The organism is Aestuariimicrobium sp. G57, assembly GCF_050110855.1.
In the GTDB taxonomy this organism is placed as follows: Bacteria; Actinomycetota; Actinomycetes; order Propionibacteriales; family Propionibacteriaceae; genus Aestuariimicrobium.
In genome coordinates, this window is the sequence record NZ_JBNINW010000001.1 from 570,972 (window position 1) to 627,689 (window position 56,718).

General features: G+C 68.6%; 50 protein-coding genes, 1 tRNA gene, 1 other RNA gene and 1 pseudogene (2 of these 53 running past the window's edge). 17 read left to right on the forward strand and 36 right to left on the reverse strand.

Going from position 1 to position 56,718, the window contains the following annotated elements; translation table 11 throughout:
* The 4 genes in view from ACQCX5_RS02640 to ACQCX5_RS02655 are tightly spaced (at most 1 nt apart) and all read left to right on the forward strand, a layout consistent with a single transcriptional unit that may run on beyond the window.
* Positions 1 to 497 carry the end of an exodeoxyribonuclease V subunit gamma gene (locus tag ACQCX5_RS02640; RefSeq protein ID WP_434540431.1) on the forward strand. The gene continues 2,719 nt to the left of window position 1, outside the view, so the window shows 497 of its 3,216 coding nt (coding positions 2,720-3,216); its start codon lies beyond the left edge, outside the window; the stop codon is at positions 495 to 497.
* Between the two features lies 1 nt (position 498).
* Entirely contained in the window at positions 499 to 3,771 is a 3,273-nt protein-coding gene (locus ACQCX5_RS02645; RefSeq protein WP_434540432.1) for a UvrD-helicase domain-containing protein, read from the forward strand.
* Positions 3,768 to 5,630, forward strand: coding sequence for an exodeoxyribonuclease V subunit alpha (gene recD / locus ACQCX5_RS02650; RefSeq protein WP_434540433.1), 1,863 nt, complete (start codon positions 3,768 to 3,770; stop codon positions 5,628 to 5,630). Before ACQCX5_RS02645 ends, recD begins: the two co-directional genes overlap by 4 nt.
* Positions 5,623 to 6,060, forward strand: a complete 438-nt coding sequence (locus ACQCX5_RS02655; protein WP_434540434.1) for an HIT family protein — start codon at positions 5,623 to 5,625, stop codon at positions 6,058 to 6,060. Before recD ends, ACQCX5_RS02655 begins: the two co-directional genes overlap by 8 nt.
* Positions 6,061 to 6,069: 9 nt before the next feature.
* Here ACQCX5_RS02655 and nudC read toward each other — a convergent pair whose 3' ends face one another.
* A complete protein-coding gene (gene nudC, locus ACQCX5_RS02660) occupies positions 6,070 to 6,936 on the reverse strand; it encodes an NAD(+) diphosphatase (RefSeq protein WP_434540435.1) in 867 nt (288 codons plus the stop codon).
* 62 nt (positions 6,937 to 6,998) lie between these two features.
* On the opposite strand from nudC, the gene ACQCX5_RS02665 reads away from it, so the two are divergent.
* The gene (locus tag ACQCX5_RS02665; protein WP_434540436.1) at positions 6,999 to 7,619 is read left to right on the forward strand and encodes a DinB family protein; all 621 of its coding nucleotides are present in this window, start codon (positions 6,999 to 7,001) and stop codon (positions 7,617 to 7,619) included.
* Here the strand turns inward: ACQCX5_RS02665 and ACQCX5_RS02670 are convergent.
* Together ACQCX5_RS02670 and ACQCX5_RS02675 are read right to left on the reverse strand one after the other, a co-directional pair.
* Positions 7,616 to 10,879 (reverse strand): UvrD-helicase domain-containing protein, encoded by a 3,264-nt coding sequence (locus tag ACQCX5_RS02670; protein WP_434540437.1) that lies wholly within the window; start codon positions 10,877 to 10,879, stop codon positions 7,616 to 7,618. The two genes, ACQCX5_RS02665 and ACQCX5_RS02670, sit on opposite strands and share 4 nt — an antisense overlap.
* On the reverse strand, positions 10,876 to 14,052 hold the full coding sequence (locus tag ACQCX5_RS02675; protein WP_434540438.1) for an ATP-dependent helicase: 3,177 nt from the start codon (positions 14,050 to 14,052) through the stop codon (positions 10,876 to 10,878). Before ACQCX5_RS02675 ends, ACQCX5_RS02670 begins: the two co-directional genes overlap by 4 nt.
* A gap of 181 nt (positions 14,053 to 14,233) precedes the next feature.
* Between ACQCX5_RS02675 and ACQCX5_RS02680 the strand changes: the two genes are divergently transcribed.
* From ACQCX5_RS02680 to ACQCX5_RS02695, 4 genes are all read left to right on the forward strand, one after another.
* Positions 14,234 to 14,440: a cold-shock protein gene (locus ACQCX5_RS02680; protein WP_434540439.1), complete on the forward strand. Its 207-nt coding sequence runs from the start codon at positions 14,234 to 14,236 to the stop codon at positions 14,438 to 14,440.
* A 111-nt stretch (positions 14,441 to 14,551) separates the two neighbouring features.
* On the forward strand, positions 14,552 to 15,532 hold the full coding sequence (ligD, locus tag ACQCX5_RS02685) for a non-homologous end-joining DNA ligase (RefSeq protein WP_434540440.1): 981 nt from the start codon (positions 14,552 to 14,554) through the stop codon (positions 15,530 to 15,532).
* A gap of 55 nt (positions 15,533 to 15,587) precedes the next feature.
* Positions 15,588 to 16,463, forward strand: coding sequence for a PP2C family protein-serine/threonine phosphatase (locus ACQCX5_RS02690; protein ID WP_434540441.1), 876 nt, complete (start codon positions 15,588 to 15,590; stop codon positions 16,461 to 16,463).
* A gap of 41 nt (positions 16,464 to 16,504) precedes the next feature.
* The gene (locus ACQCX5_RS02695) at positions 16,505 to 16,729 is read left to right on the forward strand and encodes a DUF3107 domain-containing protein (RefSeq protein WP_434540442.1); all 225 of its coding nucleotides are present in this window, start codon (positions 16,505 to 16,507) and stop codon (positions 16,727 to 16,729) included.
* A gap of 9 nt (positions 16,730 to 16,738) precedes the next feature.
* Here the strand turns inward: ACQCX5_RS02695 and ACQCX5_RS02700 are convergent, their stop codons facing one another.
* Positions 16,739 to 17,380, reverse strand: a complete 642-nt coding sequence (locus ACQCX5_RS02700; RefSeq protein WP_434540443.1) for a ferritin-like fold-containing protein — start codon at positions 17,378 to 17,380, stop codon at positions 16,739 to 16,741.
* 113 nt (positions 17,381 to 17,493) lie between these two features.
* Between ACQCX5_RS02700 and ACQCX5_RS02705 the strand changes: the two genes are divergently transcribed.
* Complete coding sequence (locus ACQCX5_RS02705) at positions 17,494 to 19,116, forward strand: DEAD/DEAH box helicase (protein ID WP_434540444.1); 1,623 nt, start codon at positions 17,494 to 17,496, stop codon at positions 19,114 to 19,116.
* 7 nt (positions 19,117 to 19,123) lie between these two features.
* On the opposite strand, the gene trpS is transcribed toward ACQCX5_RS02705, so the two are convergent.
* Both trpS and ACQCX5_RS02715 read right to left on the reverse strand, forming a co-directional pair.
* Positions 19,124 to 20,272: a tryptophan--tRNA ligase gene (trpS, locus tag ACQCX5_RS02710; RefSeq protein WP_434540445.1), complete on the reverse strand. Its 1,149-nt coding sequence runs from the start codon at positions 20,270 to 20,272 to the stop codon at positions 19,124 to 19,126.
* A gap of 93 nt (positions 20,273 to 20,365) precedes the next feature.
* On the reverse strand, positions 20,366 to 21,217 hold the full coding sequence (locus tag ACQCX5_RS02715; RefSeq protein ID WP_434540446.1) for a PHP domain-containing protein: 852 nt from the start codon (positions 21,215 to 21,217) through the stop codon (positions 20,366 to 20,368).
* Positions 21,218 to 21,347: 130 nt separating this feature from the next.
* Between ACQCX5_RS02715 and ACQCX5_RS02720 the strand changes: the two genes are divergently transcribed.
* Positions 21,348 to 21,824, forward strand: coding sequence for a DUF2505 domain-containing protein (locus tag ACQCX5_RS02720; RefSeq protein WP_434540447.1), 477 nt, complete (start codon positions 21,348 to 21,350; stop codon positions 21,822 to 21,824).
* A 24-nt stretch (positions 21,825 to 21,848) separates the two neighbouring features.
* Here ACQCX5_RS02720 and ACQCX5_RS02725 read toward each other — a convergent pair whose 3' ends face one another.
* The 3 genes from ACQCX5_RS02725 to ACQCX5_RS02735 are packed head-to-tail and all read right to left on the reverse strand — an operon-like array spanning position 21,849 to position 23,372.
* A complete protein-coding gene (locus ACQCX5_RS02725) occupies positions 21,849 to 22,085 on the reverse strand; it encodes a hypothetical protein (RefSeq protein ID WP_434540448.1) in 237 nt (78 codons plus the stop codon).
* A 1-nt stretch (position 22,086) separates the two neighbouring features.
* On the reverse strand, positions 22,087 to 22,917 hold the full coding sequence (locus ACQCX5_RS02730; RefSeq protein ID WP_434540449.1) for a Ku protein: 831 nt from the start codon (positions 22,915 to 22,917) through the stop codon (positions 22,087 to 22,089).
* Positions 22,917 to 23,372, reverse strand: coding sequence for a DUF6912 family protein (locus ACQCX5_RS02735; protein ID WP_434540450.1), 456 nt, complete (start codon positions 23,370 to 23,372; stop codon positions 22,917 to 22,919). The genes ACQCX5_RS02730 and ACQCX5_RS02735 overlap by 1 nt, the downstream gene beginning before the upstream one ends.
* Before the next feature lie 128 nt (positions 23,373 to 23,500).
* Here ACQCX5_RS02735 and ACQCX5_RS02740 point away from each other — a divergent pair, with 128 nt between their 5' ends.
* The 3 genes from ACQCX5_RS02740 to ACQCX5_RS02750 all read left to right on the forward strand — a co-directional run bounded on the left by ACQCX5_RS02740 (position 23,501) and on the right by ACQCX5_RS02750 (position 25,674).
* Positions 23,501 to 23,857: a hypothetical protein gene (locus tag ACQCX5_RS02740; RefSeq protein WP_434540451.1), complete on the forward strand. Its 357-nt coding sequence runs from the start codon at positions 23,501 to 23,503 to the stop codon at positions 23,855 to 23,857.
* Positions 23,854 to 25,125: a hypothetical protein gene (locus ACQCX5_RS02745; protein WP_434540452.1), complete on the forward strand. Its 1,272-nt coding sequence runs from the start codon at positions 23,854 to 23,856 to the stop codon at positions 25,123 to 25,125. The genes ACQCX5_RS02740 and ACQCX5_RS02745 overlap by 4 nt, the downstream gene beginning before the upstream one ends.
* Before the next feature lie 66 nt (positions 25,126 to 25,191).
* Positions 25,192 to 25,674, forward strand: coding sequence for an Rv3235 family protein (locus ACQCX5_RS02750; RefSeq protein WP_434540453.1), 483 nt, complete (start codon positions 25,192 to 25,194; stop codon positions 25,672 to 25,674).
* A 34-nt stretch (positions 25,675 to 25,708) separates the two neighbouring features.
* Here the strand turns inward: ACQCX5_RS02750 and ACQCX5_RS02755 are convergent, their stop codons facing one another.
* From ACQCX5_RS02755 to ACQCX5_RS02840, 18 genes and pseudogenes are all read right to left on the reverse strand, one after another.
* On the reverse strand, positions 25,709 to 25,843 hold the full coding sequence (locus tag ACQCX5_RS02755) for an SEC-C metal-binding domain-containing protein (protein WP_434540454.1): 135 nt from the start codon (positions 25,841 to 25,843) through the stop codon (positions 25,709 to 25,711).
* A pseudogene (secA, locus tag ACQCX5_RS02760) lies at positions 25,834 to 28,600 on the reverse strand (preprotein translocase subunit SecA). The gene ACQCX5_RS02755 and the pseudogene secA overlap by 10 nt, the downstream one beginning before the upstream one ends.
* A gap of 75 nt (positions 28,601 to 28,675) precedes the next feature.
* Positions 28,676 to 29,965, reverse strand: a complete 1,290-nt coding sequence (locus ACQCX5_RS02765) for a winged helix-turn-helix domain-containing protein (protein WP_434540455.1) — start codon at positions 29,963 to 29,965, stop codon at positions 28,676 to 28,678.
* Positions 29,966 to 30,050: 85 nt separating this feature from the next.
* Positions 30,051 to 30,674: a ribosome hibernation-promoting factor, HPF/YfiA family gene (gene hpf, locus ACQCX5_RS02770; protein WP_434540456.1), complete on the reverse strand. Its 624-nt coding sequence runs from the start codon at positions 30,672 to 30,674 to the stop codon at positions 30,051 to 30,053.
* 186 nt (positions 30,675 to 30,860) lie between these two features.
* On the reverse strand, positions 30,861 to 31,547 hold the full coding sequence (locus tag ACQCX5_RS02775) for a ComF family protein (protein WP_434540457.1): 687 nt from the start codon (positions 31,545 to 31,547) through the stop codon (positions 30,861 to 30,863).
* Positions 31,548 to 31,604: 57 nt separating this feature from the next.
* Positions 31,605 to 33,356 carry an LpqB family beta-propeller domain-containing protein gene (locus ACQCX5_RS02780; RefSeq protein WP_434540458.1) on the reverse strand — a complete coding sequence of 584 codons (1,752 nt, stop codon included), beginning with the start codon at positions 33,354 to 33,356 and terminating at the stop codon, positions 31,605 to 31,607.
* Positions 33,353 to 34,861 (reverse strand): MtrAB system histidine kinase MtrB, encoded by a 1,509-nt coding sequence (mtrB, locus tag ACQCX5_RS02785; RefSeq protein WP_434540712.1) that lies wholly within the window; start codon positions 34,859 to 34,861, stop codon positions 33,353 to 33,355. Before mtrB ends, ACQCX5_RS02780 begins: the two co-directional genes overlap by 4 nt.
* A 76-nt stretch (positions 34,862 to 34,937) precedes the next feature.
* On the reverse strand, positions 34,938 to 35,654 hold the full coding sequence (gene mtrA, locus ACQCX5_RS02790) for an MtrAB system response regulator MtrA (protein WP_434540459.1): 717 nt from the start codon (positions 35,652 to 35,654) through the stop codon (positions 34,938 to 34,940).
* 126 nt (positions 35,655 to 35,780) lie between these two features.
* Positions 35,781 to 36,689 (reverse strand): hypothetical protein, encoded by a 909-nt coding sequence (locus ACQCX5_RS02795; RefSeq protein ID WP_434540460.1) that lies wholly within the window; start codon positions 36,687 to 36,689, stop codon positions 35,781 to 35,783.
* A gap of 2 nt (positions 36,690 to 36,691) precedes the next feature.
* The gene (locus tag ACQCX5_RS02800) at positions 36,692 to 37,630 is read right to left on the reverse strand and encodes a hypothetical protein (protein ID WP_434540461.1); all 939 of its coding nucleotides are present in this window, start codon (positions 37,628 to 37,630) and stop codon (positions 36,692 to 36,694) included.
* Between the two features lie 104 nt (positions 37,631 to 37,734).
* Positions 37,735 to 38,550: a hypothetical protein gene (locus ACQCX5_RS02805; protein ID WP_434540462.1), complete on the reverse strand. Its 816-nt coding sequence runs from the start codon at positions 38,548 to 38,550 to the stop codon at positions 37,735 to 37,737.
* 63 nt (positions 38,551 to 38,613) lie between these two features.
* Complete coding sequence (locus ACQCX5_RS02810; protein WP_434540463.1) at positions 38,614 to 38,814, reverse strand: DUF6767 domain-containing protein; 201 nt, start codon at positions 38,812 to 38,814, stop codon at positions 38,614 to 38,616.
* A gap of 90 nt (positions 38,815 to 38,904) precedes the next feature.
* Positions 38,905 to 39,807: a hypothetical protein gene (locus tag ACQCX5_RS02815; RefSeq protein WP_434540464.1), complete on the reverse strand. Its 903-nt coding sequence runs from the start codon at positions 39,805 to 39,807 to the stop codon at positions 38,905 to 38,907.
* A 20-nt stretch (positions 39,808 to 39,827) separates the two neighbouring features.
* A complete protein-coding gene (locus ACQCX5_RS02820) occupies positions 39,828 to 41,162 on the reverse strand; it encodes a hypothetical protein (RefSeq protein WP_434540465.1) in 1,335 nt (444 codons plus the stop codon).
* A complete protein-coding gene (locus ACQCX5_RS02825; RefSeq protein ID WP_434540466.1) occupies positions 41,159 to 41,881 on the reverse strand; it encodes a hypothetical protein in 723 nt (240 codons plus the stop codon). Before ACQCX5_RS02825 ends, ACQCX5_RS02820 begins: the two co-directional genes overlap by 4 nt.
* Before the next feature lie 151 nt (positions 41,882 to 42,032).
* Positions 42,033 to 42,593 (reverse strand): YqgE/AlgH family protein, encoded by a 561-nt coding sequence (locus ACQCX5_RS02830; protein ID WP_434540713.1) that lies wholly within the window; start codon positions 42,591 to 42,593, stop codon positions 42,033 to 42,035.
* 131 nt (positions 42,594 to 42,724) lie between these two features.
* Positions 42,725 to 43,092: a transfer-messenger RNA gene (gene ssrA, locus ACQCX5_RS02835) on the reverse strand.
* 111 nt (positions 43,093 to 43,203) lie between these two features.
* A complete protein-coding gene (locus ACQCX5_RS02840) occupies positions 43,204 to 43,842 on the reverse strand; it encodes a DUF1707 and DUF4870 domain-containing protein (protein ID WP_434540467.1) in 639 nt (212 codons plus the stop codon).
* A gap of 120 nt (positions 43,843 to 43,962) precedes the next feature.
* On the opposite strand from ACQCX5_RS02840, the gene ACQCX5_RS02845 reads away from it, so the two are divergent.
* Positions 43,963 to 44,334, forward strand: coding sequence for an FKBP-type peptidyl-prolyl cis-trans isomerase (locus ACQCX5_RS02845; protein ID WP_434540468.1), 372 nt, complete (start codon positions 43,963 to 43,965; stop codon positions 44,332 to 44,334).
* Positions 44,335 to 44,385: 51 nt separating this feature from the next.
* Here ACQCX5_RS02845 and ACQCX5_RS02850 read toward each other — a convergent pair whose 3' ends face one another.
* From ACQCX5_RS02850 to prfB, 6 genes are all read right to left on the reverse strand, one after another.
* The gene (locus ACQCX5_RS02850; protein ID WP_434540469.1) at positions 44,386 to 46,215 is read right to left on the reverse strand and encodes a DUF2207 domain-containing protein; all 1,830 of its coding nucleotides are present in this window, start codon (positions 46,213 to 46,215) and stop codon (positions 44,386 to 44,388) included.
* 7 nt (positions 46,216 to 46,222) lie between these two features.
* Entirely contained in the window at positions 46,223 to 46,702 is a 480-nt protein-coding gene (gene smpB, locus ACQCX5_RS02855) for an SsrA-binding protein SmpB (protein WP_434540470.1), read from the reverse strand.
* Between the two features lie 104 nt (positions 46,703 to 46,806).
* A complete protein-coding gene (locus ACQCX5_RS02860) occupies positions 46,807 to 48,330 on the reverse strand; it encodes a M23 family metallopeptidase (protein ID WP_434540471.1) in 1,524 nt (507 codons plus the stop codon).
* A gap of 29 nt (positions 48,331 to 48,359) precedes the next feature.
* Positions 48,360 to 49,262: a permease-like cell division protein FtsX gene (gene ftsX / locus ACQCX5_RS02865; protein ID WP_434540472.1), complete on the reverse strand. Its 903-nt coding sequence runs from the start codon at positions 49,260 to 49,262 to the stop codon at positions 48,360 to 48,362.
* Between the two features lie 25 nt (positions 49,263 to 49,287).
* A complete protein-coding gene (gene ftsE, locus ACQCX5_RS02870) occupies positions 49,288 to 49,974 on the reverse strand; it encodes a cell division ATP-binding protein FtsE (protein WP_434540473.1) in 687 nt (228 codons plus the stop codon).
* A 135-nt stretch (positions 49,975 to 50,109) separates the two neighbouring features.
* Complete coding sequence (gene prfB, locus ACQCX5_RS02875; RefSeq protein WP_434540474.1) at positions 50,110 to 51,219, reverse strand: peptide chain release factor 2; 1,110 nt, start codon at positions 51,217 to 51,219, stop codon at positions 50,110 to 50,112.
* Between the two features lie 129 nt (positions 51,220 to 51,348).
* Between prfB and ACQCX5_RS02880 the strand changes: the two genes are divergently transcribed.
* Positions 51,349 to 51,933 carry a CueP family metal-binding protein gene (locus ACQCX5_RS02880; protein WP_434540475.1) on the forward strand — a complete coding sequence of 195 codons (585 nt, stop codon included), beginning with the start codon at positions 51,349 to 51,351 and terminating at the stop codon, positions 51,931 to 51,933.
* A 39-nt stretch (positions 51,934 to 51,972) separates the two neighbouring features.
* Positions 51,973 to 52,046 (forward strand) — tRNA-Val (locus ACQCX5_RS02885).
* 18 nt (positions 52,047 to 52,064) lie between these two features.
* Here the strand turns inward: ACQCX5_RS02885 and ACQCX5_RS02890 are convergent.
* From ACQCX5_RS02890 to ACQCX5_RS02900, 3 genes are all read right to left on the reverse strand, one after another.
* On the reverse strand, positions 52,065 to 53,435 hold the full coding sequence (locus ACQCX5_RS02890) for a tRNA-dihydrouridine synthase (RefSeq protein ID WP_434540476.1): 1,371 nt from the start codon (positions 53,433 to 53,435) through the stop codon (positions 52,065 to 52,067).
* Between the two features lie 119 nt (positions 53,436 to 53,554).
* Complete coding sequence (locus ACQCX5_RS02895; protein ID WP_434540477.1) at positions 53,555 to 55,477, reverse strand: alpha-amylase family glycosyl hydrolase; 1,923 nt, start codon at positions 55,475 to 55,477, stop codon at positions 53,555 to 53,557.
* A protein-coding gene (locus tag ACQCX5_RS02900; protein WP_434540478.1) for a glycoside-pentoside-hexuronide (GPH):cation symporter crosses the window boundary here: on the reverse strand, positions 55,474 to 56,718 show its 3' portion. Its footprint extends 129 nt past the window's final position; only the last 1,245 of its 1,374 coding nucleotides appear in the window; its start codon lies beyond the right edge, outside the window; the stop codon is at positions 55,474 to 55,476. The genes ACQCX5_RS02895 and ACQCX5_RS02900 overlap by 4 nt, the downstream gene beginning before the upstream one ends.

The following is a 56,718-nucleotide window of genomic DNA, read 5'->3' on the forward strand; positions in this document are numbered from 1 at the left end:
TCCGGCTTGTGGGGGCCGTGCGGGCCCGCGGTGAGGCGCACCTGAGTGTGACCACCAGCAAGCTGGGTGGCCACCTGCTGCTCGAGGCCTGGATCAATGCCCTCGCCCTGTCCGTGGCCACCGGGCGCCCGCCGGTCGCAGGGATCGAGGATGACAAGGGCCTCAATGAATTGACCTCGGCGCCGGGACATCGCACGCCCGCCGAGCTGCTCGCCGACCTGGTGCTGCTGTACGTCCACGGGCAGACCCATCCGCTGGCCGCACCACCCAGGACACTGTGGACCCACAAGACGTATGGCGATGACAACGCCACGAAGGACGCGTGGATGCGGGAACGCGACGTCAACTGGGAACCCTTCACCCCATGGGACCACAGGACTCTGCTGGAACAGACCCTGACCTGCTCGGCCGCGGACGGCGGGGGCTGCTACCGCGTGCCGGTCCGCGACCTTGTCCCACGCTTGTTCGGCGGCTTCGTGATCGACAGGAGGCAATGAGATGGCGCTGCACCTGGTGCCCCGGCTGATCGACTACCCCGAGTTCACCATCGACGGTGTGCGGCTCGGGGTGGGCACGCTGGTGGTCGAGGCCAGCGCCGGCACAGGCAAGACGACAAACATCGCCAAGCTCACGGTGCGGGCGCTCGCCGAGGGCTTCTGCACCGTTGACCAGGTCGCCCTGGTCACCTTCACCAACAAGGCGGCCACCGAACTGCGCACCCGCGTGCATGACCACCTGGCCCAGGCCGTCGCCGAACTGGCTGCCAGCAGCACGCCCGAGGCCATCAACCTGCGGGCGGCGGCAGTCGACTTCGACAGCGCCACCATCACGACCACCCACAGCTTCTGCCAGTTGATGATGACCCGGATCGGGGTGCACGTCGACCACGACGCGACCGACTCGATGCTGGGTGACGGTGCGCAGATGCACGCCGAGATCGCCGACGACCTGTTCCTGCAGCAGCAATTGGCTGAAGACGGCTACCGGGCCGACCTGGCCGTCGTGGGGCGCCTGGTCGAGAAGGTCCTTGAGATGCCGCACGTACCGATCCGGGCAGACCAGCAGCAGGGCGTGCGCGGGCAGCTGGCCGCCCGTGCCCGCACAGAATACGAGCGCCGCAAGCGCACCACCCAGGTGTTCACCTATGAAGACCTCACCGGACGCCTGCAGCAGGCACTCGCCCCCGCCCCGGACGGCACCCGTTCCCCGGCCGCCGACGTGCTGGGCGCCATGTTCCGGCTCGTCATGATTGATGAGTTCCAGGACACCGACCAGCAGCAGTGGAACCTGCTGCGCGACGCGTTCGACGGGCAGGCGATGCTGGTGCTGATCGGCGACCCGAAGCAGTCGATCTACCGGTTCCGCAATGCCGACGTCGAGGCCTATCTGGCCGCCGCGCAGCAGCACGAGCGGTTCAGCCTGCGCAAGAACTGGCGCAGCAGCGCCGCGGTGACGTCCGGGATCGACGCGATCCTGCACCAGGCCCAGCTTGGCCGGGGCATCCAGACGCCTCCCGCCACGGCCGATGCGGCGGCGGGCATCGACACGGCCACGGGGGAATGGCAGGCCCCGGTGCAGCTGCGGCTGCTCGGCGAGGATGCCGACCTGAAACGGAACCTGTGGCACCGGGCCGTCGACGACCTCGCCCAGCAGGTGGCGCTGCTGTTCAGCGGCAGCCCGCCCAGGGTGACGCTGCCCCGCCAGCAGCAGGCACAACGGTTGAAGCGCAGCGACGTCGCGGTGCTGGTGCGGTCGCGCTGGCATGTCACCGACGTCGTCAACAAGCTCAACGAGGCCGGGGTGCGGGCCAACCGCAGCGCCGGAAACCTCATGAAGGGCACCGCCGCACCGGCCTGGCTGACGGTGCTCGACATGCTGCTGCAGGTCGATGCCGCCAGCCTGCGCCGGGCCGCACTCACCCCGCTGATCGGCTGGGACATCCCGAAACTGGTCGAGGCCGACGAGGCCGAGTTCGATGAGCTGGCCCGCACCGTGCGGCAGCTGTCGCAGTTGTGGACGAGCGACGGGTTCGCTGCAATGACCGACACACTGGTCTCGGCATTCTCGCTGCATGAGCGCATGCTGCAGCAGCCACAGGGCGCGCAGTTGCTCTCAGACCTGCTGCAGGTCGCAGAACTGGCCCACGACCATGCCCTGCGGCACCGCGCCAGCCCCGAGGGCGTGCGGCGCTGGCTGCAGCAGGCGATCGACGGCGAGGACGAGACCAGCACACGCATCGGCGACGACGACGAGGCGATCCAGGTGATGACCATCCACGCGGCCAAGGGCCTCGGCTTCCCCGTGGTGCTGCTGCCCGACCTCGCGTTCCCCAACGGCCGCAAGGACGATCCGGACACGCCGCGGGTGCACCACACCGACGACGACACCCGGGCGCCCCTGCTCGACGTGTCGGACCGCGCCAGCAGGAACGATGACGACGAAGAACTGCTCGAGCAGCTGCGGCTGGCCTATGTCGCGCTGACCCGCGCCCAGGTGGGCCTTCGGGTGTGGTGGGGTGCGACCACCGACGTGCACCGTTCGGCCCTGCACCGGTTGCTGATGAGCGACAAACCAGGGCAGGTGCCGCCCCCGCCGGGACAGCTGCAGCGCAAGGGGGCCATCTCGACGATGCAGCAGCGGCTCACGCTGGGCCGATTCGACCCCCTCGAAGTGGTCGTCGCCCCCCAGACCCCCCAGACGGCACCCCAGGACACCGCCGGCGAGCCCGAGCAGCCACTCGGCAGCCCCCGCGCGTGGACGCGCTGCATCGACCACACGTGGCGGCGCACGAGCTACACCGGCCTGACCGCGGCCCTGCACGACGCCGCGCCCCACCATGGCGCCACCGCAGGCTTCGTGGAACAGGAAGGTGCCGCGGTCGCCGATGGCAGCGGGCTCGACGAGCCCGACCTGCGTACAGACTCCGAGGTCGTGGCCACCAGTGGGTCCGGCGTCGACCGGATGCCGTCGCCGCTGGCTGACGTGCCCGGCGGGGCCGACTTCGGCACATTCGTCCACGCCATCCTCGAACACATCGACCCGCAGGCCCCAGACCTGCGCGCCGCGATCCGCACCGCGGCCGCACCCCACTTCGCAGCCTTCGGCGATGAAATCGACCCCGAGGTGCTGGTCGAGGCCCTCGTCAAGGTGCTGCACACCCCGCTCGGTACCCTCACCGGCGGCACCCTCGCTGACATCCCGGTGTCCGACCGCCTGCCAGAGCTCGACTTCGAACTCACCATGGGTGGCAGGGGCACCGTCGGCACTGTGGGCGACCTCGCCCAACTGTTCACCGACAGGGCGCTGCTGCCCGCCGACGACCCGCTCGCCCACTACGGCGACGTGCTGCTCGGCACGCCGGCGGCCGAGCAGACACTGAACGGGTTCCTGAACGGGTCGATCGACGCCGTGCTGCGGGTCGGCAGCAAGTTCGTGGTCGTCGACTACAAGACCAACACCATGCCACTGGCCCCCGGCGAGACCCTGGGGGTGCACCACTACCACGCAGCGGCGATGACCCAGGCCATGGTCGCGGCGCACTACCCCCTGCAGGCCCTGCTCTATTCCGTGGCGCTGCACCGGGTGCTGGGCTGGCGCCTGGCCGGCTATGACCCCGAACACCACCTGGGCGGGGTCGGTTACCTGTTCGTGCGTGGAATGGCCGGCGCCGACACCCCGGTGCTGGGGGGCATGCCCGCGGGCGTCTTCACCTGGCGGCCCCCCGCCCGCTTCATCATCGCCGCTGACACGATCCTGGGAGGGCGACGATGAACGCCGCCACACAGCATGAGCTGTCGGTGCTGACCCGGGGCAAGGAGTCCCCGCTGGCGCGTGCCCACGCCGTGGGCATGGTCACGTCCGCCGAGGTGCAGTTGGCGACGATCCTGACGCGCCTGCACGGTTGCGCGGACGAACTCGTGCAGCTGACTGCGGCGCTGTGCTTCGCCATCGGACGGGCGGGGTCGACATGCCTCGACCTGACGACCGCCGCCGAACAATTCATCGACCAGGTGCTGGAATCACAGGACCTGACCGCCGACGAGCTGGCCGCCGAGCGGCAGGCGCTGCAGTCGGCCATCGACTGGCCCGACCCTGTGGCGTGGCGCGAGCACCTGGTGCAGCAGCGCATGCTGGGCGACGAGGGTGCCGAGCCGAACAGCGTGCCGATGCGCCTGGTCGACTCGCTGGTCTACCTGGAGCGCTACTGGTCGGCCGAGGAGCAGGTCGCGGGCCTGTTGCACGAGCGTGAACTGCTCAGCCCGCCTGCCGTCAACGAACACCTGCTCGACGCCAGCCTGGCCAGGTTGCCCGAGGGCACCATCGACGACTCCCGGCAGCGGAATGGCGTCGAGACCGCCGTACGGTCATGGACTTCGGTGCTCGCAGGCGGCCCCGGCACGGGCAAGACATCGACCGTGGTGCGGGTGCTGGCCGCGGTGCAGGAACAGGCTGGTGCCACCGTGCGGGTGGCGCTGGCCGCCCCCAGCGGCAAGGCGGCGAGCCGCCTGTACCAGTCCGTGGCCGGCCAGGCCCCACAACTCGAGGCCGCAGGTGCCCTGATGCCGGCCTTCGGTGCCGGCATGACGCTGCACCGGCTGCTGGGCGCACGCGGGCGCACCGGGGAGTTCCGCCACGGCCCGACCGACCAGCTTCCCTATGACCTGGTGGTGGTCGACGAGGTGTCAATGGTCGACCTGCAGTTGTTCGCAACCCTGCTCTCGGCGGTCGGGCCATCAACCAGGCTGCTGCTGGTGGGCGACCCGCAACAGCTCAAGTCGATCAGCGCCGGGTCGGTGCTGGCAGACATCACCAGCTCCGGGCTGACCGTGGGCGGTGGGGACCCCGCGTCCGCAGTCACCGAACTCGTCGGCAGCTACCGCAGCGAGGGCGCCATCCAGCACCTCGCCGCGGCGATCCGGGCGAAGGACGCCGACGCCGCGCTCGATGTGCTGGCCGGCGACTCGGGCGAAGTGGAACTCATCGACCTCGAGATCACCCGCGCCACCACCTGGCAGGACCTGCCACAGCTCTCGTCGGTCGTCGCCCAGCAGTGGACGTCCCTGGTCAGGGCTGCCGAAGCAGGCGATGCCACCGGGGCCCTGCGCCTGCTCGACGAGCACCGGGTGCTGTGCGCCCATCGTGACGGCCTGTTCGGGGTGTCGAGCTGGACCCACCACACGCTCGACCTGGTGCGCCGGCTGCGGCCGGGTTTCGGCCTGGGCGCCGAGTTCTGGGTGGGCCGCCCACTGCTGCTCACCGAGAACGACGCGACACTTGGCCTGTCGAACGGGGACACGGGCGTGGTGGTGTGGCACGACGACCGGCTGCAGGTCGCACTGGGTGACGAGGCCACGCTGCGACTGCTCAGCCCCAACCTGCTGCGCGGCGTCGAGAACCTGTTCGCGATGACCGTGCACAAGGCGCAGGGCAGCCAGTTCGGGCACACCACCGTCGTACTGCCCCCGCTGGGGTCGCCCCTGCTGACCCACGAGCTGATCTACACGGCCGTCACGCGCGCGAAGCGGCGGGTCTCGATCATCGGCTCGGCCGACCAACTGCGCACGGCCATCGCCACCGAATCGCGCCGGGCCTCCGGCCTCGCCTCGAGGTGGCGCCGCCAGAATGGCTGATTCCCCCACCCCCGACATCTTCTGCCAGATCGCTGCCGGCACACTGCCCGCACACGTCGTCTGGCAGTCCGAGCGACTGCTGGCCTTCCTCGACCAGCGCCCGGTCTTCAAGGGCCACACGCTGCTCGTCCCGCGGGCGCATGTCGAGAACCTGCTCGACCTTCCTGCCGACCTGCACGCCGAGGTCCTCGGAGCCGCACAGCTCATCGCCGCCGCCCTGCAGGCCGGCCTCGGCGCCCAAGGCAGTTTCGTGGCCGTCAACAACACCATCAGCCAGTCGGTGCCGCACCTGCACGTGCACCTGGTGCCGCGCCGCAAGGGCGACGGGCTCAGGGGATTCTTCTGGCCGCGCACGAAGTACTCCAGTGATGACGAGGCCGCCAACTACGCCGCACGGCTCCGGGCGGCTCTGGCCGCGAGTGATTCCTGAATCCCCGGCTCAGACGCTCGGCAACTCCCCCGCCACCCAGGCATGGATGAGTCGTCCACCGACCGAGCCCCTGCCCGGCAGCGACAGCTCACCCGACTCGACCGCCGCGGTGAACTCATCGCGGCTGAACCAGCGCGCCCAGGCGATCTCGGTGCCATCCGGCACCGGCTCGCCCGCGGCCGTGGCCACGAATGCCAGCATCAGCGAGCGCGGGAAGGGCCACGGCTGGCTCGCCACGTAGCGCACCCGGTCGACCCACAACCCGACCTCTTCGCCGACTTCACGGCCCACCGCCTGTTCCAGCGACTCCCCCGCCTCGACGAAGCCGGCGATCACCGACACCCGCCCCTCGGGCCAGTTCGCCTGGTGCGCCAGCAGCAGCCGGTCGTCCGGGTCGGTGATCGCCACGATGATGGCCGGGTCATGACGCGGGAATGCCAGGTGGCCGCACTCGACGCACTGCCTCATGAACCCGCCCCGCACCGGCGCCGTGACCGCGCCGCACCGTTCGCACTGCGGGGTGCCGTCGTGCCAGGCCAGGATCGCTGCGGCGGCTGCCACCAGGTCGTGCATGGCTTGGTCGGCGAAGCCGTCACGCAGCGTCTGCCCCTCCGATTCACCGCGTCTGGCGAACCACTGCAGCGCCACTTCCCCGTCGTCGTGGACGTGGCCGTTGGCGTCCGTCCAGCCCAGGTAGCTGTGGACGTCGGCATCGAAACTGCCCTCGGCGGGTTCGACGTGGAACTGCCCCTCACCGGAGACCACGAGGACCTGCGCCCCGGGCCCGGTGAACAACTCGACGAGGCGTTCGGGGTCGACACGTTCCTGGCCGGCGCGGCGCAGGTTGCTGTGCGGGTGCAGGTCGAATCGGCTCACGAGGCGTACGTTATCGCGGATAAGCCATGGCCCACCCGGCCCTGCGGTGACAGGCTGGCCCCATGACAGCCTCCTCCACCGCTGATCCGAAGGCCACGCTGCACCGCTACTACACGTCCGCCCGGGACGCCCTGATCTGGAAACTAGACGGGCTCAGCGACTACGACGTGCGCCGTCCCATGACCCCGACCGGCACGAACCTGCTCGGCCTGCTCAAACACGTCGCCAGCGTGTCGGAGTCCTACCTGGGGTCGGTCGTCGGTCGCCCCTCGGGCATCCCCATCCCGTGGTACCCGGACGACCCCGACGACGAGGTGCCGAATGCCGACTTCTGGGCCACGGCCGACGAATCACGCGAGTTCATCGTCGACCTGTACCAGCGGGTCGCGGCGCACTGCGATGCCACCATCGAGGCCCTCGACCTCGACTCACCGGGGCATGTGCCCTGGTGGGGCGACAGGGCTGACACGACGCTGTACCACCTGCTCGTGCACCTCGTCGCCGAGGTGCAACGTCATGCGGGCCACGCCGACATCATTCGTGAGCTCATCGATGGCGCCGTCGGTCTCAGCGAGGGCTGGGGCAACATGTGGGCCGAGGACGGCGAGGACTACTGGCAGCGCCACCGCCAACAGCTCGAGGACACCGCCCGCGCGGCCCACACGGCCCGACCCCAGCCCTAGCCCTGCCCGCCCGTGCGCGCCCGGTCGAGGGCGGCCATCCCGTCGCCGAGCCTGGCCACCAGCTCGTCCTGGTCGGCCAGGTGCCGCGGTCGCTGCACCCTGCCCGACTTCACGTGCACGAACACGGCGTCCACACTCGCGGGGTCGATGCCCCGGGACAATGCCCACGCGACCCGATAGATGGCCAGCTGCAGGTCGTCGGCGTCCCGCTCGCCGGTCTTCCAGTCGACCAGCAGGTGCTCGTGCACCCCGTCGTCAGCCGGGAACGCGGCATCGATCTGGCCACGGATGACCTGGTCGCCCAGCACCAGCGCGAACGGCACCTCGACCGCCAGCGGTTCCAGGTCAGCCCACGGCGTCGCCAGGAATGACTCCTGCAGCCGGGCCAGTTCCCGGTCCGACTCGACGCGCTCCAGCCCGTCGTCGACCAGGTCGTCGAGCACCGGGTCGGTCAGCTGCCGCATACCGTAGTGGCGCTGCACCCAGGCATGGAACCGGGTGCCCAGCGCAGCCGCCCGCGACGCCGGGTGGGGCATCGGGCGCAGCAGCTGCCGGGCGAACGCCTCGGGGTCGTTGCCCGCCGTCACCAGCATGGACGCCGACAACGACGCCGGTTGCGGCAGGGCGAACCCGGCCCGGGCCTCGGCCTCGAGCAGTTCCAGGGTGGCGTCCCACTCGGCCACCAGGGCCAATTCGTCGAGCGGCACGTGCTCCGGCTCGGGCCAGGTACCGGTCTCGTCGAAGACCCGCTTCGCCCCCGCGACCATTTCGGCGGCCTCGAGGCGCAGGCGTCGGGACTCGTCGTCGGCGGGCACCGGCCACGGCGCCGACTGCAGCGGCCCGTCCAGCGGGTTCGCCTCGACCACCGGCGGGGCCACGGCGTCGACATTGCCCTGCCGCATCGCCTCTTCGGCGATCTTCTCGAAGTATTCAGAAGGCAGCCGTGGCTTCTTGGTGCCGCTGCGCCAGGTGTGGCAGGTCGCCACCAACAGGTCCCTCGCCCGGGTCACGGCGACGTAGGCCAGGCGGTCCTCGGCCATCCGCGCTTCTGACTTGAGCTGGTCCTTGTAGGCGACGAGCCCATCGTTGTCATAGGTGCTGACCTGGGGGATGGACTCCGCGTCGCCCCGCAGGTGCGCCGGCAGTGCCTGGGCAGAGGTCGTCCAGTTGTCAGTGACCCGGTCACTGGGAAAAACGTCCTGCACCAGCCCGGGCACGAACACCACGTCCCACTCGAGCCCCTTGGCGCGGTGCACCGTCAGCAGCTTCACCGAGTTGCGCTCCGTGGGGGTCGCCTGCTCGAGGCTGACGCCGTAGCGCCGCTCGGCATCGAGCCAGTCGAGCAACCCCGACAGCGTCGCCTCGGCATCAACATCGACATACCCGGCCACCGCATCCGTGAACGCGGCGAGTTGCTCCGGGCCGGGCGCACCCGGCAGTCCCGTCGCGAGTTCGACGTCGAGGCCGAGCAGGCCCACCACACGCCGCACCTGGTCGAGCACGGGCTCGTCCGAATGCCGCCGCAGGCGGGTCATCTCGGCGCCGAACGCGGCGAACCGCTCGCGTGCCTGCGCCGAGAACGGCATCTCGCCGGGGTTGTCGACGGCGTCGAGCAGCGAGACGACGTCGGCGGCATCGGTCTCGGCGACGGCGTGCTCGAGGTCGGCGAACAGGTCACTGTCGCGCGCCGGGGCCTCTGGACGCGCCAACTGACGGGCCCGACGACCCAGCAGGGCAAGGTCGCGCTGGCCGATGCGCCAGCGCGGGCCGCTGAGCAATTGCACCAGCGAGGGGTTGGCGGTGACGTCGTTGACCAGCCGCAGGGTTGCCACGACATCGGCCACCTCGGGCAGGTCGAGCAGGCCGCCCAGCCCGACAATCTCGGTCGGCACCCCGCGCACGCTGAGCGCCCGGAACACCTCGGCCATGTCGGCATTGCGCCGCAGCAACACGGCGCAGTCCTTCCAGGCGCGCAGTCGCCCGCGGTCGTGCAGGTCGACGATGCGGTCGGCGACCCACCCGGCCTCTTCGGGCCACGACTCGAAGGTCGCCACCCGCACCTCACCACCGGGCTTGTCAGCGGGGGCCACCAGCGGTCTGGGCGTGCCCTCACCCGATGCATCGTGCCGGGCCAGCATCGGGTCCTGGCGCAACGGTTCGGCCAGTTGGTTGGCCACGTCAAGGATCTTCTGCCCGCTGCGCCGATTCACGGTCAGCTGCGCCCTCGCGGCGGCCAGGAATCCCGGTTCACGGCGGCGCGGGAAGTCAGAGTGGAAGTGCAGGATGTTGCTCGCTGCCGCCCCACGCCACCCGTAGATGGCCTGGAACGGGTCGCCGACCGAGGTCACCGGATGGCCCACCTCGTCACCGACACCCGCGAACAGGCCCTGCAGCAGTTTCGCCTGTGCCGCGCTGGTGTCCTGGTACTCGTCCAGCAGCACAGCAGCAAACTGGTGGCGCACCATGCCCGCGACGGCGGGCACCTCGTCGACGATCCGGGCGGCGAGTGCCATCTGGTCGGCGAACTCGACCACGCCGAGGTGGCGTTTCAGTTCGGCATAGGCGTCGACAAGGTCGAGCAGTTCGCGACGTTCGTTGATCGCCGCTGTGGCATCAAGCACCGGTTTGAAGACATTTCGACGGGCGTTCAGCGGTGCCAACGCCAGCTTCGAGGCGACGACCGCACCGTCCGACCTGACCTGGTTGGTCGTGACGAGGTGCGACGACAACGCGCTGTCGAGGGCCAGGACCCGCTCGACAATCGATGCCGGACGCAGCCGCGACAGGTACTCGAACGGGCCGGGGGCCTCTCGTACCACCCGGTCCGCCAGCCGGAACCGTGCTGCGCCGGTGATCATGGTCGGGTCGGTCTCGGCGCCGATCCGTTGGCCGTGCTCGGCCAGCATGCGCCCGGCGAACGCGTCGTAGGTCATAATGACCTCTTCGCCCTGCTCGTCGGCGCCCTCGCGCAGCACCCCGGCCGTCTGCAGCGCCGTGCGCACCCGGTTGGCCAGTTCGCCGGCTGCCTTGCGGGTGAACGTCAGTCCGAGCACCTCGTCCGGACGCACCTGGCCCGTGCCGACCAACCACACCACCCGGGCCGCCATCACGGTGGTCTTGCCCGAGCCGGCGCCGGCGATGATGACACCCGGTTCAAGCGGGGCGGTGATCGCGACCAACTGCTCGTCGCTGAACGGGATGCCCAGCGCGTCGCTGACCTGCTGCGGCCGCGTCAGGGTTCGGCTCGTCATAAGATTCATCGGCCCACCTGCGGGTTGAGGGAAACGGTCGGGCACGAGACCCGGAACGTGCACATCTGGCAGCGCGGGCCGGGTTGGGCGTCGAAGCGCTCCTCGCGCACGACGCGGGCTGCGTGGGCCACGGCCTCGTGGATGAAGGACGTGGCACCGCTGGAATCATCGGTGCCCTTCGGCCAGGGGGTCTCGTCGATCGATGCCTGCACATAACTCTTGGGTGACTCATTGCCCTTGCGCAGGAACACCAGTTCACCGCCGGAGACGCCGCGGGCCCCCGGGGCCACCTGGTCGAAGGCCCCGGCGGTGGCAGCCAGTTGGTAGAGCGCCAGTTGCACATTGGCCGCCGCCTCGGCCAGCGTCGGCAGCACCCGACCCGTCTTGAAGTCCACGACCCGCAGGCGACCGGCGGCATCGCGTTCCAGCCGGTCGACCGACCCCGTCAGCTGCACCCGCTCGCCCTCAACCTCGAGTTCGATGTCGAACGGCACTTCGGTGCCCACCGCCTCACCGCGCCCGGCGGCCCAGTACAGGTAGCGGTCGAGCGCCTGGTCGACCTCGACCCGTTCCGAGGCCGACAGCCAGGCGGCGTCGAACGGGATCTGGTCCCAGATGCTGTCCAGGTGTCCCTGCAGGTCCTCGGGGCCCAGGTCGTCCTGCTCGGCATGGCTCACCAGGGCGTGGACGACCGAGCCGAAACTCGCCGCCGACGAGCGCCCCTCTTCGGCGCTCGCCTGCTTCGACAGGAACCACTTGCGGGGGCAGGCCAGCAGCTCCTCGAGGCTCGACCCCGACAACCGCACGGGCTCGTCGGCAGCCACCACCCCGACCTCGCTGCGGGTGTAGTCGAGGATTCCCCACCAGTTGGCGGGGTCTGCTCCTCGTGCGAGCTGCCGACCGTGCCGGTCGCGCAGCCCGCTCAGCCGGGCCAGCCGCGAGGCCGCTGCCTCGCGCAGCGCGGGCGAGGTCGTCGGGTCGAGCACGGCAGCACGCAGCCGCGCCACCATGGCGGGCAGGCTCAGCGCGCGCCGTGGGCGCCCGACGACCTCGTCGACCGGCACGTCCAACTCGGTGAGGAACCGCGAGGCCTGGTCGCCCTCACCCTCGTGCCCCTGCGCCGCGGTGACCACCAACCGGTGGGTCGCCCGGGAGCATGCCAGCAGGAACGAGCGCCGTTCGGCGTCGATCAGCCGACTGAACGGCTCTGGCGCGAGCACCCCGTCGGGCGACAACCGCGCCACGTCCAGGATCGAGCCCTGCCGCCGTGTGGCGGGCCACGTGCCTTCTTGCACCTGGGCGACCACCACCACCGGCCAGCGCAGCCCCTTGGCCCGGTGCGCCGTGAGCACGTGAACGCCGCGCCGCCCCAGGTCGGACTCGCGGGCAGTGTCAGCCGGGATCTGGTGGGTCACCAGTTCGTCCAGCAACTGGCGCACCGAACGTACCCCCACCAGTTCGGTGTCCCGGGCTGCCAGGTCGAACAGGGCCCGCACCGCGTCGAGGTCACGATGGGCCGCAGCGCTCGCATCACCACCGGCCAGCGCCTCGCGTTCGGCGCGCGCCGCCCAGCCCGTCCCGTCCCACAGTGTCCACAATGCCGAGGACACATCACCGCCCTCATCGATGACCGTCCGGGTGCAGGCCAGGCGCTGTGCCAGCTCAACGGCCTTGCGCGCCGGTTCACCCGACAGGCCATCAGCCATCGTGGGGTCGTCGAGCAAGCGGGTGAACCATTCCCCCGACGTGACCTGGTCCTCGGCATGGGCGGCACGCAGTTGCCGACCCAGCCGCCTCACCTCGAGGCTGTCGAGCCCGCCCAACGGTGAGCGCAGCAGGTCAGTGGCGTCGGCCGGAGAGGTCGATGTCTGGCGTTCGGGGTCCGTGACCTCACCAATCGCCGCCCTCAGTCCGAGCAACAGCGGACGCACCGCCGGCGACTCGCCCAGCGCGATGTCAGTGCCTGCCATCTGCACCGGCACACCGGCCGCGGTCAGCGCCCGCGCGATCTGCATCAGGCCGCCACGCTGGGATCGGGTGATCACGGCGATGTCGTGCCAGGCCCAGCCATCGTGCAGGTGCGCCGCCCGCACCTGGTCAACGATGTGGTCGATCTCGGCACCGGACGAGTCATGCACCCGCACCTGCACCGTGCCACGCCAGGTGTCCACCCCGACCGCCGGCACCGGCACGGGCACGCGGTCATTGCGGGGCAGCCGCCCCGCAAGGGCACCGAGGGCCCCGGTGATCAGCGTGCCGCGACCGAAGTCCTGGTCGAGGTCGATGCGGCTGGCCGGGGCACGGGTGCCGAAGCCCTCGCCACCGAAGATCTCGCCATACCGTGCCGCACTGATGCCACCGGCACCACGGAACCCGTAGACCGACGAGGTCGGGTCGCCGAAGGCCACCAGCCGCGACCCCGCCGCCACCAGGTCTGCCACCAGCTGCACCTGGCTGGGGTCGAGTTCGGTGAGGTCGTCGAGCAGGACCAGCGGCGTCGCCGCCACCACCTTTGCCAACACGTCCTGGTCGAGCAGCCGCAGACGAGCCCGGTGCACCAGCTCGGCATAGTCCATCTCAAAGGTCGCGTCGACGACGTCGAGGTAGTCGTGCATGAACTGGCCCAGTGCCGCCCATTCCGGACGACCCTGTATTTCCGGACGACCCTGTGCCTCGCCGATGGCCTGCACCTGTTCGGGGTCCAGCCCCAGTTGACGCACCCGGGCCACGGCCGCGCGTACCTCGCCGGCGAACGCCCGGGTCGTCGCGGCCCGCTGCAGGTCCGGCGACCAGCCCGAGGTGTCATGCGCCGCGAGCAGTTCCCGCAGCCGGAACTCCTGTTCCGGGGCCGTCAGCAACCGCCACAGGGGCTCGTCCGGCAGGGGATTTGCTGCCACGATGCTGTGGGCCAGCGCGTGGGCAGTCATCACCCGCGGCGCCACCTGGGCACCGCCGATGCGGCGCATCAGGTCGTTGCGCAGCCGCTGCGCCAGCGACCGGGTGGTCGTCAGCAACAGCACCTGCGGCCCCGTCAGCCCGGACTCCAGGGCGGTCGCAGCACACTGCACCAATGTCTGCGTCTTGCCGGTCCCCGGGCCACCCCACACCAGCAGGGCACCTGCCTGCCCGGACGCGACCCAGTCGACCACCCGCTGCTGGTCCGGACTCACATGGCTGTTCACGCGACCCACTCAACCATGCACCTCTGACAACTTTCGCCATGCCCCTTCCCAGCCGCTGCGGGGCTGACCCCTGACCGTGCAAGAGTGGTGCCACGTTCGAGGCAGGGCCAACGTCCGGCGCCTCGTGGCGGCGGGGTTCGCGCCGGGCGATCCTCGAGATTTGGTTGCAAGGAGATGTTCCATGGCACAGGGAACCGTCAAGTGGTTCAACGCCGAGAAGGGCTACGGCTTCATCGCGGTTGACGGTGGGGCCCAGGACGACGTGTTCGTCCATTATTCGGCGATCGAGTCCACTGGCTTCCGTTCGCTGGAAGAGGGCCAGAAGGTCGAGTTCGACGTCGCCCAGGGCCCGAAGGGCCAGCAGGCAGAGCACGTCAAGCCGCTCTGATCCCCACCACCTCGAAGGGGAGTCCGCTGCTGCGGGCTCCCCTTCGGCTTTCGCCCGGTCGCCGCGGCCATTCGCTTGCCCGGTGCGCACCACGCATGACACGGTGTAGGCATGTCCAGCCCTCCCGTGACGACGCAGGTCGCTGGCCGCACGCTGCAGCTCACCAACCTCGACAAGGTGCTGTTCCCCGACCAGACCACCAAGGCTGAACTGATCCAGTACTACCTGGCCATCGCCCCAGTGATGCTGCCCCACCTCGCCGAGCGGTGCATCACCCGGTTGCGCTTCCCGAACGGCACCGACGCGCAGTCCTTCTACGAGAAGAACGCGCCCAAGGGCACCCCCGACTGGGTGCGCACCGCGATCGTCGCCACCCAGGATTCCCCGGTCGACTACGTCGTCGCCGACAATGCCGCCACGCTGGTGTGGCTGGCGAACCTGGCCGCAGTCGAACTGCACACCCCCCAGTGGCGCACCACCGACGCACCAGCCACGCCGGGCCACCCGGCCGGGTCACCGGGCCACCCCATCGCCCTCGAGGGTCCCGCCGCCGTCCCCGCCACCACCCTGGTCGTCGACCTCGACCCCGGCCCGGGCATCACCATGCACGACTCGTGCCGGGCCGCCATGCTGGCCGCCACCGAACTGGCCACTGCGGGTCTCGAGCCCTTCGTGAAGACCTCCGGTTCAAAGGGCCTGCAGCTGATGGCCCGCATCGAACCCGCGCCATGGCGCGAGGTCGTCGAGCAGGTGCGCCGGCTCGGGGCCGTGCTGGCCCACCGCCACCCCGACCTGTTCACCACGACCATGGCCAAGGACGCCCGCGGCGGCAAGATCTATTGGGACCACCTGCAAAACCGTGGTGACCGCAACACGATCAGTGTCTATTCCGTGCGTGGACGAGACCAGCCGCGGGTCTCGACACCCATCACCTGGGACGAGGTGGCGGCCATCGGCCCCGACGACCCGCTGTCGTTCACGATCGACGAGGTGCTCGACCGGGTGGGCCGGCATGGCGACCTGTGGCGACCGTTGCTCGACGACTCGGTGTCCGTGCCCCTGCCCTCGTGGCCGGAAGAGCCAACGGCATGATGGACTACACCCGGGAATTTCGGTGCCGTGGTGGCGCCGGCGAGTGAGGAACCAAATGAGCCAGGACCAGGAACAGGCACCCGAGGACGCCACCCGCGACCTGAGCGCCCTGAACCCGATGCGGCGTGACTACAGCACCTCGCCCGCCCCCTGGCTGGCCGGCTCGACCGACATCGGTCGCCGCCACCACCAGAACCAGGACGCGATCGCGCTGTGGGCGGACGCACCGGGTGAGCAGGGCCAACCCCGCGGCGTCCTGGTGGTCAGCGACGGTGTCTCGTCCTCCCCCAATTCCGACCGGGCCTCGAAAACGGCCTCGCTGACCGTCACCGACCTGCTCGGCAGCCGCCTCGAGCAGGACTCGTTCCACGACGGGCAGGTCGGCGAGATCTACACCGAGGTCTTCGAGGCCGCCAACCGTGCCGTGCTCGCCGATGGCGCGGACGGCTCCCTCGCCGGGTCGTGCACCCTGATCGCGGCCGTGGTGCAGGGCACCAGCATCTCGGTGGCCAACATCGGCGACACCCGTGCCTACTGGCTGCCTGACCAGGGCCAACCCCAGCAGCTGAGCACCGACGACTCCGTCGCCCAGACCCAGATCGAACTCGGGGTGCCCCGTGAGCAGGCCGAGAGTTCGATCCACGCCCATGCGATCACGAAATGGTTGGGGCCAGAGGCCACCGACCTCGAGCCGCGCGTCACCTCGATGGACGCCGAGGGCGATGGCTGGCTGCTCGTCTGCAGCGACGGTTTGTGGAACTACGCCTCGGAAGCCGAGACCATGGGGCGGCTGCTGGCACAGTACTGGAACGCCATGCCCGCAGGCGACGGCCCCGACGTGCTCAGCCGCGCCCTCGTCGGCTGGGCCAACGCCCAGGGCGGCCGCGACAACATCTCCGTGTGCCTGGCCCGGGTGTCCGCTGCCCGCTGAACCTGCCGTGACCCGACCGGGTGACCCGGTAGCGTGGGGGCGTGGAAATCAAGATCGGCATTGTGAACGTGGCCCGCGAGGTCAGCATCGAATCAAGCCTCACGTCCGAGGAGGTCACCAAGGTGCTGGGCGAGGCCCTGGCAAGCGGCGGCCTCGTCGAACTCGACGACGACAAGGGTCGACGCATCATCGTGCCGGCCAGCCAGGTCGGCTATGTCGAACTCGGCCCCGAGAACCAGCGCCGGGTCGGTTTCGGCAGCGTCTGACCGCCGTACCTAGGGTTGCAGCCCCAGCGCCAGCATGCGCTGGGCTGCACCCTCGACCAGGTCCTGGATCAGCTCGACGGTGTGGCTGATCTCGTCGGCGCTGCCCGCCTCGGCACCCGTGAGCGCCCGCGCCAGCGCCGTGTCCCGGCCGGCGATGCGCTGCGCCTGTGCCGACAGCTCGGCGATCACGCGCCGACCGAACAGCGCCGTGCGCGAGGTCGTCGTCTCGTCGAGGTCCAGTCCAGTGATCGATGCCTGCACCTGTGCGGCCAGGTCTCGTCCCGGGCCACCCGCCAGCACGACGGACACCTGCTCGGGCCACGTCGCGTGCGTGCGGGTCGACAGGTCGAGGCCCATGCCCACGATCAGGTGGTTCTTCAGCAGGGCCTCGGGCCACGTCGCGGCCGGGGTGTGCTGCTGCACCGAGGCGAAGGCCTGCCGCGTGTGGCCGGTCAGGTCGTCGGCCCGCGCGCCCAGCACGGCCCGCGCCCGACCCGCCGCCTCGACGATGCCCCCCGCGGCCTGCGCGTGCTCGAGTGCGACACTCACCGTGGGCGCCAGTCCCACGAGCTCTGCGAGCGATTCGTGCACGAGCAACCATCCACAGGCATACAGTCCGGCAATGGCTTCGGCATCAGCAGAGGCAGTCACGGCTCAAGGCTACCGGTGCACGTTGCGATACTGCGGTAGACTCGGCCCGTTGGGCGCTCATGTCCGACGACTGTCGCACGCCGTGAACCCCGGGTCCCCGGGTTGTGGTCCGCGTGCGGCAGCGCATCCCGCCGGGGTGGACCAGGTCAGGTCGAGCCTCGGATGAACCGAAGGCTGGACAGCTGAATACCAAGATTGATGAGGCCGAGTACGGCCGTACGCCCACATTCGCCGACCTCGGCGTGCTTCCCGAGATCACCCAGGCGCTCGCCGAGGCGGGCATCACCCATCCCTTCCCCATCCAGCAGATGGCCATCCCGCTGGCCATCGACGGGGTCGACATGATCGGCCAGGCCCGCACCGGCACGGGCAAGACGCTCGCTTTCGGTGTCGCAGTGCTGCAGCGGGTCACGCCCCCGCAGGAACAAGGCCACGACTTCGTCAAGCCCGGCAAGCCGCAGGCCCTGATCCTGTGCCCCACCCGTGAGCTGGCCGTTCAGGTCGCCCACGACCTCACCGTTGCGGGCGCGATCCGCAAGGTGCGCGTGCTGACCGTCTATGGCGGTGTCTCGTACGATCCGCAGCTCGAGGCCCTCGAGGCCGGTGTCGACGTGGTCGTCGGCACCCCCGGGCGCGTGCTCGACCTGGTGCAGCGCAAGGCACTCGACCTCTCTGCCGTGCGCATCGCCGTGCTCGATGAGGCCGACGAGATGCTCGACCTGGGCTTCCTGCCCGATGTCGAGCGGCTGCTCGGTGCCACCCCGAAGGACCGCCAGACGCTGCTGTTCTCGGCCACCATGCGCGCCCAGATCGTGTCGCTGGCCCGCGCCCACCTGACCCGTCCGGTCAACATCCGGGCTGAGGGCCACGACGCCCAGGCGACTGTGCCCGACACCACCCAGTTCGTCTACCAGGCCCACGACCTCGACAAGCCCGAAATCGTCGGCAAGGTGCTGCAGGCCGACGACGTCGAGAAGGTCATGGTCTTCACGCGCACCAAGCGCGCGGCGCAGCGGCTGGCTGACGAGCTCGAGGATCGCGGCTTCAAGGCCGCCTCGATCCATGGCGACCTGAACCAGGCGGCCCGCGAGAAGGCGCTCAAGAAGTTCCGCGAAGGCAGGATCATGGTGCTGGTTGCCACGGATGTGGCCGCCCGCGGCATCGACATCACGGGCGTCAGCCACGTGATCAACTACGAATGCCCCGAGGATGACAAGACCTATGTGCACCGCATCGGCCGCACGGGTCGTGCCGGCGCGAAGGGCGTCGCCATCACGCTGGTCGACTGGGCTGATGTCACCCGGTGGAAGGTGATCAACAAGTCACTGGACCTCGACTTCGACACCCCCGTCGAGACCTATTCGAGCAGCCCGCACCTGTTCACCGACCTGGGCATCCCCGAGGGCACCAAGGCCCGCCTGCAGCCCTCGAAGCCCCGCGACGACTCCGACGACAGTGACCGCCACCACGGGGGTCGCAAAGGCAAACACCACCGCCACGACGATGGCGCTGAGTCCGAGCGTCCGCGCCGCAGCCGTCGCCGCCTGCGCAATGGCGAGGTGGTCAACGGCGAGGTGGTCAACGGCGAGGTGGTGGCCGACGCCCCGGCTCCCGTCGGGCTCGACGCCACCACGGCTGCACGCACCGATACGGACGACCGTCCGCGTCGCCGCCGCCGTCGCCGACGCCCCGCGGGCGCCACGCCCGGGGACGGCGAGTCAGGCTCTGAGCAGTAATCGCTGGTCAGTAGAGCATCTGCATGGCCCGGCGCACCTCGGCCAACGTCGCATCAGCGATCTCGTTGGCCCGGGTGTTGCCGGCCGCCAGCACGTCTTCGAGGTAGCCGGGGTCGGCGACCAGGGCGGCTCGGCGCTCGCGGTGAGGCGCGAAGTACGAGTTCACGGCCTCGGTCACCAGCTTCTTCAGGCCACCACCGCCGCCGTCACCGATCTCTTCGGCCACCGACTCAGGCGTCCGGTCGAGGCACAGCCCCGCGAGCATCACCAGGTTCGACACCTCGGGGCGCCGGTCCGGGTCATAGGTGATGTGCCGGTCAGAATCGGTCACGGCCTTCTTGATGATCTTCGCGGTCTGGTCGGCGTCGAAGCCCAGTTCGATGGTGTTGCCGCGCGACTTGCTCATCTTGGTGCCGTCCATGCCGAGAATGGACGGGGCCTCGCTCAGCAATGCCTCGGGCTGGGGAAAGACCGGCTGGTCGGCCACGGCGCGGCCGTAGCGCTCATCGAACCGGCGCGCGATCACGCGGGCCTGTTCCAGGTGCGGCAGCTGGTCCTTGCCGACCGGCACGAGGTTGGCCTTGCAGAACAGGATGTCGGCGGCCTGGTGCACCGGGTAGGTCAGCATCAGCCCGGACATGGGCCGGTCGCCCGAGGCCTCGAGCTCGCTCTTCACCGTCGGGTTGCGACGCAGTTCGGCGTCGGTGACGATCGACAGGAACGGCAGCATCAGCTGGTTCAGCCCCGGCACCGACGAGTGGGTGAAGATCGTGCACTTCTCGGGATCGAGCCCGGCCGCCAGGTAGTCAGCCAGCAGCGAATAGACCCGCTCGCGGATCGGGCCGACTCCATCGCGGTCGGTGATCACCTGGTAGTCGGCGACCAGCACCATCGAGTCGACGCCCAGGTTCTGCAGCCGCACCCGGTTCTGCAGCGACCCGAAGTAGTGGCCGATGTGCAGGTTGCCCGTCGGGCGGTCGCCGGTGAGCATGCGGTAGCGGCCCGGGTTCACGCGCAGGTCGGCCGCAATCTCGGCGCTGCGTGCCACCGACCGTGCCAGCGACGCACCGGTCGAGCTCTGGGCGATCTCGTCACCGGCGTGGTCGTCGATGACCGGTTCCGCTGGTGTGGTGCTGGTTGCCTCGGTGGTGCTCATCGTCCTCTTCCTGCGTGCGCCGCCCGCCCCGACGACCGGGTGCGGGCCAGCGTCAACTCTGCCACAGGTTGAGCCACGCCCGGCTCACACGGCTCAGGGCTTGCCACCACGCTTGCGGATGCGCACGACCAGCTCCCGGTAGGCCGACTCACGGGTCTGGTTGAGCCCCAGCCCGACCCCGGCCTTGCCCTCCCCGTGGTAGTCGCTCGACCCGGTGCGGATGAGCCCCAACCGCTCCCCCAGGTTGAACAGCAGCTCACGGTCGGTCTGGTCATGGTCGACATGGTCGACCTCAATGCCGTCCAGGCCGTGGTCGCGGGTGAGTGTGGCGATGAACTCCGCCGTCAGCAGTGCGCGGCTCGCGCGTCCCCAGGGGTGCGCGAGCACCGCGACACCGCCGGCGCCGTGCACCAGGTCGATGCCCTCGCCCAGCGGCGTCGAGTAGCGGCCGACGTAACCGGGCCTGTCCTCGGCCAGCCACAGGTCGAACGCCTCCAGGCGGTCAGCCACATAGCCCTTGGCCACGAGGGCATCGGCGACATGGGGACGTCCCACCGACGGGGAGAGCCCCGACTGCGCCTTGATGTCCTCGACGGTGAGCGGCATGCCGAGCGCGGTGAACGTGTCGGCGAAGGCCTGCAGTCGGCCATTGCGGCCTTCGCGGTTCTTCGTGAGTTCGGCGAGCAGGGCGCGGTTCATGGGGTCGCACCCGTAGCCGAGCAGGTGCACGGACGTGCCGTCCACCTCACAGCTCATCTCGATGCCGCGGACGACGGTCACGCCCAGGCGCTTGCCGGCCTCCACGGCCTGGACGACCCCGTCAAAGGTGTCGTGGTCTGTCAGGGCGATCACGTCGAGCCCGGCGTCATGGGCCTTGTGCACCAGCACGGTCGGTGTGTCGGTGCCGTCCGAGACGGACGAATGTGTGTGCAGGTCGATGCGCATGTGCACATCATGCCGTAGCAATTGACCCCCAAACCCCCCTGATCCCCCCACACGGGGTGGCTGTGAGCAATGCCACATGATTCGCGGTCAGTGGGTCTGCACCGGCGCCGGGTCGGCAAGAATGGGGGGCATGCAGATTACTTCGCAGCAGCATTACGCAGCCACGCCCGACCAGGTCTTCGCCATGTTCACCGACGAGTCCTACCTCCAGGCCTGCTGTGAGCGCTTCGGCTCAACCGACTCCAGCGTCTCGGTCACCGAGACCGGCTCGGTGGTCAACATGGCCCTGCCCTCGCCGCCCCAGGTACAGAAGATCGTCGGCAACAGCCTGCGCCTCAACCAGGACATCCAGTGGTCGGCACCCGCCGGTGACGGCAGCCGCACGGGGGTTGTCGCCATGAAGGTTGAGAAGATGCCGGCCGACGTCGGCGGCACCGCCACCCTGCGTCCCAATGGTGCAGGCACCGACGTGGAATACACCGTCGACCTCAACGTCAAGATCCCGCTGCTCGGCAAGAAGCTCGAGGAACAGGCCGCCCCCGTCGTGCTCAAGGCGCTCAAGGTGCAGGAGCAGGTGGGCCACACCTACCTGGCAAGCAACAGCTGAGGCAACCCGGCCCGGGCGCGACCCTCAGTCAGATTCCACGAAGACGTCCTCGTCGACCAGGTCGGCGAGGACGTCCCGTGTGGCGGGGGTGCAGACGACCCAGCTGATGGCCTCGTCGTCATCCTCGCCCGCGAACCGTTCCTTGATCACGGCCACCTCGTGACCCAGTGCGTCAATCGCCTGCGCCAGTTCGTTGGCCCGGTCCTCGTCGTCCAGGTGAATGCGGGTCACGCCCACGTGGGTTCCCTCCTGTGTCTCCATGTCAGCCAGCGGCCTTCTTCGGCTTCTTGGCCCCCGCTGCCGCCTCTTCACGCTTCTTCTTCGCTGCGGCCACCGACGCCTTCAATGCCGCCACCAGGTCGACGACCTCTGCGGTCTCGCCCTCTTCCTCTTCTGCCTCGACCAGCGGCACGCCGCTCAGCTTCGACTCGACCACGGCCTCGAGGGCCTCGCGGTACGAGTCGGTGAACTGGCCCGGGTCGAAGTCGGCCTCGAGTTCGTTGATGAACGAGGTCGCCATCGCCACCTCGGCCTTCGAGGCGCTCACGTCGTCCGGGGGTGCGGCAAAGCTGACATCGCGGATCTCGTCGGGCCACAGCATCGTGTGCATCAACAGCACGTCGTCCCGGGCGCGGATCAGCGCGACGGTCTCACGTGAGCGCAGCGCCACCTTGACCACGGCGGCACGGTTGGTGTCTGCCATCGCCTGGCGCAGCAGCACATAGGGCTTCACGCCCGGGCCGTCGGCCTCGAGCACATAGGTGCGGTCGAAATAGGTCGGGTCGACGGCCTCGGTTTCGACGAACTGCACCACCTCGACAGTCTTGGCCGAGGCGAGTGGCAGCCCGTCGAAGTCGGACTTCTCGAGGATCGCCATGCGGCCGTCGGCAGCCTCATAACCCTTGGCGATCTCGGCGAACGGCACCTCTTGACCGCATTTCTCGCAGATCCGCTTGTACTTGATGCGCCCGCCGTCGACAGGGTGCACCTGGCGAAAGCTGATGTCCTTCTCTTCAGTGGCCCCGTAGACCTTCACCGGGATGGTGATCAGTCCGAACGAGATCGCACCCTTCCAGATGGAACGTGGAGGCATCAGTAGCCCCCTTCCTCGATGGTGTGCCAGAGCAGTTCATGCTGCAGCAGCGCTGCCACCTCAGCACGGTCCCACGCCTCGTCGATGCTGAGCCCTCGCGCAGCCCCGGCGGCGGCCGTGGCCTCGTCGGCCCGCGCCAATCCGTCGTCGAAACAAGCGATGAGCTGGTCGCGGCGCAGGCCCGAGACCCTGATGCCGCCGTTGTCCACCTCGTCGCCCGCGACCACCTGTGAGGCGGCGACCTCGGCCGTCACGACGAACCGTTCACCGTGGCGCGCCAGCGCCCAGATCGAGGCCAGCACCAGTGCTGCATACTCGGCCTCTTCGGCCATGTCGGCGGTGTAGTCCAGCGTCTCGAACAGCGCCTGGTTGGCGGTGATGGCGTCCACGGGGTCACGCCGCAACGCATCCAGGTCACCGCGCCGCGCAGGAATGCAGACAAGTACCCCTGACATTCCACTCCCCTGCCACAAGTCGATGCCCCGCGGTCGCGGGACTAGGATCAACGCTATCCTGCCGCGGCGCACCGCCCGGCCTGAACTCACGACGACCTGCACATTTGACCCGCACAGGAGTGATCCCCATGCCCTCGCGCCGCGCCCTGCTCTCCCTCCTTCCGCTGGGGGGCGTGGCCGTGCTGCTGTCGGCCTGTTCGCAGCCGGACGACGCCGCACCCACGACGACGACACTCGCGATCACGGCGTCCGGCGGCACGATCACCCCGAACGGGCAACGCCTCGAGGTGACCAAGGGCTCCACGGTGGTGGTCACGGTGACCAGCGACATCGACCTGCATGTGCACGTGCACGGGTACGAGACCGAGGTGGTGGCCAAGCCAGGCGTGCCGGCCGAAGCCTCGTTCGTCGCCGACAAGGTGGGCTCGTTCGAGATCGAGACCCACGACCCGACCCAGTTGGTCGCCAACCTGATCGTGCGATGATGCTGCCCCTGCACGGCGTCGGCACACGGCAGGACCTGCCGCTGCCGTTCTCACTCGTGGTGATCGGTTCGGCAATCACCCTGCTGGTCACGTTCGCCCTGGTGCTGCGGTCGTGGCGCGAACCGCGCTGGCAGTCACCGGCCGGACGCCCCCTGCCCCGGTTCACGCGACTGGTCGACCACCCCATCACCCTGTGGGCCGGGCGTGTCCTGGTCGCCGGGCTGGTGGCCGTGGCGCTGCTGGCCCTCGTGGCCGGTCCCGACCTGATCACCAACCCGTTCCCCGGGTTCCTGTTCGTGTGGGTGTGGGTCGGGCTGGTGCCGGTCTCGCTGCTCGCGGGCCAGGTCTGGCGCCGGCTCTCGGTCGTGCGCACCGTGCTCACCCCCTGGGGTGGCCACCGCGACGCGTCGGGTGTGCCGCTGCCCGGGCCGGGGGTCTACCCCGCGGCCGTGGCGCTGCTGGCCTTCCTGTGGCTCGAACTGGTGCAGCCCGATCGGGCCACCACTGCGGTGCTGAGGTGGTGGGTGCTGGGGTTCGCCGTGTGGGTGCTGGTCGGTGCCGCGGTCCGCGGTGTGCGCTGGGTCGGCAGTGCCGAGCCGTTCGAGGTCTTCGCCCAGACGATGGCGCGGCTCAGTCCCTGGCACCGCCGCGATGACGTCGTCCACCTCACGAACCCGGTGCGCCATCTGGTCAGCGTCGAGGCCCCCCGGGGGCTGTGGGCGGTCTGCTGCGTGCTGCTCGCAGGCACCGCGTTCGACTCACTCGGCGCGGGGCTGTGGTGGATCCGCCTGACGCAGGCCTCCGGGGCCCCGGGCTGGCTGTGGGGCACGGCGGGCCTGCTGGGCTGCCTGGGCGTCGTGGCGGGCAGCTTCGCCCTGGGTGTGCACTTCGTGCGTGGTGCCACCCGCGATTCGCTGGCCCGTTCACTGGTGCCCATCGTCGCCGGCTACGCGCTGGCGCACTACGCGACCCTGCTGGTGCTCGAGGGCCAGCGCGTCGCGATCAACCTGTCCGACCCGCTCGGACGCGGCGACAACTGGTTCGGCACGGCCGAACTCGGCGTCAACGCCGTGATCTTCGACTACGCCGGCGTGGTCGCATGGGCCCAGGTGGTCTTCATCGTGGGCGGTCACGTGCTGGGTGTGCTGGCAGCCCATGACATCGCCCTGCGCACCATGCCCCGTGAGCGCCAGGTCGCGGGCCAGCTGCCGCTGCTGCTGGTGATGGTGGGCTACACCGTCGGCGGGTTGCTGCTGCTGTTCGGTTGAACCAAGTTGTCCACAGGTGGCGGGGATCCCCTTCCGGGTGCCCCCGCCAACGGCCATGCTGGGCACATGCCACCCACCCACCACGTGACCCGACCGGTCGTGCTCGCCGAGGCCGGTCTGACCATCACACTGCTGACCGACCCGCAGCAGGCCCGCACACAGCAGGCCGCCCGGGCGCTGGTCGAACACCTGGCCCGTGCCGCGCTCGAATACCTGCAGCGACGCCGCACCCGCCAGGGGCTCGGGCGCACGGTGACACCGCCGCTCGCCGCGCACCTCGAGGTCTGGCGCACCGCCGTCGACTGGTCGCAGGCGCGGCTGCTCAGCTGTCGCGGCAGCCTCACCTCACCCCACGTGGTCGACGGGTCATTCGACATCCACGTCGGCGGGCGCCGCGACACGATCGTCTGCCGACTCGCCCAGGTCAACGGCCGCTGGACATGCATCGAGCTCGTCTCGCTGGGCCCCACCCTGCCGCGGCCCGAGCGGGCCCACATGGTGGACGACGACAGCGACGACGAGCTCGACGTCAGCGACGACAGGGGCTGATCAGGCCCCGTGCTTCATCAGGCCCCGTGCTTCATCAGGCCCCGTGGCAGAGCTTGTACTTCTTGCCCGAGCCACAGGGGCACGGCTGGTTGCGGCCGGTGCCCTCGAACGCCTTGCGGTTCGACCCCTCGGCCGCGTCCTCGGTGGCAGGGGCAGCCTTCACGGCCACCGGACGCTTCGAGGCGGCAGCCTTCGCCGCGGTCGTCTTCGCCGGGGCCGTCTTCTTGACCGGGGCCGAGGAACGGCGACGGCGTGAGGTGCGGGCCGCGCCATTCGGCTCGTTGACCTGTTCGGCCTCACCCTGCTCGTCCGGTGCGCTGTAGGTCAGCCTCGACGACTTGCGCGCGCCCAGGCCCTTCGCCAGCGGCTTGCGCTCGGTGGGCGGCTGCTGCCCGTCGCCCTCGTCGTCCGCAGCGGCAACCGCAGGCATCGCAGGCTGGGCCTGCAGTCCGACGCCCTCGACCTCGGTCTTCACCTCGAGGTTGAACAGGTAGCCGACGACCTCCTCCATGAACGCTTCCATCATGGCGTTGAACATGTTGCCGCCCTCGCGCTGGTATTCCACCAACGGGTCGCGCTGCGCCATGGCGCGCAGGCCGATGCCCTCGCGCAGGTAGTCCATCTCGTACAGGTGTTCGCGCCACTTGCGGTCGAGCACGGTCAGCAGCACCTGGCGTTCGAGTTCACGCATGGTGTCCTCGCCGAGGGCCTCTTCACGCTTGTCATAGGCGGCCTGGGCATCATCGACGAACAGCTCGACCAACGCATCCTGCTCGGTGGTCTCCTCGATCTCGTCCATCGACAGCCCCACCGGGTAGAGCGTCTTGAGGTCAGTGACCAACTGCTCCAGGTCCCACTCGTCGTGGAAGCCCTCGGTGCGGCCGCGCACGGTGTCCTCGACGACCCGGCTCACGGTGTCGCGCAGCTGTTCCTCGACATCGGTGCCGTCGAGCACCTGCCGGCGGTCGCCATAGATGGCGTGACGCTGGCGGTTCATCACGTCGTCGTACTTCAGCACGTTCTTGCGCATCTCGAAGTTCTGCGCCTCGACCTGCTTCTGGGCGTTCTCGATCGAGGAATTGATCCAGCGGTGTTCGATGGGCTGGTCGTCGGCCACCTTGAGGGTGACCATGGCCCGCTCGATCACCTCGGGCTGGAACAACCGCAGCAGTTCGTCCTGCAGCGACAGGTAGAACCGGCTCTCGCCCGGGTCACCCTGACGACCGGATCGACCACGCAGCTGGTTGTCGATACGGCGCGACTCGTGGCGCTCCGAGCCGATCACGTACAGGCCGCCGAGTTCGACAACCTCTTCGTGTTCAGCCTCGGTCTGCTCCTCAATCGACTCCAGCGCCTCGTCCCAGGCCGCCTCGTACTCGTCCGGGGTCTCGACGGGGTCGAGGCCCTTTTCCTGCAGCACCAGGTCGGCGAGGAACTCGGCATTGCCGCCCAGCATGATGTCGGTACCACGACCGGCCATGTTGGTGGCCACGGTGACGGCACCCCTGCGTCCGGCCATGGCGACAATCGTGGCCTCGGACTCATGGTGCTTCGCGTTGAGCACCTTGTGCTCAATGCCTTCCGCGCGCAGCAGCTGCGAAATCTTCTCGGACTTCGCGACCGACGCGGTACCGATCAGCACCGGCTGGCCCTCTTCGTGGCGCTCGGCAACATCTTCGATGATTGCGTTGAACTTGGCCGCCTCGGTGCGGAAGATCAGGTCCTTCTGGTCCTCGCGGATCATCGGCTTGTTGGTCGGGATCGGGATGACACCCAGGCCATAGATCTTCTGGAACTCCGACTCCTCGGTCTTGGCCGTGCCGGTCATACCCGAAAGCTTGTCGTACATTCGGAAGTAGTTCTGCAGCGTGATCGTCGCGAGCGTCTGGTACTCGTCGCGGATCTGCACACTCTCTTTCGCCTCGAGCGCCTGGTGCAGGCCCTCGTTGTAGCGACGACCAGCCAGGGTGCGGCCGGTGTGCTCGTCAACGATGAGCACCTCGCCCTCCATGACGACGTAGTCCTTGTCGCGCTTGAACAGTTCCTTGGCCTTGATGGCGTTGTTCAGGTAGCCGATCAGTGGCGTGTTGGCGGCCTCGTACAGGTTCTCGATGCCCAGGCGGTCCTCGACGGCGGCGATGCCAGGGGCCAACACCGAGACGGTGCGCTTCTTCTCGTCCACTTCGTAGTCACGGTCGCGCTTGAGGCGCAGCACGAGCTTGGCGAACTCGGGGTACCACTGCTGGTTGTCCTCGGCCGGGCCGGAAATGATCAGCGGGGTACGTGCCTCGTCCACAAGGATTGAGTCAACCTCGTCGACGATGGCGAAGTTGTGGCCGCGCTGCACCAGTTCGTCCTTCGACAGCGCCATGTTGTCACGCAGGTAGTCGAAGCCGAACTCGTTGTTGGTGCCATAGGTGATGTCGGCGTTGTAGGCGCGGCGTCGCTCGGCAGGCGTCATCGATGTCAGGATCACGCCGGTGTCGAGGCCCAGGAAGTGGTGCACGCGACCCATCTGCTCGGACTGGTAGCGCGCCAGGTAGTCGTTCACGGTGACCACGTGCACGCCCTTGCCCGACAACGCGTTGAGGTATGACGGCAGCGTCGCGACCAGCGTCTTGCCCTCACCGGTCTTCATCTCGGCGATATTGCCCAGGTGCAGGGCGGCACCACCCATGATCTGCACGTCGAAGTGGCGCTTGTCGAGCACCCGGCTGGCTGCCTCACGCACCACGGCGAAGGCCTCGGGCAGGATGTCGTCGAGGGTTTCACCATCCTCGAGGCGGTCCTTGAACTCGTCGGTCTGTTCGCGCAGCTCGGCATCAGTCATCTCCTCGAAGTCCTCTTCGATGGAGTTCACCTGGTCGGCGATCCGGGACAGCTTCTTCAGCATCTTCCCGTCGCCGGTGTTGAGCAGACGATCGATAAAGCTCACGCTTGGCTTCCTTGTCCTGTGTCAGGGCACGCAGTTCCCGCACCCGCGGGATGGCACCGTTCCATCCTAGAGGCTACGCGGTAGCGGACCAGCCGCCACGTCGTCGCGGACGAGCGCAGCGGCCAGCTCGCCGCTCAGGTCGCCACGCGGGTGCACCACGATGCGGGGGCAACCGGTCCAGCGGCCCAGTTCGCGCAGTTCGTCGGCGAGCGCTGTGGCCACGTCGGACGGGGGCTGTGCCGCGCCCTGCTCGAACCAGGCAGCCTTCACGACGATCGCGCCGTTGGCCCGGTCGGCCTTCAGGTCGACCCGGGCGGCGAACCGTTCACCGAGCAGGAACGGGTAGACGTAGTAGCCGTGCTGGCGGCGGGCCTCGGGCACGTAGATCTCGATGCGGTAGAAGAAACCGAACAGTTCCAGCGTGCGGGTGCGTTCGAAGATGAGCGAGTCGAACGGGCTGACCAGCGCGCGTGCACGAACCGGTCCCGGCACCCTGACCTGCCCGGACGCCGTGAGGTGTTCATGCCACAACCACGTGGGGCGCGCCCAGCCCTCGACGACGACGGGCACCAGTTCACCGCTGGCCACCAGCCGTGCGAGGGCTGCGGTCGTCTCGGCCCGCTTGAGCCGGAAGTAGTCGGTGAGGCAGCCGAGCGTGGCCACGCCGAGTGCCCGTGCGGCGCGCCGCACGAGGGCGAGCACCTGGTCGTCGGGGCTGGGGGTCGGGCTCGCGATGATGTGCGCCGGCAGCACGCGGTCAGGCAGGTCGTAGCGGCGCTCGAACGCGTTGTTGCGCCCCGCCACGGTGACCTTGCCGGCGGTGAACAGCCCCTCGAGCACATGCTTGACCGCCGACCAGTTCCAGCCCCAGTGCTCGCGGCGGCGCTCCCCCTCGTCGTGGTCGATCTGGCGCGGGGTGAGTGGGCCGCGGGCCTCGAGTTCGGCCAGGACATGCTCGTCCAACCCGGGGTGGCGTTCGAGGGTGCGGTCGCCGCCCGGCCACGGGTTGCGGGCCATCTTCAGCCGCAGCGCCGGTTGCAGTTCGATGTCGACCAGGCTGGCGGCGTGGCCCCAGTACTCGAACAGGCGGCGTGGGGCGGTGTCGAGGGCCCGGTCGAGCAACCCCTTGTCATAGGCGCCCAGGCGCGAATAGACCGGAAAGTAGTGGGCGCGCTCGACCACGTTGATCGTGTCGATCTGGAACTGCCCGAGGCGGGTGATCAGCTGCTGCACCTGCCGCCGGGTGACCTCGCGGCGCGGCGCATCGGCCGCAGGTCGTGGCCGCCCGAAGCCCTGGGCGTGCAGTGCGATGCGGCGGGCCTGGTCGATGGTGAGGATGGGCGGCGTCGCGGGCATGCGGATCAGGCTACGCCCACCGCGGACGGCGAGGGGGCGCCCTCGCGGACGCCCCCCGGCAGATTTGCTCAGCCGATCATGGTGCTCAGCCGACGTTGAGGTGGATCACGCCGTAGTCGTAGGCCTTGCGGCGGTAGACGACGCTCGGTCGACCCGTGTCGGCGTCCTGGTAGAGGAAGAAGTCGTGGCCGACCAGTTCCATCTCGTCCAGGGCCTGGGCGAGGGTGAGCGGGTTGGCGTCGAACTGCTTCTCCTTGACGACGAAGGGGCCGTCCCCGGTGACGGTGACGCCTGCCACCGTGAAGGTGTCGTCGTTGTCATCGGCCTCGGTTGCGGGCTCGACCAGGGGCTCGTAGGCCTCAACGTCAGGGTGGCTGAGCACCCCGTTGTGCTGGCGCAGTCCCTTGTGGTGCTTGCGCCGGTCGCTGGCACGGCGCAACTGGGTCTTCAGGCGCTCCATGGCCTTGTCAAAGGCGACCATCTTGTCTTCGGCGGTGGCTTCAGCGCGCACCACCGGACCCTTGCTGCGCAAGGTGATCTCGGCTTCGACCGTCTGGTCGGGCGAGCCCTTGGTCTCGTTCACGGTGAACTCGACCTCGACCCGCTGCACCCGGTTCTTGAACCGTTCAACGGTGGCGATGCGCTCGCTGACCTGCTCACGAATGGAGTCACTGACGTGGCAGTGGCGCCCACTCACGATGATGTCCATGGCGACCTCCTGGGATCGTGCACCAACATGTGGTCGGTGCTGCTGTCTGCCCCCGGGCACCCTTCCTTGTCGCGGATGCCCGCTGGCACAAAAAAGGGCACGAACCCCGCAACCCACCCGCCGGAGCGGGGTGGCTGGTGGTTCGTACCATGCAGACACGCTACCCCCGCGTCACGCGGATTTCACCTATTTGTTGCCATAACTGGGTGACGGATGAATCCGTTCGGTCACGCACACCACCACAGCCCCCTGCACGCGCCAACCTGCGCCACGGAGCGCCCTCGCCGCCTCGGCGATCGTGGCCCCCGTCGTGCACACGTCGTCGACGATGACGGCACGCATGCCCGGGCGCGCCGGCGGGGTCGCGCTCATGCTGCTGCGCTGGTTGCGTGCCCGTTCGGCGATGTCGAGGCCTGCCTGGTCGGCCAGTGTGCGGGTGCGGCGCAGCGCTGCGGTCACGCTGTCACCCGGACGACCTGTGCCCCGCCTGCGTGCCGCCCTGGCCAGCGCCCGGCCGTGGTCGAAGCCGCGCCGGGCCACGGCAGCCGGCGACGACGGCACCGGTACCAGCACCACGGCCACCGAGTCTGCGGTTCCGGTGGCCAGCAGCAGCTCGTCCACCGCCTGGCGAAGGCCGGGACCGCAGCAACCCGCCACGCCCCACGACCCGTGGTCCTTCAGCGCCCGCACGAGGCTGCCACCTGCGCCCTGGTAACTCGTCAACCCGACCACGGGCACCCCACCGACCTCGGCACGCCGTGCGGGCAGCGCGACCAGCGACAGGCAGTTGGGGCACATTCCCCAACCGGGACGCCGGCAGCCGGGGCAGCTGGCACCGAGCAACAGGTCGGCGAGGGCGTCAAGGGTGCGCATGGCACCCACTGTGAACCGTCGACGGCCCATCTGAACCGCGTTGTCCACAGGCCGCACTCAGCCTGGCAGCGCCACCGCAGTGACGTCGGTGACGAAGCGCTGCCACCGATAGGCACCCTCGAAACGGAACACGGCCCCGGAATCGGCCAGGTAGACCGAGGTCATGCCCTGCCGGCGGGGGAAGGCCGACAAGGCCACCGGGGCACCGCTTGCACCGATCGGGCCGAGGTTCTCGACCACTGCTCCGTCGGCGCGGACCAGGTAGATGTTGAAGGCACCCGAGGAATTGACCGCGGCGAGCAATTGCACCGATTCGGGGTCGGCCCAGACGACGTCCCGGGCACTGCCAAGCGGGCCCGACGACGAGTTCACCGCGACCTTGCGCCACCCGTCGACCGTCACCCTGTCAGTACCCCGCAACCGGACGAGGCCGAAGTCGGTGCCCTGCCCATTGGCGAGCAGCAGCGCAATCCGGGTGCCGTCGGGCGAGATGCGGAACGAGACGACGGTGCGCCCCCGCAGTTCCCCGATCGGGTGGCGCCCGACGGTGCCGGTGACCGAGACCGAGACCAGGGTGGGGACGCCACCGGCATGGTCGATCGTCCAGACCGACCCGTCATCGCGCACCTGCGGCCGCACCAGCCTGGTGCCCGCCACCGTGGCGGTCAGCCGCGTCGCATCGCGGGCGGCCACATACAGCGCCGTGGACTTGTCGTTGACCACACCGATCATCCCGCCGTTGCGCTGCACCGCAAAGGTGCCCGGCACACCGCCCCAGTTGGGTTGCCCGAAGACCCCCTGAAGGTGGACGACCTGACCGTTGTCGACGACGCCGAGCCGACCACCCGCGGCCACGTGGACCGGGGCGTCGGTCTGCCCGTCCAACAGGTCGAAGCCCGAGAACATCGCCCGGGTGACCACCCCATCGCTTCCCTGGCCGCGCACCGGCAGCGGCTGGCCATTGGTCAGCACCCGCACCCCGCGCACCTGGTCGAACTGCTCCAGCGTCGCCACGAGCTGCGCGGCCAGCTGGCTGCGCTGCTGCTCGGTCAACGAGGCCACCTGCTCGGTCAGCGACACCTCGGCGATGCCATCGGTGACGGTCACCGCGTTCGCGCTCAACCGCGTGTCGCCGGGCACGGCCGTGGTGACGGCCGGTGCCAACCACGGTGAGGGACCCGCCAGCAGCGCCTTCACGGCCGTGGTCGGTGTCAGGGCGTCCCGGTGCAGGTAGACCTGCTCATGGGCGAAGCGCGAGCCATCTGCCGCGAGGAAGGCCACCTTGAGCGGTACGTAGTACCGGTCGAAGACGTACTTGGCGATCAACAGGCCTGTCGGTGGCTGCGAAATGCGCCACTCGCCGCCGACGTGCTGCATGCCGAAGTCGAGCAGCAACCGGTCCTGGGCGGGTGTGTACCGGCCGGCGGCGTCAAGACGCCCCACCAGCGGCACGTTGAGCGACGCCGAGGTGGGCGAGATGATCGGCCGCGTGCCCTCTGACTGGTAGATCGTCGTGCCGGCATCGGGGTCCCAGATCTTCGCCGCCTCGGGGGTCAGGTACAGCCTGGCCGAGGCATAGTCGGGTTCGAACGTTGACATGGCCGCGAGGAACCCGGCGAGCACCAGGTCGGGGTCAGCCCCGGGGACGGGAGGTTGCGCATCGATGTCGATACCGACGGTCGGACGACTGGACGGGCTCGGCCCCACCTGCTGCACCGGCCCCGTGGTGGGGATCCGGGCACAGGACGTGAACACCAGCAGCACGGCAAGGACGATGGCGAAGGCCCGGGCCGGGGTGGGAATGCTCATGTCGTCGCCTCCCGGGTCGGGCCGGGCATCAGCGCTGCGCGTGGCACGCCGTAGTCGGACGGCATCAAGGCGAGCGGCGAGGAATGAAGCACCCCGCCCGCGGTACGCGGCACCGTGAGCCTGAACTGTGCGCCCTGCCCGGGACGCCCCCAGGCGGCCAGCCAGCCGCCGTGCAGGTGGGCATCCTCCATGGCAATGGCCAGCCCGAGCCCCGTGCCCCCGACCCGCCGTGCGCGGCTCGGGTCGGCCCGCCAGAACCGGTGGAAGACCTCGCGTGCCTGGCTGGCCTCGAAGCCCACCCCGTGGTCACGCACGGTGACCGCGACGGCGTGGTCGTCGGCCGCCACGGTGATCTCGATGGGCCGGCCCTCACCGTGCTCGATGGCATTGGTGACCAGGTTGCGCAGCACCCTGCGGATGCGACGCCCGTCGACGACCGCGGTGGCGCCCTCGGGCGCACGCAGCACGATGTCCGACCCCGCACTGCGCGCGAACGGCTGTTGCGCCGCCACCTCGTCACGCACCAGGCCGACCACGTCGGTCTCGTCAAGGGTCAGCACCGCGGCACCCGCGTCGAAGCGACTGATCTCGAGCAGGTCGGCCAGCAGGTCTTCGAACCGGTCAAGTTCGGCATGCAGCAGCTCGGCCGAGCGACGCAGCGAGGGGGTGAGTTCCCAGCGTGCCTCGTGGATCAGCTCGGCGGCCATGCGGACGGTCGTCAGTGGTGTGCGCAGCTCATGGCTGACATCGGCGACGAAGCGCTGCTGCACCCGCGACAGCCCCTCGAGCTGCACGATCTGCGACTGCAACTCGCTGGCCATGTGGTTCAACGACTTCGCCAGACTGGCCAGGTCGTCAGTACCACGGACGGCCATGCGTTCGTCGAGGTGCCCGTCGGCCAGGGCACTGGCGGTCACGCTCGCCTGCCGGATCGGTCGCACCACCTGGCGCGACACCAGCACGGCGATCAGAGTCAAGAGTCCCAGCAGCAGTCCCCCGGCCGCCAGCACCGCCCGCTCCACGAGGTCGATCGTCGCCTGCTCGCGTTCCATCGGGAAGACGAAGTAGACCGGATAGGAATCGGCCCCATTCGGGTTGAACAGCAGACCCCCCACCACAAGTCCCGGCACCGGCTGGCGGTCATCGGTGAACTGCACCAGGGTGTTGGTCACCCACATGCCTCGCTGCTCGCGTGTCAGCGTGCCGACCAGGTTGTTGGGAATGCTCTCGGCGCGGATACCGGGCGCCACGAACCCCGAGACCGGGCCCTGGATCAGCAGGTAGTACTGGTTCGGCCGTGCGCCCACCTCGTCGGCCAACTGGCCCAACCTGTCATAGATCGACGCGGTCTGCAGGTCGGTGTCGCTGAGCTGTTGCTGCAGTCGTTCCAGCGCGACGCTGGCTTCGGTCACTGCTGACTCACGCTTGCCCTGCTGCACACCATCACTGACCACCCGCATCAGCAGGGCGCCGCCGAGCAGCAGCACCACCACGGAGCCGAGCAGTGTCGAGCTGATGATGCGCAGCGGCAGCGACGAGCGCCACAACCGCCCCGGCACCGACCACAGCCTCATGGCACGCTCAGCGCTCGCGGGACGGCTCGCCCGCCTTGTACCCGACCCCGCGCACGGTCACCACGATCTCGGGCCGCTCCGGGTCTTTCTCGATCTTGGATCGCAGGCGCTGCACGTGCACGTTGACCAGCCGGGTGTCGGCTGAATGCCGGTAGCCCCAGACCCTTTCGAGCAGCTCGTCACGGCTGAACACCTCGTTCGGACGACGCGCCAGCGCCAGGAGAAGGTCGAACTCGAGCGGGGTGAGGCTGATGGACTGCCCGCCGCGCTTGACGCTGTGTCCCCGTGTGCTGATCACCAGGTCGCCGATGGTGTAGGTGTCCGCGATGGCCGTGTCCGGCTCGAAGCGACGCAGGCGGGTACGAATCCGGGCGAGCAGTTCCTTGGGCTTGAAGGGCTTCGAGACGTAGTCATCGGCCCCGGCCTCGAGCCCCGTCACGACGTCCCGGGTGTCGGTGCGGGCCGTGAGCATGATGATCGGCACGCCCGACTCGGCACGGATCTCGCGGCAGATCTGTACGCCGTCGCGCCCCGGAAGCATCAGGTCGAGCAGCACCAGGTCGGGGCGCACCTCACGGAACACCTGCACAGCCCGCAGCCCGGTGTTGCACCATGATGCGGCGAAACCCTCTTGTTCGAGCACGATCTGCAGCATCTCGGCGAGCGCGGCGTCATCATCGACCACAAGCACGTGGTGCCGCTGTCCGCGTCCTGACTCCGGCATGTGTCAACCTCCTTCACGTGCGTCACTGCTGCGGGACCTGTCCATCGTAGCCATCACAGTGCAAAGGGCCGGTCGCCGCGACACGCGCGGCGACCGGCACCAGGAATGAGGGGACGTCGGTGGGGGTCAGCGCAGCTTGACACCAGAGCCTTCACGCTGGGTGCTGCCATGCGTCAGCCCCTGGCCGGCGGCGACCTGCCCGAGCGCACCGGTGTGGGCGTCGGGGGTGGTCTGGGCGATGGCCGGCGGCCAGTAGCCTTCGGGGCCGAGGTTGGCCGGCGAATCCTCGACCTGCTTGATGGCCGTGCCAAGTTCGGTCGCCCCGCCCGCCCACGGCGACGCGGACGCATCAGCGATCATGATCATCCACTCGTCGAGCTGGCGCAGCCGCGCGGCAGCGTTCCACGAGGCCTGGAAGTAGTAACCCTTCACGTTGCCCGAGCCGAACCCGAACCAGTCCGTGTCGCGTTGCTTGCCGGCCTGCTCGCCGGCGTCGACCAGGATGTCCTGGGCGACGAGGTCGATCGTCTGCTGGGTGACCTCGAAGATGGCGGCATTCAACATCGCCACGTCCTCGACCGCCTGCTGGTTGGCGATCGCGACCCCCTGCAGCTCACGCAGTGCCTTGAGCTGGGCCGGCTGGGCGGCCTTGTAGATGTCGGCGCCCTTGGACTGCCACGTCTCGGCGCTCGTGAAGAGCATCAGGTCCTGTTCGATCGAGGCGGCCTCGGCCAGGATCTGGCCCCACGGCTCATGGTGGTTCGCCATCAACTTCTCAGGCACTGAGTCCTTGGGCTGGAAGTGCAGCCGGTAGGTCTGCTGCAACTGGCGCACCTCACCGGCCAACTTGCGTTCGAGCCGGTCCACCTCTCGCCAGAACCGCTTCTTGTCCGCGCAGTGTCGCCAATCGAGCTTGTTGACCGCATCCCGAGCCACCTGGTGCTCGGACGACCACACGCTCGACTGGGTGGTGAACAGTGCGGTAAGGGCGTCACGGACATCTTGCAGCGTGCCCCCGGGCAGCAGCGTGTACATGCTCACAACTCCTTCGTGATGAGGCTTGTGGACGCGGCACCGGCCCGCTCGATGGCCCGGTAGGCGTTGGCATCCTGGACCAACTTGTTGTGGAAGACAGAGAATTCGGTGGCACCGTTGTGCGACCACGCGGTGATCGCCGAGGTCATCTGGTTGTACTTCTCGTTGGGATTGGTGACGAATCCGAACTCGGACGCAGTGGTGGCTCGAGACGCAATGGTGGAATTCAACGACTGCATGCGGTCCGACAGGGACGCCCATTCCTTCGCACTGTTCTCGATCGCGTCGGCGTCGGCGTTGATGTTGCCGCTGTCGCCCGGGTTGCCGGGCGCTCCCGGCCCCCCGGGGTAGGGGCCACCAAAGCTGTCCGGAATGCCGTCGCCGTCGGTGTCGATGCCACCGGAGCCCGGGTAGCCACCGCGGGCACCGGGGTTGGGGCCGAAGGTGTCCGGATTGCCGTCACCGTCGGTGTCGATGCCCGCCCCACCGGCACCGCTGCTGGCAGCCATGGTGCCGCCGAAGCCGGACCCACCGAGCCCGGAACCACCCAGCCCGGCGCCGCCGCCAGCCCCGATGCCTCCAGGACCACCGCCGATGCCGCCAATGCCGCCGCCACCCGCGCCGGCGCTCGCTGTTCCGGGGCCGCCCACGAAGCCGCCCCGCAGTCCAGCAGCACCAAGGCCCGCTCCCCCCAGTGCCGCACCTGCGCCCAGGCCTGCACCACCGCCGGCGCCTGCAGCGCCACCGGCACCCGCAGCCATCGGGGGCATCATCATGGGGCTGCCACCCCCCTGACCGGTGCGCCCTACCTCACGATTTGGGTCGATGCGCTGCTCGTCATGCTCGATGTCATGCAGCCAGTCGTCGCTGTCGGCCGTGATGCCCTGGAATCCAGCCAGGGTGCTGCGCCGCCTCATGTCCTCGGGTCCCTGCTCTGTCATTGCTTCCCCTTGTGTTACCGGTGCTCGTGGGTGTCAGCCCATTGCTGTGAATGAGCAAGGTGGTATGTGTTCTGATACCGAGATGGCGAAACCCTGCCCAGGTCTCAGAAAAAGCCTCGCCGCATCAATGCCAAGGTCTGGTCGCGCAGGTCGGACAGCTCATTGGTCAGGCGCTCACGCTCGCCCACGACGACCTGCGCCGGCACAAACCTGCTGCGGGCATCGGCGTGGGCCTCGATGACGGCATCGCCGATCTCTTTGACCCGCGCCCGGGCGAGCCACTGTCGGTCGAAGTGGACCCCGGCCAGTTGGCCGACGAGGTTCAGCCCCAACCGGACCCTTCCCTTCGCACCGGAGCCCAGCGTCGGCTCGCCCTGCAGTTCGGTCTGCCCGCCCTCGCCCAGCGCGTCGAGCTGTCCCTGGACCTCTTGCTGCCGCGCGCGGATGCCGCGCAGGGCGTCCCAGGACAGCGGCTGGTCGGCCTCGGGACCATCGGCGAAGAAGTCGAGCGTCCTGCGCTGCGCCACCCGGTGATAGTTGTTGATCAGCATGAAGCAGACAGCAAATGACTGCTCGAGGGGTTGGTCACCAAGGTGGTTGCGCCAGTGCAGCGACAGCCGTACGCGTTCGATCAGCGCCGAATCGTCCACCCAGATGCGCACCACGCCGTCCTGGTCCGGGAAGCCCATCTCTTTCGACCACTGCTCGCCCTCGGGCACGTCGAGGTCATCGGGGTAATCTGTCTCGCCCGGTCCACGGTCAGCGTCGGGGTAGTCATCGACGGGCAGCTCGTCGTCCGACTTGTCGTGGCCAGTGGGGGTGGGGTTGTCATCGGCAACCCTGGGGTCGCCCACCCGCTCGAGGCCGTCGTCGGCTGCGTCATCCGAGCCCGCGTCATCAAGGTCAGCCCAGGTCACCATGACCCCTCCTTTGCTGACACCATTCTTGATGGCCCGGGGGTCACCTCGAGGGTTTCAGCAACCTCACAGGGCGGCTGCCCGCTGGCGGCGGCGCTTCTCGGCATGGGCACGTCGCAACTCGGCGAGCCGTTCCTGCAGGTCGGGATCCTGCTGCACCTGCCAGACCAGTCCGCAGTCCTGCGGCCCGGTGGCACCCGGGTAGCACAAGCTGCACGGGTCGCCGGGACGAACGGGGCACTGGGGCTCGGGGAATTTTCGGCTCACATTCAAATACTACGCCTCGTAGCAGACGTGCAGCACTGCACCCCCGGACCTGTGGCCCGGGGGTGCAGCAGCCGGTTTGCCGCTCAGGTGTCAGAGGTTGATGCCGCTCCCCGAACCCGTGGTACCGGACGAGGCATTGCCGCGGCCCGTCGAGCTGGTCTGGTCGTCGACGTTGGCGTCGGCGGCGTTCGCAGACTTGGGGTCGGGCCACACGCCGCCGGCTTCCAGGTTGGCCACCGAGGACTGCACCGTGGGGATGTCGTCGGCGACCATCTGGGCCGAATTCGACCAGTCGCCGCGCGTGGTCACGATCGTTTCGATCCACGTCTTGAGCGATTCCAACTGCGCCTTGGCGTTCGCGGTCCTGGTGTAATAGGTGGCGGAATAACCGCCGCGCCCCGGCGCGAAACCACTGAACGACGAGTTCTTGTTCTTGATGGCCGCCAACACCTGCACGAACGAGGTGTAGGTGGCCGCGAAGATGCCCGCATTGATGGCTGCACCCGACGAGCAGACCTGCTGCTGGCGGTAGCACAGCTCCTCGAGCTCGTTCAGGGCATTCTGCTGCTTGGGCAGCGCGTTCTTGTACTCCTGGGCACCCTTGGAGCTCCACTCGTCCAGCATGAGGTGCTGCTGCACGTGGCCCTGGATCTGGTCAAGCTGCAGGCCCACCTTGCTCCAGTTCTTGCCACGGTCGACCAGGTTCTGGATCGTCTGCGACTTGGGCTCGAAATGCGTCGTGAACGTGTTCCAGATGGCGGTGAGCGCGTTGTCGGCCGCCGTCTTGAGCTCGTTGGCCTGGCTGTAGAGCTCGTCCTGGTTCTCGCAGGCAGCGATCTCGACGCCAGCCTTGGCCTCAGCATCATCGTTGGTCTTGCAGCTGGTCAGCTCGGTGCCGATCAGCTGCAGTTTGGCCCGGCACTCGCCGATGGAGTTGTACTCGACCTGCGACTCGTAGCCCTCAGCGAGGTGGACCGTGATTGTCTGTGGCATCTCGTACTTCCTTCCAGTCGTCAGTCGTTAATCGTGCCGGCGGCAGCGATCTGTTCGGTGGCGATGTCCCGGTAGCCCGCAGCGTCCGCGGTCAGCTTCTCGGAGATCTCGGTGAAGGCCTGGCTGCCGTTCGTGCTCCACGTGTTCGTCGTCGACTGCAGCGTGTTGTAGTTGGGGGCGACGATGGAGTGGGCGAAACCGAACTCGTCGCCGGATGCGGCCAGCGACTGGATCGACGTAGCTGCGTCATTCATGTCCTGGGACATTCCGCCCCACCCGCCTGCGGTCTTGTCGATCTGCTCGGGGTCGGCCGCGATGTTGCCACTGCCGCCCCCGGTGCCTGCACCCGCACCGCCCCCACTGGGCAGGCCCCCCGATCCCGTGCCCGTACCGGACGGTAGACCCGATCCCGACCCGGTGCCCGAAGGCAGACCGCTCGGGCTCGTGGACAAGCCTCCCGAACCGGACGGGATGCTGCCCGAAGGCATGGTGCCCGTGCCGGGGGTGGTTCCGATTCCGGTGCCACCCGAGCCGGGCAGGCTTCCACCACCGGGTGTGGTTCCCGGGGTGATGGGGGTGGTCTCGGTGGGGTAGCCACCAGGATTCGTACCGCCGCCAGGGTTGATGCCGCCACCGGTGTAGGAACCCCCGCCGGGCGGTGTCACACCGGGCGGGTAGTAGTTCGCCACCCCGTCACCATCGGTGTCGATGCCGCCGTCGGGCAGGCGCACGCCGCCACCCGGGACGCCACCTGAGCCGGGGTAACCGGGGTCACCGGGGAAGATGTCAGGCACGCCATCGCCATCGGTGTCGATGCCGCCGCCTGCGAAGGTGTCAGCGATGCCGTCGCCATCGGTGTCGATGCCACCGCTCGCACCGCCACCACTGGCAGCGAGCGTGCCACCGCCGATGCCGCCGCCGGCCAGGCCAAGGCCACCAACGCCGGCCGCACCACCACCGATGCCGCCACCAACCCCACCGGGCAGGCCACCGCCACCCGGGACGCCGCCACCGGCGCCGGGAAGCCCACCGCCGGCACCCATGCCGGCAGGCGAGGTGCCCAGGCCGCCGACACCGCCACCGGCGCCCATGGCGCCACCCAGGGGCATGCGCCCGGCGCCTGCAGCGCCACCAGCCCCGCCGCCCATGCCCATCGGCGGCATCATCATCGGCGACCCACCGGGACCGCCGCTGCCCTTACCACCGGCAGCGCCGTTCGGGTCGAGCATGGCCTCGTAGATGTCGAGGTCACCCAGCACGTCGTCGGAGTCGGCGCGATAACCCTCAACGCCGCTCTCCTGAGCGCGCTTCAACTTGTCTTCGTCGTTCTGGTGGTTCATGAAACCCTCCGTCATCGGAATCCTCGTCTCATCATGGCCAGCATTTCTTGGCGAATGTCATTGAGTTGCGCAGTCAGTTCATCGCGTTCCCCAGGCACGTAGCGGCCCGGGACAAAGTTGGCACGGGCGTTGGCGTGGGCGCGAACGACCGCGTCGGTCACCTGGCGAATACGTGCCTCGTCCAGCTTCTGGGGGTGGAACACCACACTGGCAAGGTCACCCTCGAGTGTCAGCTCGATGGCCGCCAGCCGGTCGGGCGATTCACCCACCGCCGGTTTGCCTTCCCAGTGCCCCCGGCCACCGTCACCCAAGGTGTCGATCCGATCGCTCACGCGGGCGCTCTCGCGGGTCAGGTGGTCAAGTCGGTCCCACGAGAGCGGGTACTTGGCCTCTCGCGACTTGTCCGTGTCGAGCAGCCCACTGTCCGAGGTGTCGGGGTCGTAGCTGTTGATGAACGAGAACGCCTGTGCAAAGGCGTGGGTCAGCGGCCGCTTGCCGAGCTTCTCGCGCCACGACGGGCTCAGCCGCACCTTGGTGATGAGCTTCGTGTCGTCCACCCACAGGCGCAGCACGCCGAACGTGTCGGGGAATCCCGCCTCCGGCGTCCACGGTTCGTTGGGGCGCACCAACAAGCTGAGGTCATCGTCCCCGGTCTCGTCGGCGACGTCAGCATCGATGCCCAGAACTGGGGCGGCCACCGGGTCGAACTCGTCAAATTCGTCGTCGAGGCTCAAGCCCTCCAACTCCCTCCATCGTGTCACCCGGCACCTCCGTGAAGACTCGTCACCACACTAGACAACCGTCAGGGTCACCCCGTACAACGTCACCCGCACAACGCATGGTGGGACGTTCGCAGGGTCTGTCCGGTTCCCGCCGGGACGAGGTTCAGTTGAGTTCGGGATCGTCGGTGTAGCTGGCGAACCACGCGGTGTCGCCACCCTGCCGACGCAGCACACGGCGCCACAGGTCGTCCTGGTGGGTGCCGAACACGTCAGCCTCGGTCGAGGCGAACCGGTGCCACGACCCTTGCAGCAGTTCACCCTCGAGCTGGCCCGCCTCCCAGCCGGCGTACCCCGCGAAAATGCGCAGGTCGGAATATGCGCCCTCGGCGATCTCGACGGGCGTGTCGAGGTGCAACAGCCCGACGTCACCGTTCACGCGCCGCCACCCGGGCGGGTCTTCGTCCGGGTTGCCCAGCTTGGCGACGCAGACCGCCCCGTTGGGTGAGACCGGGCCGCCGGCGAACAGGGCGCGAGGGGGGCTCACCAGGTCACCCCACTGGGGCAGCACCTCGTCCAGGTCGGCGGGGGCCAGCCGGTTCAGCACGACGCCAAGGGCGCCGCTCTCGTCGGCGTCCAAGAGGTAGATCACGGTCTGCTTGAAATAGCCACCCCCGTGAGCGGCGGTGGCCACGAGCAGCTCACCTGCTCTGGGTCCCGATGGCATCGTCACCCTTCCATCCTTCCACGTCCGTCCGCCCACCGGTCGGCACGCGCCGACCTCGCCCCGCGCCGACCCCATCAAGCACAATGGCCCCCGGTCCGTGGAGGACCGGGGGCCGCATGTCTCAGCAGGTTGTGTGGAGGTGGCGGGAATTGAACCCGCGTCCTCAAGAGGCGAACCAGGGCTTCTCCGGGCGCATCCGACGTTGCGTTCTGCTCGGCCCCTGCACTCACGTCGGCATGTGCAGACAGGCCCAGTCACAGTAAAGTCCCGATCAGCCCCTGCGACGCAGGCTGATCAGCAAGCCTCCTTGATGAGGCCAGGATCCGGACGGAAGGCTACATCCGGGCTGACCCTTCGGTCACTGCTCAGGCAGCGAGAGCGAAGTCAGTGCGCTTTGAGTTGGCACTTATTGGTTTCCAGAGGACATTTACGAGTTGACTCTGGATTCTCGGCCCGCTTCCCCTGGGACTACCGTCCCAAGTCGAAACCAGTCACCCCCTGTTGAGTTGTCACCGACCTGAGCCGGTGTCGTCTACCAATACTACCCGGTCACCGAAGCGGCCACCACCGGCTTTGGTTGAACGCGACCCGTGTGGTGGTCGGCCGGGCGTCAGCGGCCCAGCGCTCGCGGCATCCGCTCGTCCAGCACCGCGAACGGCACCTTCTTCATGATCGGGTTGCGCCACGGCTCACCGCTGAACGCCTTCACCGCACCCACGATGGTGAGCACGAACCAGGCGAACATCCAGATGCCGCCCAGCGCGTCGAAGACGCCCACCAGGTTGCTCAACAGGCCAAGGCCTGCGGCGATGACCAGTGCGAACAGCTGGAAGTTGAAGGCTTTCGCTGCCTGGCTGCGGGCATAGGAGCCCTTGGCCGTGACCGCGTAGAAGATGCCGGGGCCGAGCAGCGGCATCGGGATCGTCGACAGGTGTGCCAGACCTGCTGCGGCGCGTCCACTGCCACTGTCGGAGTTCTGGCTGACCACCGGCAGGTAGGCGGGGTGCGCGGCGAAGACCTGCTGCGTCGGCGTGACCTGGACGAGGCCGGCGAAGGCGGCGTTCAGTTCGCGCCGGGTGCGTGCCTTGAGCGCCTGGCCCACCCGCATGTCGAAGTCCGGCTCGGTGAGTCGACCATCGGCGTAGGCCTCTTGCAGGTAGCTCACGGCACGATCGCGCTGGGCGTCGGTGACGAGCAGGTTGAGCGAGGGATGTTCGAAGCTGTGTTGGTAGGCGTGGGTCGCGTTCATGTATCCATGGTGCGCCTGACCCTGCCTGCCGTACCATCGGGCCCCACCCTGACCAGACCCCCAAGCACCCCGTTCCCGCAGCAGCTGTCACGCGGCTGGCCGACCCGTTAGGCTCGATGCATGACCCAGAAGCCTGAGATCGACTTCCCCGAGGGCCCCGCGCCCACCGAACTGCAGATCACCGACCTCGTCGAGGGCACCGGCGAAGAGGCCCGCCCGGGCCAGACCGTCGAGGTGCACTACGTCGGAGTCGCCTATTCGACTGGTGAGGAGTTCGACGCCAGCTACAACCGTGGCGCCCCGCTGCCCTTCCGCCTCGGCGCCGGCCAGGTCATCAAGGGCTGGGACGACGGCGTCGCGGGCATGAAGGTTGGCGGACGACGCCAGCTGGTCATCCCGCCGCACCTGGCCTACGGCGACCGCGGTGCAGGTGGCGTCATCGCCCCCGGTGAGACGCTCATCTTCGTCTGCGACCTCGTTGCGGTGCGCTGACCCTGCGGCCTGTGAACCGACTGCCTGACTGACATCGCGTCCGGGGGCTGCTCACCAGGAGCTGGCTGACCCGCCGCCCCCGCCGCCCCCGGACGAGATGTCCCCACCGCCGAAGCTTGAACCGCCACCGAAGCCGGTTCCGGAATAGCCGGCGTCACTGGATGCCGGCGAGGCTGATGTGGCCACCGTGTCAAGCATGGAGTTCACCAGCATCCAGTCGAATGGGCCCGGCCCCGCCCAGGTCGGCGCTGGTAGGCGCCCCGACTGGATCAACGGCTCGCAGACCTCGACCCACCGGTCCGCGACCTCGAAGATGATGGCCCACGGCAGGTACCTCGAGAAGATGTCCTCGCCCTCTTCGAAGACCAACTGGTCGGTCTCGGCAGTGGTGAGGTACTTCTCGAAACCCTCGACCTGGTCGGTCACCGCACGACCGGCCGGGGTCCGTTGGCCCCGTGCCAGCCGCCGCGCCACGACGGCGCGCACCACGACCACACCGATGGCGGCCGCGAACCACGGCCACCAGCGCACGAGCGAGACGTCGAAGAGCACGAACGCCACGAACACCGCGGCGGCGAGCGTCGAGGCGATGCCGGCAGAGCGACCGGGACGGGGCACTTCGGTGAACCAGCCGCGGTTGCTCACCTGGTTGGTGACTGACGCGGCCAGCGCTTTGTGTGCCTGGTTCAACGAGCCCTCGCCGTCGAGCTCGACCCACGACCCTGCGGGCTGCCCCGCGAAGACGGTGTCGACGAGCACGGCCTCATGGGGTGCGAGTGTGCCGCTGCGGCCGGTCTGGCGCAGCATCAACTCACCCGATTCGCCCTCACGCATCTCGACCACCCCACGCACCGCCAGGTCGACCAGGGTGGCCGTGGTCTCACGTACGTCAACCTGGCCGTCGGCGAGCAACCCAGCCTCGGCGACGGGGACCTTGGGTGGGCTGAAGGCCACCGGGATCTCGAGGTCCTTGTCGTCGGGCACCGCCCGGGGGTGGGTGCCCGCGGCCGGCAGCACCCCCGGCGGCAACCCCTCGTAACGCAGGTCGCGCCCACGTCGGCGCACCACCAGCGCCCCGGCCCCGGCGGCCAGCGCCGTGGCCCCGATCGGGATCACCGCAGCCCCGATGCCGGGTGCTTCGGCCAGTGGCCCCGGCTTCTCGGCGCGGGTGGCCCTGGGTTCCAGGTCGGGCATCGCATGCTGCACCGCACCGGCGGCGATCTTCACCCCCACCGTCAGCACCTCACCCGAGGCTCGTGGGCGTTGGGTGAAGACCGCCTGCTGGTTGCTGAGCGCGGCACTGGTGCAGGCCCGGTTCTGGCCAGCGGGTGCGCTCGAGCAGGCCACGTCCTGCGCACCACCGGGAACGCTGACCCTGGCGCTGACACGTGCCGTGCTCGGGGCCTCGCCCGAGAGCAGGTCCCAGTAGAACTCCGAATAGCCGCCACTGGACCGCAGGGCACCTGTCACGGTGTACCTGATGGTGTACGTGGCTGTGGGCGAGGTGATCGTCCGGTCCTGGGAGCCGATGCGGATGGCGAACAGCCGGTTGCGGCCGGTTCCGGACATGGTGGTGCTGTGCTGCGCCGAGGCATCCGGTGACGACACCTCGACACCGCTGATGCCATAGACCGCGTCCTTGTCGGCATCCCACGGTTCACGGGCCACCAGCGTGCGGATGATGCCATGGCGCCCGGATGTCGTGCCGAAGCGGTAGACGAGCGTCTCGGTCACGTGCACCCGGCCGTCCGCGGCCACCGTGACCTGGAAGTCCCATGAGTCCACGGTGTCCCCCGCTGCAGCAGCGCGCGGTGAAGGGCCACCGATGAAGCCGACGATGGCGAGCAGCAGCGACAGGCAGACCAGGACGGGACGCCGCATGGCCGACTCAGCCCCTGCGGCGTCGCTGGCGGTCGGCCAGTTCGCGCTGGGTGTCGCGGGCGACGTCGCGCTCGCGGATCGACTCGCGCTTGTCCCAGTCCTTCTTGCCGGTCGCCACGGCGATCTCGACCTTGGCATAGCCGTCGGAGAAGTAGATCGACAGCGGGATCAGCGTGCGTCCGGAGTTGGCGACCTCACGTTCGAGCTTGTCGATCTCGCGCCGGTTCAACAACAGCTTGCGCGTGCGGCGGGTGGCGTGGTTCGTCCACGTGCCGAACGCGTACTCGGGGATGTGGGCATTGCGCAGCCACACCTCACCGTCGTCGACCGTTGCGAACGCATCGGCGAGCGAGGCACGGCCCTGGCGCAGTGACTTCACCTCAGTGCCGGTCAGCACCATGCCTGCCTCGTACGTGTCACCGATGTGGTAGTCGTGGCGCGCCTTCTTGTTCTGGGCGACCAGCTTGCGGCCCTTCTCGCGCGGCACCACGCACCTCCTTGGAAATGGAAAAGTCCGGACCCCACCATAGCGTGGGGTCCGGACGATGCCGCGATCGAATTTCGCTGGCGGCTCAGTCGAGACTCATCGGGTCAGTAGAGGCTCATCGGGTTGATCAGGCTACCGTTGGAGTAGGCCATGAAGTGCAGGTGGCAGCCGGTCGAGTAGCCGGTCGACCCGACGTAGCCGATCACCTGGCCCTGGCTCACCCGCTGCCCCACGCCCACGATGTAGTGGGTGGCGTGGTTGTAGGCGGTGGTCAGGTAGCGGCCGTTGACCTGCCCGTGGTCGATGATCAGGCGGTTGCCATAGCCGGTGTTGTAGTACTTCTCCTCGACCACTCCGCTGGCCGCAGCCCGGATCGGGGTGCCGCAGCCGGCGCCGAAGTCGGTGCCATCGTGCAGCTTCCAGACCCGCAGGATCGGGTGCAGGCGCATACCGTAGGGCGAGGTGATGACCGCGCCCGAGGGGTAGATGAGCCCCTTGCTCGACGACGAACCGGACGAGCCTGAGCTGGTGGATGCTGCGCGCTTCTTGGCCGCGGCGGCCGCGGCGTCGGCCGCATCCGCCTCGCGCTGTGCTGCTGCCTTCTTGGCGGCGCTGGCCTTCGCGGCGGCGGCACGGGCGGCGGCGGCCCGCTTGGCGGCCTCAGCAGCCTCCTGCTCGGCCTTCTTCTTGGCGGCTGCGGCACGCTCGGCGGCGGCTTTGGCTGCCGCGATACGGTCGGCGATGCGCTTGGCCACGGAGTTGCTCTCGCTGACCAGGTCGGCCTGGCGCTTCTCTTCGGCCGCAACGTGGGCGTCGGCGTTCTGCTTGGCCTGCTGGTTGGTGGCGACGGCGGCCGCGCGCTGGTCACGCGCGGACTGGCTGGCTGCAGCCGCATTCTGGGCGTCGGCGTAGGCCTGCTTGGCGGCCTCACGCTTGGCGGCGACGTCTGCCTCGGCGTCGGCTGCCTTCTGCTCGGCGGCCTGCTTGACCAGCTGCAATGACCGCAGCCGGTCGAGCTTGGCCTGGGTCGAGTCCATGAGCGTCCTCGACCACTGCACGCGCTGGTTCAGGCTGCTCATTTCCTGGTTCGTCGTCAGCACGGCCAGCCCGAGCAGGTCGGTGCGCTGCTGCTGGGTCTGCACGACGGTCTTGCCGACTGTCTTCATCCAGGCCTGCACGTCGGCCTCAGCCCTGGCGGCTTCGTCCTTGGCGGCCGCCAGCTTCTGCTGGGCCACGACAAGTGCGGCGGCGGCATCCTTGTCCTTGGCGGCCGCTGACGTCTCGGCAGCCTCAGCCGCCACCAACTGCTTCTCGGCAGTGGCGAGCGCGGCCTCGGAGTTCTGCAGTGCCAGGGCAGCGTTGGCCGCGTCGGCGTTGTAGGTCTCGAGGTCCTTCTTCGACTGCTGGATCTGCGAGTCGAGCTGCTTCTTCTTGTCGTCGAGCTCATCGGCGTGGGCCGACTGGGCCACACCGATCGACAGCGCGAGGCTGCCGATCAGCAGTGCCTGCAGGCCCCGCACGACCCGGCGCCGCAGCGTCGCGCCGGTCGTCCGGACCGAGTCGGGAGCATGGTTGATGTGGTTGTTGCGCGGGCCACTGGGTTCAGCGGGGGGAAGTTCCCGGTTCACTTTGTTACCCCAATCCAGTACGAACGGGGCTAGACCCGCAAGTACTTCCTGGTTGCCAGAATCGTTGGGATGATAGACAGCAGGATCGCCACCACCGCAACCGCTCCCATGGCAATTCCCGCGTGGGACCAGTCAATCCACTGCAAACTCTTGATCGAGACTTGAGCGTTGCGCATCACGATCAGCTCGAAGCCCAGGGCCAGCGTGGCACACGACAGCGCCGCACCGATCAGGCCAGTGACGAGGCTCTCGAGCAGGAACGGGGCCATGATGTACAGGTTCGACGCACCCACCAACCGCATGATGCCCAGCTCACGGCGCCGCGAGAACGCCGCAATGCGGATCGAGTTGGCGATCTGCAGGGCCGCAGCCAGCAACAACAGGCCCGACATCAGCATCGCCCCCCATTGCACGGCATTGAGCCACCGGAAGATCGGGTCGAGCACCGTGTGCATGTCGACGACGTTCTGCACGCCGTCCAGACCCATGGCCTCGGCGACGACGCCCTGGTAGTTCTCGGGGTTCTTCAGCTTGATCTTGTAGGAGTCCTGCATCTGGTCGACCGTCACGGTCTCGAGCAGCGGTGAGTCCTTGAAGACCTCGCGGTACTCGTCGTAGGCCTCCTGCTTGGTGACGTAGTAGACACGTTCGACCTCGGGGTTGGCCTTGAGCGCCGCATCGATGGCTGCGCGCTGGGCGTCCGTCGTGTCAGCCCCGGGGGTGCAGTTGCCACCCGAGGAGTCCTTGACGCACAGGAAGACCGACAGTTCGATCTTGTCGTACCAGCGGCCCTTGACCAGGTCGATCTGTTGCATCGCCATCAGGCCCGCGCCGAACAGGGTCAGCGAGACCCAGATCGTGACGATGACCGAGAACGTCATGGTGAGGTTGCGTCGCAGCCCCGACCAGGTTTCGCGCAATGTGTGTCGCATGCTCTGCCCTTCTTCCACGGCCCGCTCAGGCGGTGCCGTAGACGCCCTTCAACTGGTCGCGGACCACAGAACCGGTGTCGAGTTCGATCACCCGGCGACGCATTTGGTCGACGATGGTCGAGTCGTGCGTGGCCATGATGACCGTGGTGCCGGTCTTGTTGATGCGGTCGAGCAGCTTCATGATGCCGACGCTGGTGGCCGGGTCGAGGTTGCCGGTCGGCTCATCACAGATCAGGATCTTCGGGCGGTTCACGAAGGCCCGGGCGATGGCGACACGCTGTTGTTCACCGCCGGACAGCTCGTCGGGCAGCCGGTCGGCCTTGCCCGACAGCCCGACGGTCTCGAGCGTCTCGGGGACGATCTTGTTGATCTCGCCGGTGCGTCGTCCGATCACCTGCAGCGCGAAGGCCACGTTCTCGTGCACGGTCTTGCCCGGCAGCAGCCGGAAGTCCTGGAAGACGGTGCCGATCTGGCGGCGCAGCGCCGGCACCTTCCAGTTGCTCAGGCGGTTGAGGTCCTGGCCCGCCACATGGATCGTGCCGGACGTGGGCCGGTACTCGCGAAGGATGAGGCGGATGAAGGTCGACTTGCCCGACCCCGACTGCCCCACCAGGAAGACGAATTCGCCCTTGTCGATGTCGACATTGACGTTCTTCAACGCGGGTCTGGTGCCGCCCTCGTACAACTTCGTGACGTTCTCGAACGTGATCACACTGCATCCTCACCGGCTAGGGGAAGTTTCCTGAGTGATTCTCAGGCCGGCTCACGTCAGTCTAGGCGCAGGTCCAGGTTCACGCGAACAGGCTGGCCCTGCGTGTCACCCGGACGAGCCTCGCGGCCGGCAGGCTCAGGCGTCCTGCTCGGTGCGGCGCCAACGAATGCCCGCATCGATGAAGCCGTCGATGTCACCATCGAAGACGGAGTCCGGGTTGCCGACCTCGTAGTCGGTGCGCAGGTCCTTGACCATCTGGTACGGGTGCAGCACGTAGGAGCGCATCTGCGAGCCCCAGGAGTTGCCGCCGTCGCCCTTCAGCTCCTTCATCTGGGCCTCCTTCTCGCGGCGGGCCAGTTCGAGCAGGCGCGACTGCAGCACCTTCATGGCAGCGACCTTGTTCTGCAGCTGCGACTTCTCGTTCTGGCAGCTCACCACCAGGCCGGTCGGGATGTGGGTCAGCCGCACCGCCGAGTCGGTCGTGTTCACCGACTGGCCGCCGGGGCCCGAGCTGCGGAACACGTCGACGCGGATGTCATTCTCGGGGATGTCGATGTGGTCGGTCTCTTCGGTCACGGGCAGCACCTCGACACCGGCGAAGCTGGTCTGGCGGCGCCCCTGGTTGTCGAACGGCGAGATGCGCACCAGGCGGTGCGTGCCGGCCTCGACCGACAAGGTGCCATAGGCGAACGGCGCGTTCACCTCGAAGGTGGCCGACTTGATGCCGGCTTCTTCGGCATAGGAGATGTCATAGATGTTGAATTTGTAGTTGTGGCGCTCGGCCCACCGCGTGTACATGCGCAGCAGCATCTGGGCGAAGTCCGCCGCATCGATGCCACCGGCCTCGGAGCGGATCGTGATCATCGCCTCACGCTCGTCGTACTCCCCCGACAGCAGGGTGCGCACCTCGAGGGCCGTGATCTCACGGTCGAGGGCCTTGATCTCTGAGCCGGCCTCGGCCTCGGAGTCGGCGTCCGCCTCTTCGGCAGCCAGTTCGAGCAGCACCGAGACGTCATCGAGTCGGGAGCGCAGTCCCTCGACACGCTCGACCTCGTTCTGCAGTGCGCTCAGGCGCGAGGTGACCTTCTGCGCATTGTCGGCGTCGTCCCAGAGGTTGGGTGCCGCGACCTGCTCACCGAGGTCGGCGATCTCGGCGCGCTTGGCGTCGAGGTTCGCGACCGCCTCGATCGAGCTGAGTTTGTGATCGAGTTCGGCGATGGATTCAGTCAGGTCTGCGAGTGCCACGTCAGCCCACTCTACCGTGTGCGGGCGATCGGCTGCGAGAGCCGCACGGACAGGTTTCTGCTAGGGGCTGTCGTGGAATTGCCCATCCCTGCCGCAGGGTGCGGGCAAGGGCACCCTTACCGTGGACGCATGCGAAAGATCTTGCCGGCGCTGGTCGCCGTGTGCCTGCTCGTGCTTGCCGGCTGCTCAGGTGCGTCCACCTCGACGAGCCCGGCACCCACTGCCACCGCCGATGCCACCGTGCTGAAGCGACTCGGGTTCACCGGTAAGTCCGGTGAGCAGATCGTGACCGAACTCGACCAGTCGGCCAACCCCCGGCCGTTCAGCTTCTTCGCCTCGGTGCGTCCCGACGGCCTGCTGCTGCAGGACGACCAGGGCTCGACCGTGGTGCCGCTGCCGGCCGACAAGTTCTACCTGTCGGTTGCCCCGTACGAGAACCGGACGCACGAATGCCACTTCCATTCGCTCGGCACCTGCAACGGCGAACTCAAGGACCTGCCCGTCCAGGTGAAGATCACCGCCGAGGACGGCACGGTGCTCGTCGACGAGTCGACCACGACCTATGCCGGCAACGGCTTCGTGGGCTTCTGGATCCCCAAGGGTGTGAAGGGCAACGTCACCGTGACCACCACTGACGGCAAGACCGGCACTGCGCCGTTCTCGTCGCTGGGAACCGAGGACGCCACCTGCATGACCACGCTCAAGATCAGCTGAGCCAGCTGCGCGGCCCGCTTGGTAGAGTTCTCGCCTGCGGGGCGCATAGCTCAGTTGGTTAGAGCACCTGCCTTACAAGCAGGGAGTCGGGGGTTCGAGTCCCTCTGCGCCCACCCCGCGTCGCGGGTAGCTCATGTCCCTTGGAGCTCCTCGGCCTGTTCATCCAGCTCGGCCTGTTCGTCCAGCGTCGCCGACCAGCGGATGATCTGCTGCTCCATCTGCTCGTCGGAGTCGAACCGACTGCGGTCATAACAGCCCAACGGGAACATCGTCGTGCGGATCGTGCACCGGTTGCAGAAGGTGCACGGCCGCTCCGGCTGCTCGTGCCCCGCCCCGAACAGCTTGGGCAGGTCGGGGTTGGCGAGCAGCGGACGCGCCATCGACACCACGTCACAGGCGCCTGAGGCGAGCGCGGCCTCGATGTCGGAGCGGCGCTGGAACCCGCCGTTGGCGATGACCGGCAGCCCGACCTCGGCCCGGAAGCGGCGAGCGTCGTCCAGGTTCAGCGTGCGCGCATCACCCCAGCCGATGTTCATGGCCGGGCGCACCAGGGCCCTGGGCAGCCGCAGCAGGCCCGAGCGCAGCCTGGCCTTCCGCGTGAGGTGCGCCGTGGAATCCATGAACATGCGCACTTCATCAACCGGCAGGTCACCGGGGTTCTCGCGGGGGTTGATGAAGCCGAAGCCATTCGAAATGTGCAGGTAGTCGACGCCCAGGTCGCGCAGCTGGCGCCCGTAGTCGATGGTCTGGTCGATGTCGTTGCCGAACCACCAGCCCCGCAGCGGCAGCGAGGGTGGCAGGCGCAGGTTGAGCGGCAGGTGGTTGTAGTCCCTGGCCGAGAGCCGCACCCCGAACAGGAAGTCTGGACCCACCGCCTCGCGGATCGCCGTGACAATCTCGGCGAGCAACCGGAACCGTGCCTGCGCCGAGCCCCCGTACTTGTCAGTACGACGGTTGATGCCCGGGTTGAGGAACTGGTGGATGAGGTAGCCCTTCGACGCCGTCACCTCGACGCCGTCACAGCCGATGTCGCGCACTCGTCGGGCGGCGTCGGCGAAGTTCACGACGACCTGTTCGACCTCGCCCGTGGTCAGTGCGAAGCGCGAGTTGCGGTACCCGAACAGCAGGTCGAACCCGGACGAGGCTGACGCCGAGTCGGTGCGCTGGCTGAACAGGCTCGTCTGGGTGTGGTAACCCGGGTCGCCCAACTGGACCAGGTACTTCGTGCCCAGCGCCTGCACCTTGCGCACCCCGCGGCGCAGCGGCGCGATGAACCGGTCGTGGCTGATCTTGGGATATTCCAGCGGTGACCAGCGCCGCTCGTCGATGGTGAGGGTGGCCGAGATGATGGCGCCGACGCCGCCCTCGGCGAACCGCTTCTCGAAATTCGACCAGGCACCGTTCACGGTGCCGTCGTAATAGGCCATCCGGCCGCCGATGGACGACCTGACAAGGCGATTCGGCAGCGTGACCTGGTTGATGGTGAGCGGATCGGACCACATGTCAGCCTCCCGAGGACGTCAGTCCGGGTCACCTGTCGGGCGGCAGACGAACGGGGCTGCACTGCCAATTATGGGCGGGTGCCCGCCCCGCGCGCCAGACCCTCAGCGGACGCGACTGGTCAGCGCAGACGACTGATCACGGCCGACCAGGGCGCCAGCCGGGCCGCGTCGCCGCCCGTCGTCGTGGCCAGCACTTCGACCGCAGCAACGCCCAGGCGTGGACGCCGCCGCACCCTGCCCCCCAGGTTCGCCTCGACCAGCCAGGTTTCGTCCGGACTGCTGCGCAACCAGGCCACCAGGTCACGGCTGCGGTGCACGCACTCGATGTCACCGGTGGCCAGCGCCAGGTGCGCGCGTCGCAGGGCCAGCAGCGCGCGGTACCAGGCCAGCACCGAGCGCGGGTCGTCGCGCTGCGCCTCGACCGAGAACCCCGGCGTGCGATCGTGACCCCTCAACCAGCGGCTGGAATCGTCCTGGTGCTCGGTCCACCGAATGGGGGTGCGGGCATGGTCGCGTGACCCGGCGAGCACCTGCCGCCAGGCCTTCGCGGCCGGCATGCCACCGGCCACGAGCTCGGCGTACCGGTTCAGCGACTCGACGTCACGCAGGTCGTCAATGCCCCGGAAGGGCTCGTTGACGGCACCGAGTTCCTGGCCCTGGAACAGGAACGGGGTGCCCCGCATGGTCAGCAGCAGCGTGGCCAGCAGTCGCGCCACCCGCACCCGCACCGCCGGGTCTGCGGCCCGCTGCCCCGCAACCTTGCTGACCATGCGCGGGTTGTCGTGGTTCTCGAGGAACAGCGCCACCCAGTCGTCGGTCACGCGGGCGTTGTAGTCGAGCCAGAAGTCGACGAGATGGCCCAGGTTGTAGCGGTAGTCGTCCCAGCGGGTATGGCCAGGGGTCTCGAGGGCATCGAAGTTGAAGACCAGGTCGAGTTCGCCGCGTCCGGCCCCGCTCAGCAGCCGTCCCGTCTCGATGCCGATGCCGGGGGTCTCGCCAATCATCACGGCGGTGGTGCCGTCCGGGCGGGTGAAGCCGTCACGGCGCAGTGCGGCCAGGTGCTCGTGCAGCATCGGCCCGTGAAAGTAGTGTTCGATGCCGGTGAACCCGAACAGCCGCCCCACGAACGGGTGCCCGTCGGGCAGGCCGGGTTGCTTGGAGATGTAGTTGATGACGTCCAGACGAAAGCCGTCGACACCCCGGTCGAGCCACCAGCCCACGATGTCGGCGACCTCGCGGCGCACGGCCGGGTTGTCCCAGTTGAGGTCGACCTGGTTCTGGTCGAACAGGTGCAGCGCCCAGGCGTTGGCCGATGGTTCCCAGCGCCAGGCCGGCCCCGAGAAGAACGAGTTCCAATTGTTCGGCGGCTGGCTGGCGTTCCCGTCGCGGAAGAAGTAGTAACCACGTTCGGCACTGTCGGGGTCGGCCAGCGCCTTCTGGTACCAGCGGTGCTCGGTCGAGGTGTGGTTGACGACCAGGTCGAGCACGATGCGCAGCCCGCGCCGGTGGCAGCCCGCGATCAGTTCGTCCAGGTCGTCGAGCGTGCCCATCTCGGCCATCACGGCCCGGTAGTCGCGCACGTCATAGCCCATGTCGCGGTTGGGTGAGTCGAACACCGGCGAGAGCCACAGCGCATCGACGCCCAGGTCGGTGAAGTGGTCGAGGTGGTCGATGATGCCGCGCAGGTCACCAATGCCATCGCCATTGCTGTCGGCGAAGCTGCGTGGGTAGACCTGGGCGAAGACCGCCGAACGCCACCACGGCTGCGGGCCCGTCACCGGCTCCCGCTCCCCCGCGCTGGGCTCGTCCTGTGCCGCGCTGCCAAGACCTGCGTTGGCCAGACCGATCAGCGCGTCGACGAGCCCCTCACCGACGATCGGGCGCACCAGCCGGTCGAGCGTGTCGAGGCGCAGGCCGCCCACCAGCCGCGGCACCCAGGCCGGCACCCCCGAGAACAGGACGACCTTGTCGGTCGCATCGCGACCCACCGGCGTCGCCAACAGGTCTCGCAGCCGGGAGCGGCGCGTCACCGGCAGGCTCATCCTTCCGCCTCGTCCAGGGCAGCCTCGCGGGCCCGCAGGTCGGCGACGATGCCGGCATAGGTCTGTTCGTCGAGCCGGTAGCGCGCCCGCAGCACCACCCAACTGGCCACCACCAGCGCGAGCGGCACGATGATCATGGCCACCCGCAGGATCCACGCAGGGCCCTCGTCGATGACCACCGGACCGGTCTCGGGGTCACTCGCCGACCGGCCGATGCCCGCCAGCAGCAGCGCCGCGCCGACGATGCCGGTCGACAACCCGCCCGAGGACTTGTAGATGAACGGCTGCAGCGCAAACGTGATCGACTCATTGCGCCGACCGAGCTTCCACTGGCCGTACTCGACCGAGTCGGCGATGAACATGACCATCAGCAACTGCACCGCCGCCTGACCGGCGAACATCAGCACCGCCGCCGCCAGCACCAGCGCCAGGTTGCGGCCGGCCGCCAGGAAACCCAGGTAGCCGACGGCGATCATGGCCGTGGCCCACGCATGGATCGTGAACCGGCCGGCCACCTTGCTGACCAGCGGGAACAACGCGAGCGCCACCACTTGGGTCACGCCCAGCACGGCCGCGAAGACCGTGTAGGCATGCAGGTCGCCGAAGACGTACTTGAAGAAGTAGATGGCGATCGAGGCGGTCGTGCCGTAGCCGGTGAAGAACAGCACCATGCCGAGCGTGGTCCACATGAGTTGGTCGTTGCGCACGATGGCACGCCACAGCTGGCGCAGCGTGGTGTTGCCGGTCACCACGTGCACACGCTCGCGTGCCCCCAGCAGCGGCGCCACCTGGAACAGCAGCATCATGCCGGCCGCGATCACGGCGGCGGTCGTCCACGCCGCCTGCGCCGAGCCCAGCTGCCGCTCAAGCCAGTGGGTGCCCGGCACGATGCCGACCACTACCGCGAACAGCCCGATGCTCGCCGAGATGCGGGCCACCGAACCGATCCGGGCCCGTTCGGCCTGGTCGCGCGACAGCGAGGGCAGCATGCCCCAGTACGAGATGTCGTTGATGGTGTAGCTGACCTCGTAGGCCAGGTAGACCAGGAAGAAGACCGCCACGAATGCCCAGCCCTGGGCGTCCCACCCGGTGAACATGCCGACGCCCGCGACCGCCCACAGCACGGCGCCGAGCGCCTGCCAGGGTTTGAACTTGCCCCACCGGGTGCGGGTGTTGTCGACGACCATGCCCATGAACGGGTCGTTGAGGGCATCGAAGATGCGCATGAACACCATCACGAC

What these genes read in the sequence shown, in the direction of transcription:
- ACQCX5_RS02645 (WP_434540432.1), top strand. Translation starts at nt 499, where the DNA reads ATGGCGCTGCACCTGGTGCCCCGGCTGATCGACTACCCCGAGTTCACC.
- recD (WP_434540433.1), top strand. Translation starts at nt 3,768, where the DNA reads ATGAACGCCGCCACACAGCATGAGCTGTCGGTGCTGACCCGGGGCAAG.
- ACQCX5_RS02655 (WP_434540434.1), top strand. Translation starts at nt 5,623, where the DNA reads ATGGCTGATTCCCCCACCCCCGACATCTTCTGCCAGATCGCTGCCGGC.
- ACQCX5_RS02665 (WP_434540436.1), top strand. Translation starts at nt 6,999, where the DNA reads ATGACAGCCTCCTCCACCGCTGATCCGAAGGCCACGCTGCACCGCTAC.
- ACQCX5_RS02670 (WP_434540437.1), bottom strand. Translation starts at nt 10,879, where the DNA reads ATGAATCTTATGACGAGCCGAACCCTGACGCGGCCGCAGCAGGTCAGC.
- ACQCX5_RS02680 (WP_434540439.1), top strand. Translation starts at nt 14,234, where the DNA reads ATGGCACAGGGAACCGTCAAGTGGTTCAACGCCGAGAAGGGCTACGGC.
- ligD (WP_434540440.1), top strand. Translation starts at nt 14,552, where the DNA reads ATGTCCAGCCCTCCCGTGACGACGCAGGTCGCTGGCCGCACGCTGCAG.
- ACQCX5_RS02690 (WP_434540441.1), top strand. Translation starts at nt 15,588, where the DNA reads ATGAGCCAGGACCAGGAACAGGCACCCGAGGACGCCACCCGCGACCTG.
- trpS (WP_434540445.1), bottom strand. Translation starts at nt 20,272, where the DNA reads ATGAGCACCACCGAGGCAACCAGCACCACACCAGCGGAACCGGTCATC.
- ACQCX5_RS02715 (WP_434540446.1), bottom strand. Translation starts at nt 21,217, where the DNA reads ATGCGCATCGACCTGCACACACATTCGTCCGTCTCGGACGGCACCGAC.
- ACQCX5_RS02720 (WP_434540447.1), top strand. Translation starts at nt 21,348, where the DNA reads ATGCAGATTACTTCGCAGCAGCATTACGCAGCCACGCCCGACCAGGTC.
- ACQCX5_RS02725 (WP_434540448.1), bottom strand. Translation starts at nt 22,085, where the DNA reads ATGGAGACACAGGAGGGAACCCACGTGGGCGTGACCCGCATTCACCTG.
- ACQCX5_RS02730 (WP_434540449.1), bottom strand. Translation starts at nt 22,917, where the DNA reads ATGCCTCCACGTTCCATCTGGAAGGGTGCGATCTCGTTCGGACTGATC.
- ACQCX5_RS02735 (WP_434540450.1), bottom strand. Translation starts at nt 23,372, where the DNA reads ATGTCAGGGGTACTTGTCTGCATTCCTGCGCGGCGCGGTGACCTGGAT.
- ACQCX5_RS02740 (WP_434540451.1), top strand. Translation starts at nt 23,501, where the DNA reads ATGCCCTCGCGCCGCGCCCTGCTCTCCCTCCTTCCGCTGGGGGGCGTG.
- ACQCX5_RS02745 (WP_434540452.1), top strand. Translation starts at nt 23,854, where the DNA reads ATGATGCTGCCCCTGCACGGCGTCGGCACACGGCAGGACCTGCCGCTG.
- ACQCX5_RS02750 (WP_434540453.1), top strand. Translation starts at nt 25,192, where the DNA reads ATGCCACCCACCCACCACGTGACCCGACCGGTCGTGCTCGCCGAGGCC.
- ACQCX5_RS02765 (WP_434540455.1), bottom strand. Translation starts at nt 29,965, where the DNA reads ATGCCCGCGACGCCGCCCATCCTCACCATCGACCAGGCCCGCCGCATC.
- hpf (WP_434540456.1), bottom strand. Translation starts at nt 30,674, where the DNA reads ATGGACATCATCGTGAGTGGGCGCCACTGCCACGTCAGTGACTCCATT.
- ACQCX5_RS02775 (WP_434540457.1), bottom strand. Translation starts at nt 31,547, where the DNA reads ATGCGCACCCTTGACGCCCTCGCCGACCTGTTGCTCGGTGCCAGCTGC.
- ACQCX5_RS02780 (WP_434540458.1), bottom strand. Translation starts at nt 33,356, where the DNA reads ATGAGCATTCCCACCCCGGCCCGGGCCTTCGCCATCGTCCTTGCCGTG.
- mtrA (WP_434540459.1), bottom strand. Translation starts at nt 35,654, where the DNA reads ATGCCGGAGTCAGGACGCGGACAGCGGCACCACGTGCTTGTGGTCGAT.
- ACQCX5_RS02795 (WP_434540460.1), bottom strand. Translation starts at nt 36,689, where the DNA reads ATGTACACGCTGCTGCCCGGGGGCACGCTGCAAGATGTCCGTGACGCC.
- ACQCX5_RS02800 (WP_434540461.1), bottom strand. Translation starts at nt 37,630, where the DNA reads ATGACAGAGCAGGGACCCGAGGACATGAGGCGGCGCAGCACCCTGGCT.
- ACQCX5_RS02805 (WP_434540462.1), bottom strand. Translation starts at nt 38,550, where the DNA reads ATGGTGACCTGGGCTGACCTTGATGACGCGGGCTCGGATGACGCAGCC.
- ACQCX5_RS02815 (WP_434540464.1), bottom strand. Translation starts at nt 39,807, where the DNA reads ATGCCACAGACAATCACGGTCCACCTCGCTGAGGGCTACGAGTCGCAG.
- ACQCX5_RS02820 (WP_434540465.1), bottom strand. Translation starts at nt 41,162, where the DNA reads ATGACGGAGGGTTTCATGAACCACCAGAACGACGAAGACAAGTTGAAG.
- ACQCX5_RS02830 (WP_434540713.1), bottom strand. Translation starts at nt 42,593, where the DNA reads ATGCCATCGGGACCCAGAGCAGGTGAGCTGCTCGTGGCCACCGCCGCT.
- ACQCX5_RS02840 (WP_434540467.1), bottom strand. Translation starts at nt 43,842, where the DNA reads ATGAACGCGACCCACGCCTACCAACACAGCTTCGAACATCCCTCGCTC.
- ACQCX5_RS02845 (WP_434540468.1), top strand. Translation starts at nt 43,963, where the DNA reads ATGACCCAGAAGCCTGAGATCGACTTCCCCGAGGGCCCCGCGCCCACC.
- ACQCX5_RS02850 (WP_434540469.1), bottom strand. Translation starts at nt 46,215, where the DNA reads ATGCGGCGTCCCGTCCTGGTCTGCCTGTCGCTGCTGCTCGCCATCGTC.
- ftsX (WP_434540472.1), bottom strand. Translation starts at nt 49,262, where the DNA reads ATGCGACACACATTGCGCGAAACCTGGTCGGGGCTGCGACGCAACCTC.
- ACQCX5_RS02880 (WP_434540475.1), top strand. Translation starts at nt 51,349, where the DNA reads ATGCGAAAGATCTTGCCGGCGCTGGTCGCCGTGTGCCTGCTCGTGCTT.
- ACQCX5_RS02890 (WP_434540476.1), bottom strand. Translation starts at nt 53,435, where the DNA reads ATGTGGTCCGATCCGCTCACCATCAACCAGGTCACGCTGCCGAATCGC.
- ACQCX5_RS02895 (WP_434540477.1), bottom strand. Translation starts at nt 55,477, where the DNA reads ATGAGCCTGCCGGTGACGCGCCGCTCCCGGCTGCGAGACCTGTTGGCG.